The sequence below is a fragment of the Aliiroseovarius sp. B-4 genome (assembly GCF_056857795.1).
On the sequence record NZ_JBSXNV010000026.1, the window covers coordinates 115,343 to 157,883 of the forward strand.

General features: G+C 59.8%; 43 protein-coding genes (1 of these 43 only partly in view). 22 read left to right on the top strand and 21 right to left on the bottom strand.

What is annotated here, in order from left to right; translation table 11 throughout:
* Nucleotides 1-389 carry the beginning of an AAA family ATPase gene (locus tag AC13C8_RS02255; protein WP_482846287.1) on the bottom strand. The gene continues 916 nt to the left of window position 1, outside the view, so only the first 389 of its 1,305 coding nucleotides appear in the window; the start codon lies at nt 387-389; the stop codon falls past the left edge of the window.
* 483 nt (nt 390-872) lie between these two features.
* Between AC13C8_RS02255 and AC13C8_RS02260 the strand changes: the two genes are divergently transcribed.
* Complete coding sequence (locus AC13C8_RS02260) at nt 873-1,589, top strand: DnaA N-terminal domain-containing protein (RefSeq protein WP_482846288.1); 717 nt, start codon at nt 873-875, stop codon at nt 1,587-1,589.
* Between the two features lie 30 nt (nt 1,590-1,619).
* Here AC13C8_RS02260 and tmpB read toward each other — a convergent pair whose 3' ends face one another.
* On the bottom strand, nt 1,620-2,210 hold the full coding sequence (gene tmpB, locus AC13C8_RS02265; RefSeq protein WP_482846289.1) for a (R)-1-hydroxy-2-trimethylaminoethylphosphonate oxygenase: 591 nt from the start codon (nt 2,208-2,210) through the stop codon (nt 1,620-1,622).
* Nucleotides 2,207-3,352, bottom strand: coding sequence for a 2-trimethylaminoethylphosphonate dioxygenase (tmpA, locus tag AC13C8_RS02270; protein WP_482846290.1), 1,146 nt, complete (start codon nt 3,350-3,352; stop codon nt 2,207-2,209). The genes tmpB and tmpA overlap by 4 nt, the downstream gene beginning before the upstream one ends.
* 85 nt (nt 3,353-3,437) lie before the next feature.
* Between tmpA and AC13C8_RS02275 the strand changes: the two genes are divergently transcribed.
* From AC13C8_RS02275 to AC13C8_RS02290, 4 genes are all read left to right on the top strand, one after another.
* A complete protein-coding gene (locus tag AC13C8_RS02275) occupies nt 3,438-4,313 on the top strand; it encodes a LysR family transcriptional regulator (protein WP_245744805.1) in 876 nt (291 codons plus the stop codon).
* A 72-nt stretch (nt 4,314-4,385) separates the two neighbouring features.
* Nucleotides 4,386-5,141: an energy-coupling factor ABC transporter ATP-binding protein gene (locus AC13C8_RS02280; RefSeq protein WP_482846291.1), complete on the top strand. Its 756-nt coding sequence runs from the start codon at nt 4,386-4,388 to the stop codon at nt 5,139-5,141.
* Nucleotides 5,116-5,727: an energy-coupling factor transporter transmembrane component T family protein gene (locus AC13C8_RS02285; protein ID WP_482846292.1), complete on the top strand. Its 612-nt coding sequence runs from the start codon at nt 5,116-5,118 to the stop codon at nt 5,725-5,727. The genes AC13C8_RS02280 and AC13C8_RS02285 overlap by 26 nt, the downstream gene beginning before the upstream one ends.
* Nucleotides 5,728-5,730: 3 nt before the next feature.
* Nucleotides 5,731-6,276, top strand: coding sequence for a biotin transporter BioY (locus AC13C8_RS02290; protein ID WP_482846293.1), 546 nt, complete (start codon nt 5,731-5,733; stop codon nt 6,274-6,276).
* 9 nt (nt 6,277-6,285) lie between these two features.
* Here AC13C8_RS02290 and AC13C8_RS02295 read toward each other — a convergent pair whose 3' ends face one another.
* Both AC13C8_RS02295 and AC13C8_RS02300 read right to left on the bottom strand, forming a co-directional pair.
* Nucleotides 6,286-7,032, bottom strand: a complete 747-nt coding sequence (locus AC13C8_RS02295; protein ID WP_482846294.1) for a maleate cis-trans isomerase family protein — start codon at nt 7,030-7,032, stop codon at nt 6,286-6,288.
* The gene (locus tag AC13C8_RS02300) at nt 7,033-8,196 is read right to left on the bottom strand and encodes a M24 family metallopeptidase (protein ID WP_482846295.1); all 1,164 of its coding nucleotides are present in this window, start codon (nt 8,194-8,196) and stop codon (nt 7,033-7,035) included.
* Between the two features lie 238 nt (nt 8,197-8,434).
* Here AC13C8_RS02300 and AC13C8_RS02305 point away from each other — a divergent pair, with 238 nt between their 5' ends.
* Complete coding sequence (locus tag AC13C8_RS02305; RefSeq protein WP_482846296.1) at nt 8,435-10,216, top strand: bifunctional helix-turn-helix transcriptional regulator/alpha/beta hydrolase; 1,782 nt, start codon at nt 8,435-8,437, stop codon at nt 10,214-10,216.
* Between the two features lie 446 nt (nt 10,217-10,662).
* On the opposite strand, the gene AC13C8_RS02310 is transcribed toward AC13C8_RS02305, so the two are convergent.
* Nucleotides 10,663-10,995, bottom strand: coding sequence for a hypothetical protein (locus tag AC13C8_RS02310; protein WP_482846297.1), 333 nt, complete (start codon nt 10,993-10,995; stop codon nt 10,663-10,665).
* Nucleotides 10,996-11,215: 220 nt separating this feature from the next.
* Between AC13C8_RS02310 and AC13C8_RS02315 the strand changes: the two genes are divergently transcribed.
* From AC13C8_RS02315 to hemA, 10 genes are all read left to right on the top strand, one after another.
* Nucleotides 11,216-11,668: a c-type cytochrome gene (locus AC13C8_RS02315; protein ID WP_091433773.1), complete on the top strand. Its 453-nt coding sequence runs from the start codon at nt 11,216-11,218 to the stop codon at nt 11,666-11,668.
* 21 nt (nt 11,669-11,689) lie between these two features.
* The gene (locus tag AC13C8_RS02320; protein ID WP_482846298.1) at nt 11,690-13,060 is read left to right on the top strand and encodes a cbb3-type cytochrome c oxidase subunit I; all 1,371 of its coding nucleotides are present in this window, start codon (nt 11,690-11,692) and stop codon (nt 13,058-13,060) included.
* A gap of 1 nt (nt 13,061) precedes the next feature.
* A complete protein-coding gene (locus AC13C8_RS02325; protein ID WP_482846299.1) occupies nt 13,062-13,868 on the top strand; it encodes an AAA family ATPase in 807 nt (268 codons plus the stop codon).
* 78 nt (nt 13,869-13,946) lie between these two features.
* A complete protein-coding gene (locus AC13C8_RS02330; RefSeq protein ID WP_482846300.1) occupies nt 13,947-15,893 on the top strand; it encodes a nitric oxide reductase activation protein NorD in 1,947 nt (648 codons plus the stop codon).
* Nucleotides 15,890-16,435, top strand: coding sequence for a cytochrome c oxidase subunit 3 (locus tag AC13C8_RS02335; RefSeq protein ID WP_091433665.1), 546 nt, complete (start codon nt 15,890-15,892; stop codon nt 16,433-16,435). The genes AC13C8_RS02330 and AC13C8_RS02335 overlap by 4 nt, the downstream gene beginning before the upstream one ends.
* The gene (locus AC13C8_RS02340; RefSeq protein WP_091433667.1) at nt 16,435-16,698 is read left to right on the top strand and encodes a hypothetical protein; all 264 of its coding nucleotides are present in this window, start codon (nt 16,435-16,437) and stop codon (nt 16,696-16,698) included. The genes AC13C8_RS02335 and AC13C8_RS02340 overlap by 1 nt, the downstream gene beginning before the upstream one ends.
* Before the next feature lie 76 nt (nt 16,699-16,774).
* Nucleotides 16,775-16,978 carry a hypothetical protein gene (locus AC13C8_RS02345; RefSeq protein WP_091433669.1) on the top strand — a complete coding sequence of 68 codons (204 nt, stop codon included), beginning with the start codon at nt 16,775-16,777 and terminating at the stop codon, nt 16,976-16,978.
* On the top strand, nt 16,975-17,223 hold the full coding sequence (locus AC13C8_RS02350) for a hypothetical protein (RefSeq protein WP_091433673.1): 249 nt from the start codon (nt 16,975-16,977) through the stop codon (nt 17,221-17,223). Before AC13C8_RS02345 ends, AC13C8_RS02350 begins: the two co-directional genes overlap by 4 nt.
* A 103-nt stretch (nt 17,224-17,326) precedes the next feature.
* Nucleotides 17,327-18,547 carry an NnrS family protein gene (locus AC13C8_RS02355; protein ID WP_482846301.1) on the top strand — a complete coding sequence of 407 codons (1,221 nt, stop codon included), beginning with the start codon at nt 17,327-17,329 and terminating at the stop codon, nt 18,545-18,547.
* A gap of 363 nt (nt 18,548-18,910) precedes the next feature.
* Nucleotides 18,911-20,134, top strand: a complete 1,224-nt coding sequence (gene hemA, locus AC13C8_RS02360; protein WP_091433779.1) for a 5-aminolevulinate synthase — start codon at nt 18,911-18,913, stop codon at nt 20,132-20,134.
* Nucleotides 20,135-20,138: 4 nt separating this feature from the next.
* Here hemA and AC13C8_RS02365 read toward each other — a convergent pair whose 3' ends face one another.
* Complete coding sequence (locus AC13C8_RS02365; protein ID WP_482846302.1) at nt 20,139-20,699, bottom strand: UbiX family flavin prenyltransferase; 561 nt, start codon at nt 20,697-20,699, stop codon at nt 20,139-20,141.
* Nucleotides 20,696-22,198: a UbiD family decarboxylase gene (locus AC13C8_RS02370; protein ID WP_482846320.1), complete on the bottom strand. Its 1,503-nt coding sequence runs from the start codon at nt 22,196-22,198 to the stop codon at nt 20,696-20,698. Before AC13C8_RS02370 ends, AC13C8_RS02365 begins: the two co-directional genes overlap by 4 nt.
* Nucleotides 22,199-22,338: 140 nt before the next feature.
* Between AC13C8_RS02370 and ubiT the strand changes: the two genes are divergently transcribed.
* Genes ubiT through AC13C8_RS02390 form a run of 4 tightly spaced genes read left to right on the top strand, consistent with a single transcriptional unit; the run spans nt 22,339 to nt 25,272 of the window.
* Nucleotides 22,339-22,881, top strand: a complete 543-nt coding sequence (ubiT, locus tag AC13C8_RS02375) for a ubiquinone anaerobic biosynthesis accessory factor UbiT (protein ID WP_091433684.1) — start codon at nt 22,339-22,341, stop codon at nt 22,879-22,881.
* On the top strand, nt 22,881-23,858 hold the full coding sequence (gene ubiU, locus AC13C8_RS02380) for a ubiquinone anaerobic biosynthesis protein UbiU (protein WP_482846303.1): 978 nt from the start codon (nt 22,881-22,883) through the stop codon (nt 23,856-23,858). Before ubiT ends, ubiU begins: the two co-directional genes overlap by 1 nt.
* Nucleotides 23,859-23,860: 2 nt before the next feature.
* Complete coding sequence (gene ubiV, locus AC13C8_RS02385; RefSeq protein WP_482846304.1) at nt 23,861-24,772, top strand: ubiquinone anaerobic biosynthesis protein UbiV; 912 nt, start codon at nt 23,861-23,863, stop codon at nt 24,770-24,772.
* Entirely contained in the window at nt 24,769-25,272 is a 504-nt protein-coding gene (locus tag AC13C8_RS02390; protein ID WP_482846305.1) for a DUF2478 domain-containing protein, read from the top strand. The genes ubiV and AC13C8_RS02390 overlap by 4 nt, the downstream gene beginning before the upstream one ends.
* A 4-nt stretch (nt 25,273-25,276) precedes the next feature.
* Here AC13C8_RS02390 and AC13C8_RS02395 read toward each other — a convergent pair whose 3' ends face one another.
* From AC13C8_RS02395 to AC13C8_RS02455, 13 genes are all read right to left on the bottom strand, one after another.
* A complete protein-coding gene (locus AC13C8_RS02395; protein WP_482846306.1) occupies nt 25,277-25,987 on the bottom strand; it encodes a CbiX/SirB N-terminal domain-containing protein in 711 nt (236 codons plus the stop codon).
* A gap of 145 nt (nt 25,988-26,132) precedes the next feature.
* Nucleotides 26,133-27,695, bottom strand: a complete 1,563-nt coding sequence (locus AC13C8_RS02400) for a cytochrome D1 domain-containing protein (RefSeq protein WP_482846307.1) — start codon at nt 27,693-27,695, stop codon at nt 26,133-26,135.
* Nucleotides 27,670-28,884, bottom strand: a complete 1,215-nt coding sequence (nirJ, locus tag AC13C8_RS02405) for a heme d1 biosynthesis radical SAM protein NirJ (protein ID WP_482846308.1) — start codon at nt 28,882-28,884, stop codon at nt 27,670-27,672. Before nirJ ends, AC13C8_RS02400 begins: the two co-directional genes overlap by 26 nt.
* 1 nt (nt 28,885) lies before the next feature.
* Nucleotides 28,886-29,374, bottom strand: a complete 489-nt coding sequence (gene ahbB / locus AC13C8_RS02410) for a siroheme decarboxylase subunit beta (protein ID WP_482846309.1) — start codon at nt 29,372-29,374, stop codon at nt 28,886-28,888.
* Nucleotides 29,371-29,823, bottom strand: a complete 453-nt coding sequence (locus AC13C8_RS02415) for an Lrp/AsnC family transcriptional regulator (protein ID WP_091433709.1) — start codon at nt 29,821-29,823, stop codon at nt 29,371-29,373. The genes ahbB (AC13C8_RS02410) and AC13C8_RS02415 overlap by 4 nt, the downstream gene beginning before the upstream one ends.
* Nucleotides 29,820-30,818, bottom strand: coding sequence for a siroheme decarboxylase subunit beta (ahbB, locus tag AC13C8_RS02420; protein ID WP_482846310.1), 999 nt, complete (start codon nt 30,816-30,818; stop codon nt 29,820-29,822). The genes AC13C8_RS02415 and ahbB (AC13C8_RS02420) overlap by 4 nt, the downstream gene beginning before the upstream one ends.
* Before the next feature lie 3 nt (nt 30,819-30,821).
* A complete protein-coding gene (locus tag AC13C8_RS02425) occupies nt 30,822-31,973 on the bottom strand; it encodes a cytochrome D1 domain-containing protein (protein WP_482846311.1) in 1,152 nt (383 codons plus the stop codon).
* On the bottom strand, nt 31,970-32,275 hold the full coding sequence (locus AC13C8_RS02430) for a c-type cytochrome (RefSeq protein ID WP_482846312.1): 306 nt from the start codon (nt 32,273-32,275) through the stop codon (nt 31,970-31,972). The genes AC13C8_RS02425 and AC13C8_RS02430 overlap by 4 nt, the downstream gene beginning before the upstream one ends.
* Nucleotides 32,268-33,032, bottom strand: a complete 765-nt coding sequence (cobA, locus tag AC13C8_RS02435; RefSeq protein WP_482846313.1) for a uroporphyrinogen-III C-methyltransferase — start codon at nt 33,030-33,032, stop codon at nt 32,268-32,270. Before cobA ends, AC13C8_RS02430 begins: the two co-directional genes overlap by 8 nt.
* A 233-nt stretch (nt 33,033-33,265) precedes the next feature.
* A complete protein-coding gene (locus AC13C8_RS02440) occupies nt 33,266-33,682 on the bottom strand; it encodes a cupredoxin domain-containing protein (protein ID WP_482846314.1) in 417 nt (138 codons plus the stop codon).
* A 65-nt stretch (nt 33,683-33,747) separates the two neighbouring features.
* Nucleotides 33,748-35,577, bottom strand: coding sequence for a NapC/NirT family cytochrome c (locus AC13C8_RS02445; RefSeq protein WP_482846315.1), 1,830 nt, complete (start codon nt 35,575-35,577; stop codon nt 33,748-33,750).
* Nucleotides 35,578-35,681: 104 nt separating this feature from the next.
* Nucleotides 35,682-37,358: a cytochrome D1 domain-containing protein gene (locus AC13C8_RS02450; RefSeq protein ID WP_482846316.1), complete on the bottom strand. Its 1,677-nt coding sequence runs from the start codon at nt 37,356-37,358 to the stop codon at nt 35,682-35,684.
* Nucleotides 37,359-37,620: 262 nt separating this feature from the next.
* Complete coding sequence (locus tag AC13C8_RS02455) at nt 37,621-38,796, bottom strand: polysaccharide pyruvyl transferase family protein (protein ID WP_482846317.1); 1,176 nt, start codon at nt 38,794-38,796, stop codon at nt 37,621-37,623.
* Between the two features lie 597 nt (nt 38,797-39,393).
* Between AC13C8_RS02455 and AC13C8_RS02460 the strand changes: the two genes are divergently transcribed.
* On the top strand, nt 39,394-40,806 hold the full coding sequence (locus tag AC13C8_RS02460; protein WP_091433726.1) for an oligosaccharide flippase family protein: 1,413 nt from the start codon (nt 39,394-39,396) through the stop codon (nt 40,804-40,806).
* Nucleotides 40,807-41,228: 422 nt separating this feature from the next.
* The coding region (locus AC13C8_RS02465) for a right-handed parallel beta-helix repeat-containing protein (RefSeq protein WP_482846318.1) at nt 41,229-42,541 on the top strand (1,313 nt) is incomplete at its 3' end.

Sequence of the window (42,541 nt, forward strand, 5' to 3'; positions counted from 1 at the left end):
TGGGCAAAGTGCAGCGCGACAGTGGACTTGCCCGCGCCGCCCTTGAAGTTCGCGATGGCTGCCCGAATCGCGCGCTTGCCCGTCGGACGCACGGGCATCATGGATTTGCGGTTGATCCGAATACGGCGGCGCAACTCGTTGATCTCGTCCAACGTATACCAGCGCTGCCGCCCGTCACCTTCAACCAGGCCCTGGGGCAGGGAGGGGTCAGCCGCCAAACGCCCACGCAGGGTGGATTGGTTGACCTTGAAGATCAACTCCGCCACCTCCCAGGATGAAAAGCGGCGCAGCGTCTTCTCCATCTCGGGCGAATATGTCTGCTGCCTGATCCATCCCTGCATTTTCAGCGATTGCGCCTGTAGCTGCGCCAAATCTTCGTGGGTAAACATCCTGACTCCTGCTCTTATAGGACGTAAATTATCTGTGCTTTCTGATTTACGCGGAATTTGGGAAAAATGCAAAAGGGAAATCCAAATCAACGGTGAAAGCACCGCCCCAAGGGGACACCATTGTTTTCCAACGGTTTTCTTATTTTCTGCGCCATAGGCAGGCCAATAAAGGGACACAAGATGTTCGATTGGAATAGATTGGGGGACATATATCTCGTATTAAGGGACAGACAGCATGTCCCCCTATACCAATAAACCCTTTTTCTTTTTGATTTGAAAAGGTTTTGGGGCACATATCTGCAAGGGCTTGACAGAATCGCAGCCAAGGACGCTAATCAGAGCAGTGTTGGCAAAAGCGTTGAGTTCAGCGTAGACTGCCTTCAAATGACCGGGCGCCAGATTCGGTATTTGATAACACACCCCGGATATCACCGGGATCGAGGCAACCGCGAAAGCGGGCAGAACAGGCAAGCTGGGGGCAGTATGCAGCAGCTCAGGGCGACCGGTCGCAATGCGGCCGCGTTGAAATACGATCTTCTCACGGCCATGGGCGCCTATGCCCTGGCCGAAGGGAAAGGGCCGCAGCGGTTGGTGTTGCGACTGATGACCTTGGTCACGGCGCGCTACAACTGGGTGCGCAATGAACTGACCGTCGGCCAGCGCGAGATTGCGAGACTTTGGTCCGTTGATGAACGCACGGTGAAACGCGAGATGGCAAAGCTGCGCGCGATGGGCTGGCTGGTCGTCAAGCGACAGGGCGCGCGCGGACGCGTCACCCAATATCAGATGGATATCGAGAAGATCCTGCGGACCACTCAGGGCAGTTGGGCTGCAATAGGGCCTGATTACGAACAGCGCATGACCCGAGACGAGGTCAAGGACGACAATGTTGTGCCACTGCCGGTCGGATCATCGCGCGGTGGTGCGACCGGGGCAGGAGCGGGCGAAACCCCGCCGCCGGATATGACAGACGGAACCGAATGGACGATGGTCCAGACCTTGCTGCACGGCGAGGATCAGACCTTGTTCAACGCATGGTTCCGCGCCCTGTCCCGGCGGGGACGCGAAGGCAGCAAGCTGATCCTGCACGCACCCAGCCGGTTTCATGCCGATTATGTCGATACACATTTCCGCAATCGAATACTCTATGCCTGCCAATCCGTGGACAAATCCGTGGATGAGGTGGTGATCAGGCACTAATCCTGCACAAATGGTCAATCTTGACCGGGTCTAGTCGCCGGTTCTGCGACGATCGACCATGCGCTGCACCATCGGGGCGAAATGCCAGAAATCCGGCGTCTCCATATCATCGCGCTTGCCAGCATCGTCCAGATAACGCACCGCGATGATCTGCTTCAGGTTCGGGTTCTTTTCAAACGCGGCGATCTCTTCATCGCTCATCGGCCCACCTTGCAGCATCAGCGAATGCACCGAGGCTTCGCTGAGCCGGTCGAAATAGGCGGGCTTGGTGGCGCAGAGATAGCGTTTCGCGGCCACGTGATACCGCACGCAATCGGTGATGACGCTGGGAAAGAACCGCTCCAACACTTCGGCGCCGGCGTCTTCGTGGTGACGATCCTCGGTGTCGTCCATCGAGAACGTGCCGAATTCAGAGGTGAAATGGCCGATGTCGTGCAACAGGGCGCCGACGATGACTTCCTCGGGCTGGCCGCTTTGCTCGGCTATGGTCGCACCTTGCAGCATATGTTCGGCCATGGTGACAGGCTCGCCCAGATATTCCTCGCCGCCGCGCCGGTCGAAGATGCCGCCGATGAAATCGACGATATTGGCAGGCGAGAGCGTGTCGATATCGGGTTTCATTCTGCGGCTTCCTTCATGTCGGCGCGGCGCATCGCGGCGTAGGTTGACCGTAAACCGTCCTTGTCGGAATAACAGCCCTGAAGCCAGCGCGTCCCAGCGCCGGAATAGGCTTTGCGGGCGTGCAGAACGCGGGTGTTGTCGACGACGAAGGCTTCGCCGGGTTCCAGACGAAAGGTGACTTCCATGGCGGGATCGTCAATGATTTCGCCCAGGCGGCGATAGGCGGCGTAGTAGATCTGCATCTTGTCAAACGGCACGTCCGTCACCGCCGCCAGCGAGCGGTTGTTGAAGCGCACCGCGATCAGTTCGCCATCCGGGGCAAGCTCGATCATCGGACGTCGGGATTGCAAGCAAACGCCATCGTCCCCCGCATATTCAAACCGGGCGCAATAGGACGATAATGCGGTGAAATAGTCAGGGTATTCGTCGCGCAGACGTAAGGCAGCAGCAAATCCGTCCACCACCATGTTTTCCCCACCGGCCGCCGAGCTTTCCAGGCAATAGAGCACCTGAACCGACGGCACCGGGTCACGGTAAGGGTTGTCGGTATGCGCCTGAAGCCCAAGCCCGGTGAAGGCCAGGTTGGTCGGGTTCACCTCTGTGCGCACCTCGAACTTGCGGCCGTAATTCGTTTCGCGCACATAGCCAAACAGATCGACCACCTTGAACAGCGCGCCGTCCTCGATCGGGCCGTTTTCCAGCTTGCCGAAACCGTAGCGGTTGACCAGCGCGAGCCAGTCGCCCAGGGCCGCATCATCCTGCGTCATCCTGGCGAAGTCACCAACCGGAACGGACCCCATCAGGCGGGCGTCCCAAGGCTCTATTTCTGCGCTGGTCCAGCCTTTTTGCGCCGGGGCAGGGCGGTCATAGGCGTTGGCCGACAGCCAACCCGCCTCATAGGTAATCGTTTTACCTTCCGGGCTGAAACTCACGGTGATCCGGTCTTCGGACACGGCCACCTTTGTCATTTTCGTATCTGCCGGAATGTCGCGCAGGGCGACAAGCCGTTGGCCGTTGCCGGGCGCGCGGGTGTCTGCGTCCCACGCATTGTCGCGCAGCCACATGGCATGGAAGCGTTGGGGGCCGTCAGGGCCGGTGAGGGTCAGGATCTGTCCTGTCGGATCAAGCTGGGCATCAAACATCGCGCGTCTTTCCTTCGGGTGAATTTCAATGACAGTGTCGCGCGTTTGATAGATAAGCACAATTTAGACGAAACGTCCCTGAGGCATGGGTTGGCTTATGGTAAAAACACCGCTTTCAAATCTGCCCCTCGATTGGGTCCGCGCGTTCGAGGCCGCGGGACGCACCGGCAGTTTCACCGCCGCCGCAGCGGAAACGGGTCTGACGCAAGCCGCGATCAGCCAGCGGATCGGCAATCTTGAGACGCGTCTGGGTGCGACCCTGTTCATCCGCCAGCCGCGCGGCGTCATCCTGTCGGTCGAGGGCGAAGCCTGGTTGCCCTATGTCACCCATGCGTTGGGGACGCTGCGCCAAAGCTCGGAGGAGTTGTTCGGCATTCAACGGCGGCGGGTGACGGTTTGGGCCAGTGCGTCGGTCTTGCAATTGTGGATCGCGCCGCGCCTGTCCGGGCTGTCGCTTGGTGACGAGGTGGAGCTGAGCTTCAAGACGCTGGTTCTGGCGTCCGAGGATGGACCGGGCGCGTCGGGCGTGCGCATCCGATATGGCAACGGCGATTGGGACATCGCGCGGCGCGCGCGGCTGTATGACGAGGCGCTGACGCCGGTGGCCGCACCCGCACTGCTGACATCGGCAGGGCAGGGGGGGTGGCAGGGTTTGCCACGCCTTGGCCTGTCGGGGCCGCGCGGGGGTTGGCACGACTGGGCGCGCGCGACGGGGGATGCGCCGACGCCGGTGCCGTTGTTGCGGTTTGACACGTTCACCGCCGCACTGTCGGCGGCTGAGGCCGGGGCTGGTGTGCTTCTCGCCTCGTTGCCTTTGGTGCAGGGCGCGATCGAGGCAGGGCGGCTTGCGCGCCTGTCCGAGGCGGTGCTGCCATCGGAAAACTCCTATTGGATGGTGGCTGAAGATCGCGACGTGACCCGCCGCCAGTGGGAGGCGCTGACCCGTCAGTTCTGCGCTTGACCTTACGTAAGGTAAAAGCGCGAGAAACACATTTTCTTGCGGCATTCCGTTGCATCCCCCGTTAAAAGGCGCGTGATAGGTGACGAAAGGGACGGTGTTCGGGTGAAAGACACGGGCGTTACGACACAGATTCGCTTTGACGCTGTCGATCATGTGATCGACGGACGAACGATTCTGTCTGACGTCTCGGTCAATCTGAGCGCACGGCGGATCGGGGTGATCGGCCGCAACGGATCGGGCAAGACGACGTTCGCACGGATCCTGGCCGGCCTGATTGCGCCGAGCGCGGGCAAGGTGACAATCGACGGGATCGACCCGGCGAACGATCGGCGCGCGGCGCTGTCGCTGGTGGGCATCCTGTTTCAGAACCCCGATCACCAGATCATCTTTCCGACCGTGATCGAGGAGGTCGCCTTTGGCCTGCGCCAACAGGGCGTGGATGACCCTGATGCCCGCGCCGCGGCTGTCTTGACGCAATTCGGCAAGGCCCATTGGCGCGAGGCCCATGTGCACAGCCTGTCGCAGGGGCAAAAGCAGCTTGTCTGCCTGATGTCGATCCTTGCGATGACGCCACGCATCCTTATCCTGGACGAACCCTTCGCAGGGTTGGACATTCCGACCCGGATGCAGCTGGCCCGGTATCTGAACCATTACGACGGCACGCTGGTTCATGTCTCGCACGATCCGCGCGATCTGGCGGGGTATGACCATCTGCTCTGGTTGGAACGTGGCGCGCTGCAAGGGCAGGGGGGTGATGTGCTGGACGATTTCACCAAGGACATGACGCAGCAAGGAGAGAGCGATGATATCTCTGACCTCGCCCGTTAGAACCCGCGCCCATGGCTGGCCCGCCGGGGTTAAGCTGGCGGCGCTCTGTGTGGCGACGGTGCTGTTGTTCAAAGCGCAAAGCCTGTGGGTTCATGGCGCGGCCTTTGCCGGGATGCTGGTGCTTTATCGCCTGCCCGGCCGGGTGTTTTTCCGGGCGGGGCTGCGGGCGCTGCGCGTGCTGTGGCCTTTCGTTGTGATGCTGGTGATCTATCACCTTGTGACGCGCACGCCCTATACGGGTGCGGTGATTGTCTTGCGGATGGTCACGGCGGTCGGTTTGGCGACGCTGGTCACGATGACCACGCAATTGTCCGACCTGATTGCCGTGGTGCGCTGGCTGGTGACGCCGCTGCGCGCCATGGGGCTGAAAACCGCCTATTTAGAGACTGCTATTGCGCTGGTCATCCGCTTCACGCCCGTTCTGCTGACCAAGGGCACCAAGCTGATCGACGCGTGGCGCGCCCGATCGCCGCGCCGCCCCGGTTGGCGGATCATCTTGCCGTTTACGGTCCTTGCGTTGGATGACGCGGACCACATCGCCCAGGCGCTGCGCGCGCGTGGCGGATTTGATGCTATGGAGAAGTAACACATGGAAAAGAATGTCACCCTGATTGCCCTGTTTGCCGCCCTGATTGCGGCGCTGGGTCTGATCCCGCAAATCGCGCTGCCTTTCGGCGTGCCGATCACCGCCCAAAGCCTTGGCATCATGCTGTGCGGCACGGTGCTGGGCGCGAAACGCGGCGCGCTGGCGGTGCTTTTGTTCCTGCTTCTGGTGGCGCTGGGTTTGCCACTGTTGGCTGGTGGCCGTGGTGGTCTGGGTGTGTTCACCAGCCCAACGGCCGGGTTCCTTGTGGGCTTCCCGATTGCAGCTTTCGTCACCGGTCTGATCACCCAGACATGGCGCAAGGGGCCGCTGGCGGTCAGCGCGGGGGTCGCTTCGGTGATTGGCGGGATTGTGGTGCTCTACCTCTTCGGGATATCGGGCTTTGCGCTGGTCACGGGTAAAACCATGGGTGAAGCAACCGTGGTCATGGCGGCCTTCATCCCCGGCGACATCCTGAAAGCCGTAATTGCCGGGATGCTGACCGCAGCCCTGGCCAAGGCGCGCCCGGCCAGCGTCTTGTCGCGTGTCTGAACCGGGGGACTAGCCTTTATCAAACAGACGACCCAGCCCAGGGCGTGGGTCGTCGATCCCGGCCAGCCGGAGCATGTGCCACGCCAGCGCGGGATTGCTGGCGAGCACGGGTTTGCCGGTCACATCTTCGATCGTCGGGATCACGTCCAGACATCTGAGCGCCGTGCAGGACATCACGATCGCGTCGCAGGGCGCGGCGTCGGCCACTTGACGGGCCGCCGCGATGATGGATGCGGGCGCGATCCGCGACACGATCTGGTCATTGCTTTCCTCAAACGATCCGAAACTGGCGATCTGGAACCCGGCGTCGGTCAGCCGGTCACGCATGGTTTGGGAAACCTCGGCGATATAGGGCGACATAAATCCCAGCCGCGTGACACCCAGATGGCGGCCGCCTGCGATGATCGCGCTCAGCGGGTCGGTGACGGCAGCACCGGGGCAGACCGACCGGATCGCGGCGGCGACCTTGTCCGGTCCGATGACCGAGGTGGCCGAGGTGCAGGCATAGCCGATGGCGTCAAAGCTCAGCGCCGGGGGCAGAAGCCGCGCGGCGGCGGGAAGGTCCGCCAACATTTGCGGCAGAGTGTCGGGGCGAATTTCCGGGCCCATCGGGATGCGCGTGTGGTAAAGCGCGACGCTGGGCACATCCATGATCCGCCGAAACTCGTTTTCCAGCGTTTCGTCGTTTTCCAGCACGATCACGCCCAGATTGGCGCGGGTGCCGATGCCTTGATCCGTGTCGAAGGTGAGTTTCATCTAGATCACCTGAAGGTCATGCGGCGCGCGGGTGGTCAGAAGCTCAGCCCCTTCGGCCCGCACGACGATGTTTTCTTCATGCACCATGATCCGCCCGTCGCCATAGCCAAGTGACGGCTCGAGCGTCAGAACCATGTTTTCTTGCAGCACAGTTTCGTCAAACGCGGCGTGGGACGGCCATTCGGTCAGCTGCATCCCCAACCCGTGGCCCAATCGGCCCACATCGCCGCCCTGGTCGTCCATCTCGGCGATCACCGATTGCATCGCGTGGAACAGATCGCGGCAGGTGTTGCCGGGGCGAGCGGTGTCGATCCCGGCTTGGGTCGCGCGCCACAGCACGTCATAGGCGCGGCGGGAAGAGTCATCGGGCTGACCCACCGCCCAATTGCGGTCGAAATCGCAGAAATACCCGTCCCAGGTGGCACCGGTGTCCAGCATCACGATATCGCCATTCGCGAGCGGGCGCGAAGAGGGGGGTGAGATCACATCGTGATAGCCGCCCTGATCTGCGCCCCCGACCAGATAGGGCACATCGTCGGCCCCTTGCGCCAACGCCTCGCGTCGGAAGGCGCGAAACAGCGCGTCCAGCGGCAGACCTGCGTGCGCGATGTCCGGAACCTTGGCGAACGTGCGTGACCCGATGGCGCAGATATGGGCGATCTTTTCGATCTCGCGCCCGGATTTCACCATGCGCAGGCTGCGGATAATCCCGGTCGCGTCGTTGATGCGCAGTCCCGGCAGACCCGCCATCAGGCGTTCATAGTCACCAAGGGGCATGCGCAGCATCGTCTCGTGCCCCTTCAGCACACCGATTACCGCCCCTTCGCGGGCCATGGGGCTGAGCAGATCGGTCAACAGGCTGATCCCGTCATCCGCCGGGGCCGGAGCGGACCAAGTGCGGATGTCGTCAAGCCACGTTGTGCGCATCAGCGCCGCGCCGATTTCGGGGATGATCGCGATGGGCGTGCCGGTGGCGGGCACGAACAGGAACCACGGACGGGTGGGGCTTTGCCAGAACAGCGTGTGAAAGCCCGAGAAATATCGCACCTCTGGTTCCGTCATCAAAAGAAGCCCAGCCAAACCCGCGTCAGCCATCCGGGCCTGCGCGCGGGCGGTGCGGGCCGCAAATTCTTGCTTTGGAAACCCTCGGGCTGGGTCGGGCATATACGGTCCTTTCGGGCGCAAAAGAGTGCTCCGGCATAGACTAACCACAGATTTGCCCGTGGGAATAAATATTTCCACCCGCTCGGCAGACCGTGCATTCGCCAACCCGTTGGGTGGACCCGTTAATTTTGCATCAAATCGGCGAATCTGTCTGGCTTGGCCCTTGGCGCAAAAGCACATTCTGGCTAACGTAGGACGGTCGGTAAAACCGACAGAGGACATCACCGGGACAAACGCGATGGATCGGAAGAACACGTCCTCTCAGACACAGGAAGACAGTCTGACAGGAAGAACACGGGAAGAAGCGATCGAGCGGCTTTATGATGTGGCGCTTGATCCGACGCGGTATGAGACATTGCTGGATGTCTGGGAAACCGCCATCGCGCCCCTTAGGGAAGGCGCGGATTTCAGCGCGCCCCGCCTGTTGGACGATGCCACCATCTCAAGCCATTTTGAACGCGCGGGGGCCTTTCTGGATCGGCTGGATCAAAGCAGCACGCAGACCCAGTTAAGCGCGGTTCTGGCCCATTTCGACAAGGTGGCGGCCTTTCTGTTTGACGCAGATCACAAGGTGGCTGCGGTGAACCCGGCGGCGCGCGCGCTGTTGGGGCTTGAGGTCGGGGCCGAGCTTGGCTCGATGCTGGTCAACCCGGACGATATCGACAGCATCCTGACGACCTCGCACGCGTTGCTGAAAGGGCACGGGGAAAACGCGGCGGTGCTGCGGCTGAGGTCACGCGGCAAGGGGCATTTCATCGTGGTGCGCTTGCAGGTGCGGCAGGTGAGATCGGGCGAGCGTTATGTGCTGGCGGCCTCGTCCGAGGTCAGTTGCCCGGCGGGGTTTCCCGACATTCTGAAACGCGCCTTTGATCTGACCACCGCCGAGGCCGACGTGGTGCAAAGCCTTGTCGAATGTTGCTCGGTCAAGGATATCGCGGAACAGCGGGGGCGGTCGATCGACACGGTGCGGGCGCAGATCAGGTCGATCCTGTCCAAGACGGAAACGCGGTCGCAGGTCGAACTTGTGCGGCTGGCCTTGTCGCTGATGGACATGTCAAACCTGACGATCAAGGCGGACCCCGGTCCGCGGCTGTTGAGCCGCGGTTATGCCAGCCTGACGGAACGGCCCTTCAAGACGCTGGTCACGCCGGACGGACGGCGGTTGGATTACCTTGTGCTGGGCGCGGCCGACGGTGTGCCGCTGTTGTTTCTGCCGCTGGATTACGGGCTGGTGCGCTGGCCCGCCTCGGCCGAGGCGGAAGCGACCCGGCGCGGCATTCGCATCATCGTTCCGGTCCGCGCGGGCTATGGCATGTCGGACATGATCGCCAAGGCGCAGGATTACGATACGCTCGCCACGCAGGACACGTTGCAGATACTGGATGCCGAAGCGGTCACGCGTTGCCCTGTGATCAGCCTTGGATCGGACAGTTTCTATGCGATGAAACTGGCCACGCACGACCCGCACCGGATCAGCGCGATCATCGCCACGGCGGGCATTCTGCCGATGACCCGTCGCGAGCAATACGAGCGGATGGAAAAATGGCACCGGTTCATTCTGGCTGGTGCGAAATACACTCCGCATTTGCTTCCGTTCATGGTGAAGGCCGGGTTCTATCTGGCGCGCAAGATCGGCAAGCGGGGGTTCATCCATGCGGTCTATGGCAATTGTCCGGCGGATGTCGAAACCTTCGAAAATCCCGAAGTGTTCGAAGCCATGGTGACGGGGTCGGAAACCGCGTTGACCGAGGACTTTTCGGCCCACGAGGCGTTCTCGCGCATGGTGCTGGGCGAACAGAAAAGCGACTGGACCCCAATGGTCAACGCGTTGAGCGGCAGGTTGCCCGTGGTGTTTTTCAACGGCACCCACGATCCGCAGGTTCCGGTCGCGTCGCTGGACGAGTTTCGGCAGGACCACGACTGGATTGATTACCGTGTTTACGACGACAGCGGGCAGTTGATCTTTTTCCGGCATTGGCAAGACGTGCTCGACGAGGCGGAAAAACATCTGGTGCGTTAACTTTTACCCAATGTTGGGTATGACCTGTGCAGCCAATGCTTCTAACTTTTAATCTATTGAAACCAAGGATTTTAAGTTGCCAGACGTATTCTCAATTACAGGGATATTCCCGAACTGTTGCTGTGCAGGAGTTCATGGATCATTTGCCCATTTCGATGGGTTTCGCGTTGATCCGAGAAGGGGGTGGGCGTGTGGTGATGGCGCGGGGCTTTTGCTGTCGGGGATATCGACAGCAACCCCCGTGTTCTAGACCCATATTCATGCCACCGGACCGCGGACTTCCTGCCGTGGTTTGGTGGCATTTCTTTTTGGGTGATATTGGGGTGCTTTGCCGAGGGGTGGAGTGATACCAAAGGGCAACCCGCCGCTGGGCGCGTCAATTACTGGCTCGGTTTGGCAAGGCGGCGGGTTGCTTTTTACGAGCGCGCCCCAATGACCGGATGAGCCTAGCGCATCGGACCGCAGGCTTGTTCAACCGAACCGAAAACCGGTGCCACGGTGTCATAGAAATTCGCGATGGTCATATCCTCGGGCAGATTGGTGCGCAGGGTGGCGGGATCGAGTTGCCAATTGAGAGTTATGCCGAACATCTCGGGCGTCATCTGATCTTTCAATCCGGCAAATGAACACGGGCAGTTTGCAACCGCATCAGAATTATCCGACCAGTCATAGGCTTGAGCCATCTGCGTGCAGAAGGCTGCGGGATCGTCCAGGTCGATCATGTCCGCGCGGCCGACGGTCGCGGTGAGAATTGCAATCAGGATCGTTGAAAGCCGCATGATTTACACCTGAACAAAGAAATGAATGAAGACAGAATGCCTTAATCCGGCGCAACAATCAATTTTTGCTGATGAACGGAAAGCAGGCGCGGACTTTTTTGCAGACAGCCGATTTCCTGTCAAAAACAGTCGGGAAAGTTCGATTTTGTTGACATATGTCAAGCTGTTTTCATCACGAATCCGTTATCCAGAAGCTTGGATAACTGAACTGGAGGCCAATATGCGAGAAGTCATGACCAAGACCATGGCGCGTAACGTGTTCTATGGCGGCTCGTTGTTTTTCATTGTGGTCTTTTTGATCCTGTCGGCGCATTCGGTGCGGTACGTAGTTACCAAATCGACAGCAAATGCCGAACTGACAGACAGCGTGGCGCGCGGCAAACATGTGTGGGAAAGAAACGCCTGCATCAACTGCCATACTTTGATGGGCGAAGGCGCGTATTTCGCACCCGAGCTGCAAAACGTGATGTCCCGATGGGGTGTCGCCGACGATCCCGAGGCAGCGTTCGAGGTGCTGAAGGGTTGGATGGAAGCACAACCGAGCGGCATCGAGGGACGGCGTCAAATGCCGCAATTCAACCTGAGCGACGAACAGATTCGAGAACTTGCAGACTTCTTCCTGTGGGTGAACACCATCGACGCACAGGGCTGGCCCCCCAACGAGGCGGGCTAAGGCCGGAAGAGGAGACGTGAAATGAAATACCAAACACAAAAAATTGCCTATTGGTACTTCCTGGCAGCGATGGCGGTGTTCGCCGTTCAGGTGCTGGGGGGTCTGTGGGCCGGCTGGATTTATGTCAGCCCGAACTTCCTGTCCGAGCTCATGCCGTTCAACATCGTTCGCATGTTGCACACCAACGCGCTGATCGTCTGGCTGTTGCTGGGCTTTTTCGGGGCGGCCTATTTCCTGATACCGGAAGAAGCTGAACGCGAGATACATTCGCCGATGCTGGCCTATATCCAGCTGGGCATCATGCTTCTGGGCACGGCCGGTGCAGTCTTGACCTATGTGTTCGACCTGTTCCATGGCAACTGGCTTCTGGGCATGGAAGGGCGCGAGTTCATCGAACAACCCGTCTGGGTCAAGATCGGCATTGTCGTCGCCGCCTTGATCTTCCTGTTCAACGTGTCAATGACGGTTCTGAAGGGTCGCAAGACGGCCATATCGAACGTGCTGCTTCTGGGACTTTGGGGCCTGGCGCTGCTGTTCCTGTTTGCCTTCTATAACCCGGCCAACCTTTCGCTGGACAAAATGTTCTGGTGGTACATCGTTCACCTTTGGGTGGAGGGGACCTGGGAACTGGTCATGGCGTCGATCCTTGCCTTCCTGCTGTTGAAGCTGACCGGTGTTGACCGTGAGATCATTGAAAAGTGGCTCTATATCATCGTCGCGACCGCCTTGTTCTCGGGTATTCTGGGCACTGGGCACCACTACTACTGGATCGGTCTGCCCGGTTACTGGCAGTGGATTGGTTCGATCTTCTCATCGCTTGAGGTGATCCCCTTCTTCGCAATGATGAGCTTCAGCTTCATCATGGTGTGGAAAGGCAGACGCGACCACCCGAACAAGGCGGCCCTTCTGTGGGCGCTGGGGGCTGCAACTGTCGCCTTCTTCGGCGCTGGTGTCTGGGGTTTCCTGCATACGCTGCACGGTGTGAACTATTACACCCACGGCACACAGATCACCGCAGCCCACGGTCACTTGGCCTTCTATGGCGCCTATGTGTCGGTGAACCTGGCGATCATCACCTATGCCATGCCGATCCTGCGCGGACGTGATCCGTACAACCAGGTTTTGAACATGGTCAGCTTCTGGCTGATGACTGGCGGTATGTCTTTCATGACCTTTGTCCTGACCTTTGCAGGAATCATCCAAACGCATTTGCAACGTGTGCTGGGCGAGAACTACATGGATGTTCAGGATAGCGTGCAGCTCTTCTACATCATGCGGTGGGGCGCGGGCCTTACGGTTGTGATCGGTGCAATCCTGTTCATCTATTCGCAGCTAGTGCCGCGTCGTGAGATCATTGAACCGACCGATGAATATGAAAGCGAAGGTGCCTGATATGGCTGCCGTTGACAAGAAAACGGAGGGGGCTTCGGCCCCCTTCTACTCACCCGTTTCTGACGAATGCGATGTTTTCGAAGCCGCTGAACGCCATGGGCTGCCGCTGCTTCTGAAAGGTCCGACCGGTTGTGGCAAGACCCGCTTCGTCGCCCATATGGCCGCCCGTCTGGGTCGCCCACTTTATACCGTTGCCTGTCACGACGACCTGTCCGCGTCCGACCTTGTGGGGCGTTACCTGCTGAAAGGCGGGGAAACGGTCTGGGTCGATGGCCCGCTGACCCGCGCGGTGCGGGAAGGGGCGATCTGCTATCTTGACGAGGTGGTCGAGGCCCGCAAGGACGTTACCGTCGTTCTGCACCCGCTGACCGACGACCGCCGCATCCTGCCGCTGGACAAAACCGGCGAGGAAATCGAGGCCGCACCCGGCTTCATGCTCGTGGCAAGTTACAATCCGGGCTATCAGAACATCCTGAAAACCCTGAAACCTTCCACCCGCCAGCGCTTCCTTTCGATTGACTTCGATTTCCCCTCCCACGACCGGGAAGTTGATATTGTGACGCGTGAAAGTGGGCTGGATGCCAACCGGGCGACGTCCCTTGTCCGGTTGGCAAACAAATTGCGTGGCCTGAAAGGTCAGGATCTGGAAGAGGGCGTTTCGACCCGTCTGGTGATCTATTGCGCCACGCTGATCGAAGACGGCATGTCCGTCGAACGCGCCATTCGCGTGGCGATGATCGAACCTTTGTCCGATGACGAAGACGTCAAGCAAGGGCTGATGGATCTGGTCACGGCGATCTATGGCTAAGGCCACCCCCGCGACCGGCCAATAGGCCGGTTGCGGGTTCTTTTGCACAGGACGCAAACCTGACACCCGAGGTTCCCCATGTCCGAACGAATTTTCGACCCTTTCGAGCCGGAAGAAACCGTCGGCAAGCTCTGGCACAGATATGCCAGCCGACTGGACGCCCCCGGCATTCACGATGAAAACGCTGTCACCCTGACCGAAGTCGAGGGGCGACTGGGCGTCTTCTTCCGTGGGCTTGGCGGGTCACACGCGACCGAGATCAAGCAGGCCACCGTTGCGGCCTCGCATCACCGCCTGTCGTTCCGCCGGTCGCTTGGCACATGGCGCGAAACGCAGGCGCGCCCCAGCTTTGACGGCGAGGCATTGCGCCTGCCCGAAACCATCGCGGAATTTCCGGCCCGCGAAGCCAATGCGGCGCTGTATTTCTGGCTGGTCGCATCGGTCGCACACGCGCCTGATCCGGTAGGCGACGCCGATCCGCTGCGTGCCGATCTTCGGGCGCTGCGCGCATCAATCGCGATGACGCAGGCGACGTTGAAGGAATGTCCCGGCCTGCGTGGGTTTTATGAAACGCTTGTCGGCGCGTGTCGTGCCATGCGACCGGATGCAAAGCTCCCATCCGTCGAGGCCGCGATGGAAGCGGCGATTGATCATCTTCTGGGTGGGCCGGAACCAACCCGCAAGATGGCGATGGAATTTGTGGCACTGATCCGCACGCCCGATGCAGACCTGTCGCATTTGGTGGCGCCGCGCGGCTATCGTCCTTTCCGACCTGTGCCGATGTGGCCCGACCTGCGCCCAATGGCGGCGCGGATGCCAGCGGACCGGCTGGACGAAGGCGACGAAGAACAAGGCAGTGGCCCCGGCGACGAGGCCGAGGGCACCAAGGCTGCGCGCCGGTCAGAAAGCGATCTGGCCGAACGCCGTGACAGCCTGATCCTGCACAAGTTCGAAGCGATCTTTTCCTGGGTCGAAAGCCTGAACATGAACCGTCGCATCGAAGATGACGACGAAGACAACGCCCGCCGGGCCGCCGAAGATCAGGACGAGCTGGCGCTGGGGCAGGTGTCGAAAAAGACCGCCACGCGGCTGAAATTCCACCTTGATCTGTCGCCTGAAGATGCTGAACGCGAGCGTCTGTCGGGCAAGCACCTCTATCCTGAATGGGACCACCGCACATCGAGCTATATCCCCGATCACGCCCGCGTCCTGTCCAGCGTCGCGGACGAGGTTGAGGTGATCGAACATGACCCCGCCACCAACCGCCGCATCCGCGCCGTAAAACGCCAGTTCGAGGCGTTGCGCCCGAAACGGGTGATCCTGCCGCGTCAACTGGACGGCGACGAACTGGATCTGGAAGCCGCAATTGCCGCGCAGGTCGAGCTGCGCGCCACGGGCCGATCCAGCGACAGGGTCTATCGCGCCACGCGGGTGATGGAACGAGATCTGGCGATCTCGGTCCTGATGGATGTGTCGCGCTCGACCGAAAGCGCGATTGGCGACCGGCAGGTGATCGACGTGGAAAAAGAGGCCCTGACCGCGATGGCGTGGGGGCTTGAGGCATGTGGCGATGATTTCGCGATCCACACCTTTTCATCCCTGAAGCGGGGCCGTGTCTTCGTGCAGGAATGCAAGGGGTTCGACGAGCGTATGGGACCGGTGGTCGAAGCACGGATCGGAGGGCTGACACCTGCCTTTTATACACGGTTGGGCGCGGCGATCCGTCATGCGTCGGCCGGGTTGGACGAGCGCCCGAACACCCGCCGCCTGCTGTTGGTCATCACCGACGGCAAGCCCAACGATCTGGACCATTACGAAGGCCGCCACGGGATCGAGGACAGCCGCATGGCGGTGCGCGAGGCGCGGATGAAGGGTCATGCCGTGTATGGTGTGGTCGTCGACCAGAAAGGGCAGGGCTGGGTGAACCGCATCTTTGGTGCGGATGGGTTTTCCATCGTGCCAGACCCCACGCGACTGACCGCCGCATTGCCCGAGATCTATCGCCAGATTACCGGTGGCGCATGACGGATCAAACCTCGGTGCTGGATGAATTGCCCGGTGATCTGATGATCTGGGTTCTGATCGTATCGGAGCTTCTGGTCTTCGGCGCAGGGCTTTTGGCATTCCTTGGCATGCGGGCGATGGACCCTGTGGGGTTCGCAGCTGACCAAGCGGCGCTGAACCGCGTGGCGGGTGCGGCCAACACCATTGTGCTTGTCACCAGCGGCTATTGCGCGGCGCGCGCTGTGCATTCGGCGCATTCTGTGCGTCATATGCGCTTGTGGCTGGCGGCGGCGATGGCGTTTGGCGTCGTGTTTCTGATCGTCAAATGGTATGAATACGCCGAGAAGGCCCGCCACGGCATCGGTATCGAGACCAGCGATTTCTTCACCTTCTACTATCTTCTGACCGGGTTTCACGCGCTGCATGTGGTGGCCGGGTTGATCATCTTCGCGCTTCTGATGCGCTGGGGAAACCCCCGCAACCTGGAAGCCGGTGCCGCGTTCTGGCACATGGTCGATCTGGTCTGGGTGCTATTGTTTCCTATCATTTATCTGGTGCACTGATGTCGAACGCTGTCCTGACCCGCGCGCTTGTGTTGCTGATCGCCCTGAGCATGGCGACCACTGTGTTTGCCGGTGTCCTGCCTGATGCCGGACCGATCTTCGTGCTGACCGTGCTGATCCTGTCGGGTCTGAAATCCTTCGTGATCCTGTCGGATTATCTGGGCCTGCGTGCCGCCCCAACATTTCGTGGCGGGTTCACTGCGTTTCTGATCGGTTTTCTGGGTCTGGCCGCACTGCTTTACGCGCTGCCCTTCGCGATGTAGGGGCGATTGACCATGATCAAGTAAACCAACCGCGAAAAACGCTAAACTCATCCAAGAACATGACAGGAGTCCTGAAATGAAAACGCTCTATCTGGCCATACTGGCCGGCATCATGGCCTCACCCGCCTTTGCCAATCACGACCAAACATTGCTGCACGAGGCGGTGAATGATGGACATTCGCACGGTGTTGGTGTGGCTACGGCCTGGCTGGGCGGCACTGCGGTTGCCATGATCATTGCCCTGGTCGCCGTGCAAAAAGTGGTATACCGCAAGAGATGACGGAACATGACAAAAACTCTGGCCGCTGGCCCGTTTGGGCCGTGGCCGCTGTGCTGTATCCGCTGGCCATGGGGGCGGCGGCGGTTAACCTGTTTTTCCTGTTTCTGATGCTGCAAGCTGTCGGCTTGCGTTCATTGACCCCGATCGAGGCTATCGTTGGCGGCATCGTCCTTGGCGTTCCCTTCACCTGGATCACCGGCAAATGGATACATGGTCTGATTGTGCAGGCGGAAGACGACGCCTGATACCAGGTGTTTTTCTGCCGTCCCCGCCGGACTTGACTTTGGTCATTCGACCGAACCGATCAGCCCTTAACCTGCCGAACATATGCCACCAAAGGGGCTTCTCATGGCGAACCTGTTCAAACGAGTTTTCAGCGAAGGGTTTCGCGCCTTCTTTTTGGCGGCCGCGATCTGGGCGATCCTGTCTGGCGTGATGTGGGAGCTGTGGTTGGGCGCGCAAGCGTCAGGCGGCACGGCGGGCTTGTCGGATCTGTCGATGCCCCCCCATCTGTGGCACGCTCATGAAATGCTGTTCGGCTATGCAGGTGCCGCTGTCGCAGGGTTTTTCCTGACCGCTGTGGCCAGTGGGCGGGGCATGATCATCGGCGCGCTGGCTGCGTTGTGGCTGGCAGGGCGGGTGGTGCTCTGGTCCTCTGCCGCGCTGCCACCTGTGTTGGTCGCGGTGGTTGATTTGTCTTTTCTGGCGGCGCTGGTCGTGCGGATCGCAGGCCAGTTGCGCAAACGCCTGAACCCACAACACGCGATCTTTCTGGTCTTTCTTGTCACGCTGCTGGTCGCCAATCTTCTGGTGCATCTGGAGTGGGCGGGCGTCACGTTGGACACGGCCAGCGCGGGACTTCGCGTCGGGTTGTTGGCGCTGTGCGGGCTGATCGTGGTGCTGGGCGGGCGGGTTACGCCGGGCTTTATCCGCAATGCGATGAATCGCGCGGGAAAGCCGCCTGAAACCCTGCCGCCGCACACCCCGCGCCTTGATCGGCTGGCGGTGCTCACCGCGATCGCCCTGCCGTGGAGCGTGCTGATCCCGATGCTCGCACCCGTCGTGGCGCTGGCACTGGCTGTCATCCACGGGCTGAGACTCAGCCGGTGGCGCCCACATTGGGCGTTGCGCGACCCGCTTCTGTGGTCGCTGTTTGCCGCGCAATTCCTGATGGTGATCGGATTTGTTCTGTGGGCCTTCGCGGGTTGGGGCATCGGGGACGAAGTTGGCGCGTTGCACGTGTTGGGGCTTGGCGGCATCGGCGGCATGACGCTTGCGGTGATGAGCCGTGCGACGCTGGGCCATACGGGTCGCGCGCCCATTGTGCCGGGCATCGTCGCGGTGGGGTATGGGTTGATGATCCTGTCGGCCCTGACCCGATGGCTGGCCGCAGAGCTTTTGTATCGCTGGTATGACCCGCTGATCCTGTTGGCCGGGGCTGCGTGGATCGGGGCTTTTACACTGTTCCTGGTGGGTATGATACCGGCGCTGACCGGACCACGGGTGGCGCGCGCGGCCCCACCCCCGCCGCCACCAACGCCACCGCATATGAAATCTTCGGCGACTTGACGTTGGTTAAGTGTGGCGGGGCAAGCCTGTGCCACAAATCGACCATGGCCCACCCAACGAGGTTGTTCCCACATCCTCGTCCTGTTCTGCGAATACGGCCTCTGTGATCCTGTCGCCTCTGTTCTTGGGTGAGGCCGGCGGCGCAACCGATCACGTTCGGGTTTACGAACCCATGGACCAACCGCCCGGGCGCATCTGATGCGTTTCGAGGCCGGAGCCATCCGCAAGGGTGGCGGGCGGTTGGTCTATCTTACACCTTACCCGTCGATTCGCATTTCTGCCCGAGACTTGACAAACATCATGTCTGGCTGCGCCCCGGTGCGGTTCAATAACCAAACAGATAATCCACCCAAGGGGCACCCCATGAATTATCAGGACTATTTCAAAACCCGCCTTGATGCGCTGCGCGAGGACGGAAACTATCGGGTGTTTGCCGACCTGCAACGCAAACGCGGTGCCTTTCCCAAAGCCCACCATACGGGCAAGGATGGCGCGGGCGATGTGACGATCTGGTGTTCGAACGACTATCTTGGCATGGGGCAACACCCAGATGTTCTGGCCGCGATGCACAACGCGATTGATACGGTGGGCGCGGGGGCCGGGGGCACACGCAATATTTCCGGCACCACCCATGACCACGTGTTGTTGGAGGCCGAACTGGCCGATCTGCACGGCAAGCAAGCCGCGCTTCTGTTCACGTCAGGCTATGTCTCGAACTGGGCGGCGCTTGGCACGCTGGCGTCACAAATTCCCGGCTGCATCGTGTTTTCGGACGCGCTGAACCATGCCTCGATGATCGAAGGTATTCGCCATTCGAAAGCCGCGCGAGTGATCTGGAAACATAACGATCTGGATGATCTTGAGGCCAGGTTGGCCGCCGCCGACCCCGACGCGCCAAAACTGATCGCCTTTGAAAGCGTCTATTCGATGGATGGCGACATTGCCCCGATCAAAGAGATTTGCGACCTGGCAGAAAAATATGGCGCAATGACCTATCTGGACGAGGTGCATGCGGTTGGGCTTTATGGGCCACACGGGGCAGGGGTTGCCGAACGTGAAGGTCTGATGGATCGCCTGACGGTGATCGAAGGCACGTTGGGCAAAGCCTTTGGCGTGATGGGCGGCTATATCGCGGCCTCGGCCGAGCTGTGTGATTTCGTGCGCAGCTTTGCCAGCGGGTTCATCTTCACGACGGCGCTGCCGCCTGCCGTGGCCGCAGGCGCGCGCGCGTCGGTGCAGCATCTGAAACGCTCGAATGTCGAACGCGACCGCCAGAAGGAACGCGTCGCGAAGGTGCGCGAAGGGCTGGATGCGATGGGCATTCCGCATATCGACAACCCCTCTCACATCATCCCTGTGATGGTGGGCGATCCGGTGAAATGCAAGTTCATCTCGGACACGCTGATGCGCGATTATGGCGTTTACATCCAGCCGATCAATTATCCCACCGTGCCCAAAGGCACCGAACGTCTGCGCATCACCCCGTCGCCGGTGCATTCGGACGCGGATATCGCGCATTTGTTGGGAGCATTGGAAGAGCTGTGGCACCAGTGCGAGGTTGCGCGGGTTCCGATGGCGGCGCAGTAGGCGCCTAGCCCTTCCAGTCCAGCGCGATCGGCGGCGCGATGTGCAGAAGGTCCACCGCCCGCGCGGCGATTTGGTCGACCACCTGATCCACGCTTTTCGGCAGCATATAGAAGGCTGGCACCGGCGGCAGGATGATTGCTCCCATTTCCGTGGCTTGCGTCATGTTGCGCAGATGGGCAAGCGTCAGTGGCGCTTCGCGGGTCATCAGAACCAGCGGACGGCGTTCCTTGAGCTGCACACTGGCGGCGCGCGTCAGAAGGTTGTCGTCCAATCCGTTTGCGATGGCGGCCAGGCTGCGCATCGAGCAGGGCGCGACGATCATCCCCGCAACGGGGGCGGAGCCAGAGGCAATCGACGCGCCGATATTGCCACGTTCGTGGAACCGGGTCGCCATTGCGGTGATCTGGTCAAAGGCATCGGCGCCGCATTCTTCGGCCAAGGTGCGTTCGGCGGCGGCGCTGATCACAAGGTCGATCTCGGCCCCGATCGCCGCAAGGTGCCGCGCGGTGGCAAGGCCAAGCGCCGCCCCCGATGCGCCCGCGATGCCAAGGACGACGCGGGTCATTGGGACAGCTCCGGCAAATGTCGCGCCAGAATGTCGGCGGCAAAGGCCGCGTCTTGCGCGTTGGTGTGCATGACGTCGCCCCATTCGCGGCTGGTTTCTGCGCCGATCTTGTTGGTGGCGTCGATGCCGATCTTGCCGGCAAGCCCCGGCTCGGGCGACGCGAAATCAAGGTAATCCATCGGCGTCCTCTCCAATATCGTCACATCGCGCGACGGATCCATCCGCGTGGCGAGCGCCCATGCGATGTCATCCCAATTGCGCGGGTCGATGTCATCATCCACGACAATGATCATCTTGGTATAGCTGAATTGCGGCAACATCCCCCACAACGCCATCATCACGCGGCGCGCCTGCCCCGGATAGCGCTTGTCGATGGCAATCACCGCCATGCGATAGGACGCGGCGGCGGGGGGCAGCCACAGGTCGCGGATTTCAGGAATTTGCGCGCGGATCAGGGGCAGGGCGAGGCGGTTGAACACCTCGCCAATGATCGCTGGTTCGTCGGGCGGACGTCCGGTGTAGGTGGACAGGTAAATCGGGTCTTTGCGGTGGGTCAGCGCGCTGACCTGCATCACGGGGAAGGGGTCGACCTGGTTGTAATATCCGGTGTGATCGCCAAACGGGCCTTCGGGCGCGGTTTGGGTCGGGTTAACCCAGCCTTCGATCACCATCTCGGCATCCGCGGGCACCATCAGGGGGATGGTCTTGGCGGGCACAACGCGGGGCCGCGCGCCGGAAAACACGCCCGCGAAACCAAGTTCCGACACCGTTTCGGGCAGGGGAAGGGCGGCGGACAGAAGCGTGGCCGGGTCCGCGCCCAAGGCGATTGCCACGGGCATCGGTTCACCTTGCGCGGCCCAGCTTCGGTGATGCGCAGCGCCGCCCCGATGCGCCAGCCAGCGCATGATGATGCGGTCGCGGTCAATGACCTGCGCGCGGTAGACGCCCGCGTTGTAGCGGTTCACGTCGCCTGCATCGCCGCCAAACGGGCGGGTCAGAACAACGGGCCATGTGATCAGCGGCCCTGCGTCGCTGGGCCAATGGGTCTGGATCGGCAGGGCGGAGAGGTCCACGGCGGTGTGAACCTCGGCCTGCACCGGCGCGCGGCGCATGATCTTCGGTCGCGTGGCAAGCGCGGCTTTCAGCATCGGCCAGCGCGACAGCGCATCGCGCATCCCGTCGGGCGGCGTGGGTGCGCGTAAGGCGGCCAGAAACGCGCCAAGCTCATCCAGCTTGTCTTGTGTGATCCCCAGCCCTGCGGCGACGCGTTCGGGCGTGCCGAACAGGTTCACCACGACCGGAATGTCGGACACGCTGCCCCCTTCCAGCACGGGTTTGTCAAAGCGCAGAACCGGGCCGCCACGGTCCAACACCGCGCGGTGCACGGCGGTCATCTGGTGACGCACCGACACGGGGTCGGGCACGGCGGTCAGGTCGCCGCGCGCCGCCGCCCAATCGAGATAGGCGCGCAGGGTGGGGAAGGGGGGCAGGGTGCGGATGGTCGGCTCCTTCTTGCTGATCGTTTACCGCTATCACCCGGCTGTGATCGGGCAATTGACCTTGATCAAGTTGCTCCGCGCTGGGGCTGTTATCAAGGTCTGGCGGAAACACCCGTTTGCCCGTGTTCAAGAGGTGCGCCATGCAGGACCATGCCGTCCAACTGCCTGTTTTTCCACGCCTTCCGGCCTTCGCCCTGCGCGGGTTGCCATTGACACCTATCGCACTTGCGCTTGGCGCGTTTGCCCGCCGGATGGGCGCGCGGCACCCGTCGATGTTCAAGCGGCTGGGCGACTATGGCAATGCGCGTTTCGTGCTGGACCCGACCGACCTGCCGGTGACGCTTTTGCTGGAACCCCGCGCGGGCCATCCCCGCCTGCGCCTGTCGCGCAAACCGATTGAGGGCGACGCGCGGATCGCCGGGCCTCTGTCCGGGCTTCTGGGCATGGTGCACGGGGCCTATGATGGCGATGCGCTGTTTTTCTCGCGTGATCTGGTGATCGAAGGCGACACCGCCGCGGTTCTGGCCCTGCGCAACGCCATTGATGATGCCGAGCTTGATCTGGCCGCCGAAGCCGAGGCGATGTCCGGTCCGTTCGCGGCTCAGGTCAAGCGCCTGATTGGGCTTGCTGAAACCAAAACCGGCGTGGCCCTGTCGCGCCACGAGGAGGACCCCCTGTGGTAATGGAAATCGTTTGCCCCGCCGGCACGCCCGCATCCCTGCGCGCGGCTGTGAAAGCGGGGGCGCACACCGTCTATTGCGGGTTTGCCGATGAAACAAACGCGCGCAACTTTCCCGGCCTGAATTTCGACCGCGACGAAATGCGCGAGGGCGTGAAATTTGCCCATGACCACGGCGCGCAAGTGCTGGTGGCGATCAACACTTACCCCCGCGCGGGGGCCGAGGCGATCTGGCACCGCGCGGTGGCGGACGCGGAAAAATGCGGCGTCGATGCGGTGATTCTGGCCGATCTGGGCCTGCTGGCCTATGCCGCGAAACACCACCCCGGCTTGCGTCGGCACCTGTCGGTGCAAGCCGCCACTGCCAATGCCGATATGTTGAATTTCTATGCCAGCGAATTTGGCGTGAAGCGCGTCGTGCTGCCGCGCGTCTTGTCAGTGCCGGAAATCGCCGCGATCAACTCCGAAACCGAGGTCGAGACCGAGGTGTTCGTCTTTGGCGGCCTGTGCGTGATGGCGGAAGGGCGCTGTTCGCTCTCCTCTTACGCCACTGGGCTGTCGCCCAACATGAACGGCGTGTGTTCGCCCGCCAGCCATGTGGACTATCACGATGATCACGGCGCGCTGTCGGCCAAGCTGGGCGGGTTCACCATTCACAAGGTTGGCGCGGATGAACCCGCGCCTTACCCCACGCTGTGCAAGGGGTGTTTCAGCGCGGGTGACGCGACCGGGCATCTGTTCGAAGATCCGGTCAGTTTGAATGCCGAGAAGCTGATCCCTCAACTGGCGAAGGCCGGGGTGACGGCGTTGAAGATCGAGGGGCGGCAACGCTCGCGATCCTATGTCGCGCAGGTGGTGCGCAACTTCCGTGCCGCTGTCGAGGCGCAAGCCGCGGGCCGCCCCATGCCCGAGGGGATGTTGGCGCAACTGACCGAAGGGCAGGCCGCGACCGCGGGTGCCTATAAGAAAACCTGGAGGTAGCCATGCAGTTGACCGTCGGACCAAACCAGTTTTTCTGGAAAGCAGACGCGTGGAGCGCGTTTTACGACCAGATGGCCGCCGCCCCCGTGGACCGCGTTGTGCTGGGCGAGCTTGTGTGCTCGAAACGCTTGCCATTCTACCAGGACCGCATGCCGGGCGCGATTGAAACGCTGCTGGAGGCGGGGAAAGAGGTTGCCGTGACCTCGCTTGCCCTTGTGACGTTGAAACGCGAACGTAAACTGACCGCCGAACTTGTCGATGCAGGTGTCGAGGTCGAGGTGAACGACCTGACCACGCTGGCCTATCTGCCCAAGGACGTGCCGTTCTCGGTCGGGCCTTTGGTCAATGTCTATAACGAAGGCACGCTGGCATGGCTCGCCGATCGTGGGGCCACGCGCATTTGCCTGCCGCCGGAATTGCCGTTGGCATCTGTCACCGCGCTGGCGGCTGAGGGCGCGGCGCGCGGCCTGGCGATCGAAGTGTGGGGGCATGGCCGTTTGCCGCTGGCGATCTCGGGCCGTTGCTATCACGCCCGGCTGCACAAACGCACCAAGGACAATTGCCAGTTTGCCTGCGAGGATGACCCCGATGGGCTGTCGGCGCGCACCTTGGAAGACCAACCATTCCTGGCAATGAACGGCGTGCAAACCCTGTCGGACAGTTGCGCCAGTATGGCCAATCAGTTGGAGGTGTTGGACAAAGCCGGCGTGAATGCGCTGCGACTGTCACCGCAAACCGGTGATTTTCTGCGCGTCTGTCAGGCGTGGCGCGACCGGATTGACGGGACGCTGGACGCAGCCGCATTGTCTGAAAAACTGGAAACCCTGTCGGGCGGTATGCGTCTGTCGGATGGATTTTTGACCGGTGCACGCGGTGCCGATTGGTCGCGTGCCAAAGAAGGAGAACCCGCATGAGGATTGCGTGTATCACCGCAGACGGGCGGGGCGAAACCGACCGCCTGATCGCCGAGGCCGCCGCCACCCTGGAAGCCGAAGGCTTTGTGCTGAACGGAATCGTGAAAGTCTTGCAGGACCAGCCCGCAGGGTCGCATCATTGCGATATGGACGTGCGGGTGCTGGCGGACAATCGCACCATTCGCATCACGCAATCCTTGGGCGCTGGGTCCGAAGGATGCCGTCTGAACCCCGAGGCGATAGCCGAAGCCGTGGCCGCCGTCGATCAGGCCAGCGTCAATGAGGCCGACGCCTTCATCCTGAACAAGTTTGGCCCGGAAGAGGCCGAAGGGCGCGGGTTTCGCGCCGCCATCGCGGCCGCATTGGAGCAGGACATTCCGGTCTTGGTCGGGCTTGGCGGGGGGGAGGCCAGCCGCAAAGGCTTTGCCGAGTTTGTCGGCGATATGGCCGAAACCCTGCCCGCCGACCCCGATGCGATCCTGACGTGGGTGCGCGGCTGACCTGTCAGGCCGATGCCGCTTTGCGCGCGCCGGTCAATTCTGCGCTGATCGCAGCGGCAACCATCGCGTCCACGCCGGGCAATTGGCTGATCACCGGCAACAGGCGGCCTTTGAAGGCGCAAGCGCCCAGTTCCTCGTGCACGTCCTCGCGCACATGGTCGCCCTCCATCGCGAAGAAGGGCAGGCACAGGATGTTGTCTGGCAGGGCTTTCGCGACCTCGGGGATGGTCGGGGATTGTTCCAAAAAGCCCACCGAGATCGCGGCGTCGGATAAAGCCGCGGCCAGCAGGTCTGCAAAATCAAAGGTGGCGCGCGCGGGGGCGTGACGTCCGCTTCCCGACCCATGCGCGACCAGCAACAGCGGATCGCCATCGTTCCAGCCCTCGGCCCGCAGGCCAGCGGCGGCCAGACCGGGCAGGGCCGGGTCCATGCCAAATGGCGTCATCACAGCGTAAGGTGCGTCGCCAAGCCGTCCGGCCAGACAGGTGCGCACGAACCAGCCGTCGGACATGAACAGCGGATAGACCACCGCTTCGGGGGCCATCTTGCCAAGCTGCGCCTCAAGGCTGCCGGGCCTGGCCAGTGTGGCCGATCCCAGCCGCAGGTCGGGCATATGGGCTTGCACCTTTGTGACATAATCCGCCAACGCGGCTTCGGCCGGGTCGGGCAATGACGGTTGCCCGTGCGAGACGATCAGGGCGTCGATATGGTCCAATGGCTGGCTCCTTTTGAAAGCTGGCGCGCGGTTAAGGCGTTTCCACAACAACCTGGTTCATCTGCTTTTGTCAAAACGCCTGCGACAAACGAGTTGTGCGAGCGTTTCGAGGTATCTTCGTGTCTCAAGTATAACTCGAAACGCTTTAGTGGCTGGTGCCTTCTTCGAAGGTGATCTTGTTCCAGACGTTGTATTTGCCCGAAGGCTTGCGCATCGGCAAGCGTTTCACGATCTCAAGCGTTTTGGCGTCATAAACCAGAACTTCGCCATCGTCTTCCCAGACGGACACCAGTGCGCGGCTGCCATCCTTGGTAAACTCGACATGTGCGACCGTTGCGCCCGGCACGGGTTGCAGGGTGCGCACGATCTCAAGCGATTGTTTGTCGATGATATGAATCTTGTCCTTGTTGGGACCAAAGAACACATCGGCCCAGACGTAAGGCGAATTCTTGTGGCTGCGCATGAAGAAGCCCGGCCCTTCGGTGGTGATCCGCTTGACGGTTTTCCAGCTGTTCATGTCGATCACCGACACCACGCCTTCTTTCAGGTGCGGGGTCGCCATGACCTTGGTGTCATTCCAGTCCCATGTAATGCCGGATCCAAGGTGAGGCATCCCCGGCAAGTCCAGGTCGGCCACTTTCTGGCCAATCACAAGGTCGATAACCAACCCGTCTTCGCCTTTGCGGGAGGCGCCCATGATATGTTCGTATTTCTGATCGAAGAAGAAATCGTCCAGATAATCGGGCGTGGTGATCTTGCGGATCGGGAAGGGTGTGTCCTGCTTGGTCGGGCCTTCGATGCGCCAATCATGGGTGAAGCCCGCAGCAAACAATCCCATGTCGGGGTTGTCGCTATAGGACACTTCCCAGATTTCCGGCACGTCTTTCAGCGCCAGCACGAAACTTTCGCGCGGTGGGGCCTGATAGACGGCCGACACCCGGCTGGGCGTGCCGTCCTTGCCCACAACCTCGTGCACCTCGGCGACCGACAAATCATCGGTGGACAGGATGGTCAGCGTGTTGGGCAGGTAGTTCGCCACCGCCAGCCATTTCCCATCGCCTGACATGGCAATGTTTCGGCTGTTCAGACCGGCCCGCACGCGGCCCACCTGTTTCAGGGCGTAGATGTCGTATTTCTGCACCCAGCCATCGCGCGACATGATGAACACGAACTTGCCGTCGGGGGTGAACTTGGGTCCGCCATGCACGGCAAAGGGGGTTTCGAACCGGTCCAGAACCTCGAACGTGTCGCCATCCAGGACCGAGACGTGGTGATCGCCCGTTTCCACCACCAGCGTGATGTTCATCGGGTCCGACGGCCAGACCGGCGCACCCACCGGCGCGTAATCTTCATCCATCACGCGGCTGGCCATGATCTCGGGTTCAGTCCAAGGCGGAATGACATCCAGCGGCGTTTTCAGATAGGCGGCGAGTTCGGCAATTTGTTCACCCGACAGCTCTTCGCCATAGGCGGGCATCTGGGTGGTGACGCGGCCATCGCGGATTACCGCCTCGATCTTCGGGCCGCGCATTCGGGCCAGTGTTTCGGGAATCAAGGCCGGGCCTTGCGCACCCAGCCGGTTATCGGCGTGGCATTCGGCGCAATAGTCTTGATAATCCTGCGCCGGATCGGCGCTTGCCGCGAAAGGCAGGGCGGTCAGGGCTGCCGCCAGCGCAAGAGCTTTAGAAAAACTGGTGTTTCGGGTCATTGCTTTTGCCTCGGAAGGGGGTGACTTCAAGCCGGTCGGCATCGGTCACGCCGATTTCGTCATTCGTCAGATAGCAGGCCGGATCTTCGGCCCACGGATCGCCCGTCACCTGCAACGCGCGGATGCGGGTGTTGCCGCCGCAGACATCCTTGATCGCGCAGGCGCCACACCGACCTTTCAGCGGGCGGGGCCGGGTGCGCAGGGTGGCAAGCATCGGGTCATCGCCGGTCCACAGTTGGGAAAACGGCGTGTCCTTCACATTGCCGACGGTGTAGTCGGACCAATATGTGTCGGGGTGAACCTTGCCCAGAAAGTCGATATTGGCGACCCCCATGCCCGAGGAGTTGCCGCCCCAGGCCACAAGATGTTCGCGCAGCTGGGCGACTTTCTCGGCGTCAAAATTCTCGGCCGCCCATTGCAGGAAATAGCCGGCATCGGCATCATTGTTGCCGGTGACAATGTCCAACTGCCGCCCGCCCGACGCGCTTTCCCACGCGCGGTCGATCAGCATATCCATGCCCTTGCGGGTCATCAAATGGTGCGCATCTTCGCCCCGGTTCTTGTCGCCGCGACCGGCATAGACAAGGTGGGACAGGTAGAATTTATCAACCCCTTCGTCATCGCAGAGTTTCAGAAGATCGGGCAGATGGTGCTGCGTGCCTTCGGTCAGGCAAAAGCGCAGGCCAACGCGAACGTCACGCTTTTTCAGCTCGCGCACACCGCGCACGGCATCGTCAAAGGCACCATCCACGCCGCGGAACCAGTCGTTGGTTTCGCCAATCCCGTCGATCGAGATGCCGACATAGTTGAACCCGATCTCGGCCACCTGATCGGCGGTCTCGCCATGGATCTTGGTGCCGTTGGTGGACAGGGCCAGAACGCGTGTCAGCTTGCGGGCGCGCTTTGCCAGTGGGAACAGATAGGGGCTGTCCAGCGGCTCGCCGCCTGACAGGATGATCGCGGGAACCTTGAATTGGCCGAGGTCCTCCAACGTGTCCATCGCTTGCGCTTCAGACAGTTCGCCGGGGAAATTCACGTCTGCCGACACCGTGTAGCAGTGACGGCATTTCAGGTTGCAGCGGCGCGTCAGGTTCCAGATCACCACGGGTTTCAACATCCCGTCGCCCCGGCGCTGGCGCACGGGGGTGGGTTTGGCAAGTTGGTGCATGTATTCGGTCAGGCGGAACATATCAGTCCCCTTTCTTGCGAAGCCGAAGCCCCGTCTTTTTCAGAATGCGAGTGGAATAAAGCGTGTCCGAGCCGCGCAGCGCATCGCCCAGAAGCTCGACGATCTGCTGGCGCTTTTCCTCGACCTCGTCGCGCGATGATCCGTGGACCATGGCAAACAGGTTATAGGGCCAGTCGGGCAGCGCGCGCGGGCGTTCATAGCTGTGGGTGACGAAGGGCAGCGCGCCGATCTTGGGGCCGACTTCGGCCAGCACCGCGTCATCCACATCCCAAACGGTCATGCCATTGGCGGTCATGCCCAGTTTGTAATGGTTTGGCGCTGCGGCGATACGGCGGATGACGCCGCTTTCCTTCATCGCGGCAAGGCGGGCGGTCAGGTCGGACTCCGCCAGCCCCAGTTTCTTGGCCACTTCGGCGTAGGGGGCAGGGACCAGCGGCAGGCCGGATTGCAGCGCTTCGATGATCGCGCGGTCTGTTGCGTCAATGCTCATGCCGCCACCCTGAAGCCGATGAAGAATTCCTGAAGTTTCGGGAAGCGGAACACGGGCAGGCCGGTTTCATCCTCGATCTGGTCGGCGATGTCGGCGATGCCTTCGGGTGTTTCGCAAGCCAGCACGAACCACATGTTCAGCTTGTGGGTGCGTTCATAGTTGTGGGCCACTTCCGGGTGCGCGTTCACTTGGTCGCACACTGCGTCAAACCGGTCGGCGGGCACATTCATGGCGCACAGGCAGAACGCCCCGCCCATGGCGGCGGCGTCAAAGAACGGGCCGAAGCGGGTCAGGACGCCGGAGGTGCGCAGGGCGCAGACACGGTCCAGCAGAGCCTGTTCCGTCAACCCAAGTTTCTCGGCCAAGGGCGCGAAGGGGCGGTGATCCAACGGCAGGTCGTCTTGCAGGGCGTTGACCAGTGCGCGGTCGATATCGTCAAGGGCGGTCATTCGGCGGCCTCCTTTTCTTTCGCGATCATCGCGCCGGTTTGGCGGAAGCAGCGGGTGGAAAACAGGACCTTGTGCTTGATGTTTTCCAGTGCGGGCAGGGCGCGGGCTTTCTCCAGCACCGCTATTGCAGCCTCGCGCGATTGGGCGTGGATCATGCAATACAGGCGATAGGGCCAGACATCCGCGACCGGGCGGCGTTCATAGCACAGTGTGACACCGGGCAGGGCGGCCAGTTGGGTGCCTGCTTCAGGAATGTCGTCTTTGGCCACGTGCCAGACAACCATGGCGTTCGACGTCCAGCCCAGCTTTCGGTGGCGCACGATGACACCCAGACGCGACAACACGCCGGCCTCGGTCAAGGCAGTGACGCGCGACAGAACCTGAGCTTCGCTCTGGCCAAGTTGATCGGCAATCACGGCATAGGGGGCGGGAACCAGGGGCATACCTTTGGTCAGGATGTTCATCAGGGTCTTGTCGCCGTCGCGGATCGCGGACAGATCCAGCGCCCGTGGGGTGGCGTGCATGACCGGCGTGTCTTGTCCCGCCATCTTGAAGCCAAGGTCGATGTTGAAGGGTTGCACCAAGCGCAGGTCGATCACCCGCAGCCCGGTGCGTTGAGAAATACGATCAAGCGAGGCGTTCACCGCGTCCCGATCCGGCCCGGTGGCGACGAACCAGATGTTCCACTGGTCCTCACGCTCGTATGAATGGTTCACGCCGGGGTCTTCGTTGATGATCGCCGCGACCTCTTCTATGCGGGTTTCGGGCGCGGCGACGGCGGCGAGCGTGGAGGCAGACAGCGTGTTCGGCGCACAGGTCGCGCCAACCCGCGTGATGGTGCCGTTTTCCTGCATGTCCGCCAAGCGGTTCAGCACGTCAATTTCGCTGGTGCAAAGCGTGTTTGCCAAATGCGCAAATGGGCGCGGGATCACGGGGAAGTCGCGCTGCCAATCGTCCAGCAGGGCGCGGTCAATGGGATCGGCGACCTCTCTCATGACCTACAGTCCCGTCCGGTGCGCGCGCGCGGTGAAGAAAATACCCGAGGGGCTGTCAGCCTCAATCTCGCGCAGCAGCTCGAAGGTTTGCGTGTCGTAGACCTTGACCTTGTTTTCGTCGCGCACGCTGATCCAGATTTCGTGGCCGCGCGGTGTGAATTCCATATGCAGCACGGCAGGGCCGGGTTTGAATTGGTGGATCACCTCTTTCGTTACCGTGTCGATCACCTGAATGGTGTCGTTCATCGGGTGGGCGAAATTGACCCAGACCTGACGGCCATCGGGGCGCGCCATGGCGAAAACGGGTTGGGAATAGGTCTTGGTGCGGCCGGTTTCCTTTAGCGTCTGGGCGTCGATCCACAGAACCTCGTGGTGGCCCACGGCGGGCAGCACGAATTCGGACCCGGTCAGCGCCCAGCCTTCAAGGTGGGGCATTTTATAGACCGGCATATCCTCCTGTCCGCGACCATAGTTCGGCATGACGCGGATCGGTTCGGGATTATCCTCCCACAGGTCCAACGCGGTCAGACCATCTTCGCCAAACAGACCGGTGATGTAGGTGCGACCATTGCCTGTGACCAGCGCGTCATAGGGGTTTTTGCCCATGTCGGCGATCTTGGTGATCTCAGGCTCGTTGCCGTTTGACATATCGGCAATCCATGTTTCGCCCGTGTCCCACATGGTGAACACGAAGCGGCGGCCAGGGATGTCGACAAGCCCGATGGTTTTCGACCCCGTGGGAATGTCCGCGACCAGTTCCAGCGTATCGGCGTCAAAGACACGGACGCCGCCGGGTTCATAGTTTGACACGGCGACCAATTTGCCGTCGTCAGAAATTGCCCCGCCGATCGAGTTGCCGCCCTGCACCACGCGGTTGGCGATCTTGCGTTCGACGATATCGACCTTGGTCAGCCCGCCGTCACGGCCAAACACATAGGCGAACCGTTCATCGGGCGAATAGACCAGCGAGGCATGGGACAGATCGCCCAGGCCTTCGATGCGGGCCAGCGATGCGCGGTCGGATTGATCGACCAGCAGGACCGAACCTTTGGCCCGTTCGATCACCAGCCCCAGATCGCCCGTGGCAATGGTGTCGGAAAGCGCCGCAGTGCCAAGGGTGGTGGCCAGCGCAAGGGCGGAAATCAGCGTTTTCATTCGGTGTCGCCTTTCAGAAGATAGTCAGCGATCCATGCGGCCTCGGCCTCGGAAATCAGCGGGCGCCAAGGGGGCATGGCGGTGTCGGGGATGCCGTCGAGGATCACCGATTGCAGAACCTCCGGGTCATAATGCTCGATGGTCTCGGGGCGGATGTCCGGCCCCAACCCGCCTTTCAGGGTCAACCCATGACACGATCCGCAATCCTGTTGCACCAGACGCGTCAGGGCGACGGGGTCAATCGGCGCTTCGCCCGCATGGGCAACGCCTGACAGAAGAAGAAGGGCCAGAAGGCTACGCATGGGCGGCGAGCTCTTGCGCGGGATCGAACCGGGCAGCGTCATAAAGCGACACGACCTTGCCGATGATGAACAGTGTGGGGGGCTTCAGCCCGGCGCGCCGGGCATCCTGTGCCACGTGATCGAGGGTCGAGATCATGCGCGCCTCGTCAGGTGTTGACGCGCGCGAGATTGCCAGGACAGGCGTGTTGCCCGGCAGGCCTTCGGTCATCAGGCCCACGGCGATCTGGCCGATATTGGCCACGCCCATATATACGACAAGCGTCGTGTCGGGGTTCGCCAGACATTTCCAGTCAAGATCCAGCACGCCATCCGCCTGTCGGTGGCCGGTGACATATTGCACGCCGGTGGCCAGACCCCGATGGGTCAGCGGCACGCCGGTCACACTGGACGCACCCTGGGCTGCGGTGATGCCGGGGGCGTATTGGACTTCGACCCCTTGCGAGACGGCATAGCCCGCCTCTTCCGAGCCGCGCCCGAAGATCAGCGGGTCGCCCCCCTTCAGACGCGCCACGGTCAGGCCAGCGCGCGCCTTTTCGACCAGAATCTCGTTGATCCGGTTTTGCGGCACCGTATGACATTTCGAGGCTTTGCCGACGAAAATCATCTGTGCATCGGGCGGGGCCATCGCGACGATGTCATCGGACACCAGCCGGTCGTAAACCACCACGTCAGCCTCGTTCAGCATACGGATGGCTTTCATGGTCATCAGCTCGGGGTCTCCGGGTCCTGCGCCAATCAGATAGATTTTGCCGGTCATATCGTGTCTCGCTCGTCCTATGGATGGCTGGAAGCCAGATACCCGAGGAGCGTGACAGCATCGAACATGCGCCAGAAGACAGACATCGCCAGCGGGTGAGGCTTGGGCCGGTTTGTAAGGCTAAAATGGCCCGTCCGGCGATCTGCTTCCTTGATCTAAGTTAAGGCGCAGCCAATTAACCGCGCCCTTTTTCATGTCAAAAAAGGTATAAAACAATCAGTGGGTTGTGCCGACTACTCGTCGGTCACAGTGACCATACCGATCATTTTTTGCGTTTCCCAATGTGGACCACAAAGATATTGCTGATCGCCGGTGGTCAGAAAGGTGAATTCGACGGTTTCTTCGGGGAAGGCGCGGTCGCTTTCGGGTTGGTCAGGCAGAATCACACTGTGGCTGGTGCGCTTGTCGACATTGACCCAGCGCACGGTCGTGCCGACGGGCACGGACAGATCGCCGGGGCAGAAGTTATACTTGTACATCTTGACGATGGTCACGCCTTCGGCCTCGGAAGAAGGGGCGCCAAACAGTTCGACATATCGGTCTTCGGCTTCGGCACAAAGCTCGGTTTTGTCTTCATCTGCGAAAACGGGAAACGCCGTGGAAAGCACGGCGGCAGAGGACAGGGCAAGTGCATGAACAGAGCGTTTCATAAGCGTTCCTTTCTGAACCTCGGGGAAAGACGCTGCGGCTGGTTGAGGCAGCCGCAGCGCAGTTCTTATTGTTTGACCACGTTAATCGTGGCTTCTGGATTGTCCAGTGCAAGGCTGGTGTCCAGCGTCACATGGTGGAAACGTGCCGCCGCATAGTCGTCATGGATCGCAAAGCCGACCGTGTAGGTCTTGCCAGCTTCCAGAGCGACATCGCCTTCGCCACCCATCAAGGGCCGCGAGAACGTGACGGTCCACATGCCATCGGCACCCAGGTTGGCTTCGGCGGCCATATCGCCGTCGTTCACCACGCGGCGTTCCAGCAGATAGCCGTTTTCAGAGGAACCATCCGCATAGACGCGCATCAGGTCCAGGAAAGTGCCATCGGCCAAGAGCTGATCGATCTCGGCGGGATCTTTCACCTTGTCCCATCCACCCAACGGTTTGTCGCCGCGGCCTTTCAGCTCGATCTCTGTGCGGCTTTCAGCCAGATACTTGGTGATGGTTTGTTCGGCCTGAAGCTGCGTGGCGATGTCGCCGCTGGCGGCTATCGCGTCCGCACCCGGATCGAAGGGCATATAGGTGTTGTCAGCGTGACAGCTTGCCCAGCAGCCCACTTGCTCACCCATCTCGATCCCTGTTCCGGTGATCATCATACCAACCTTGATCTGGTTGTCCGGGTCCATCTTGCCACCGTCCACAAACGGAACGGGGTTGTGTTCGGCATTCATCCATTGCAGGCGGAAATAGACGTTCTCGTCGTCATATGCGGCCTTCAAGGTGGCGGCGATCGTGCCGCGTTTGCCGGGGATGGGGGTCGGCTCAAGCCCGCCTTCATCCGAACCGGTGACAATCTTGTTGCCGATGGTTTCCAGTTCCTTCGCGTGACAGGTGGAACACTGGTCGCCGCCTTTGGTCAGCGGACGTGCGCCGCCGTGATTGCGACCGTTTTGCACCCATTCGAACGAGGCCTGGCCCGGATAGAACAGCGTCAGGTCAGACGATGCGACAGCGTCCCAATCGACATTCGCCCCAACCGTGCCACCAGCACTTGCACCGTCGGATGCACCCGCGTCACCGCCTGCCGATCCGTCCGTGGCAGAGCCTGACATTTCGGCTTCAACCTTGGCGCGTTCATCTGCACGAGCGGCTTCGACGGCGGCTGTTACACGGGCGCGGGCGGCTTCGGCCTCGGCCTTGCGGGCGGTTTCTTCCTCGGCTTCCGTCGCTTCTATTCGGGCAAGGCTGTCCAGATAGGCCTGCGGCACTTCACGTATGAATTTCGGGTTCGGCGCTTCCAGCGCTTCCAGATACCCCTCTTCGGCGCGGTCGCGTAGATCCGAGTGGGCGATGCCTTTGTGGCAGTCGATACAGGTCTGCCCGGTTTCCATCGCGTTCAGGTGTTGCTGACGGGCGCGCGGGGCCTGGAATTCCGGCATCATCGACTGGAAGTCGTGACAGTTTCGGCATTCCCGGCTATCGGAGTTTTTCATCCTTTCCCATTCGTTCATTGCCAGTTTGAGTCGTTTGGCTTCGAACTTCTCTTCGGTGTTGATGGTCCCGATCATCTTGCCCCAAAGCTCTTTCGAAGCTTTGATCTTGCGGATCATCTTGTGGGTCCAGTCCTTCGGCACGTGACAGTCGGAACACACCGCGCCCACGCCCGAGCGGTTCACGTCGTGAATCGTGCCCTGGTATTCCTGATAGACGAAATCTTCCATTTCGTGGCAGGAAATACAGAATTCCTTGGTGTTTGTGGCTTCCATGGCGGTATTGAAACCACCCCAGAAGATGATACCGGCGACAAAGACGCCTAGAATCCCGGCAAGCGGCATTCCCCACAGGAAATACCGCCGCCAGATTGGCTTTTTCGGGTCGCTACCGTTGGTCTGGGGCATGTCCAGGCTCCGTTCTGGCTTCGTGTATGGTCCGTGTTCAGACCTGCTTATCAGAAAAGGGGCGGGCGCTGTGCCCGCCCCCCTGGGTTCGTTTCAACTCACCGTCAGGTGACGTGGTTCGACCGGTTATAGACGTTGAATTTGCCGGTCGGGGCATAGAGACCTTTCACGCGGGCTTTTTCTTCCAGCGTTTCGGCGTCGTAGATCACGATCTCGCCATTTGGCTCAAGCGAATCTGCGAGGTTCCAGTTCGAGACCCAGACTTCGGTGCCGTCTGCGTTGAACTCGAAGTGCACAGCGGCGTTGCCCTCCGTATCTGTCACCTGAATCGTTTTCACGATTTCGCCGGTCTCTTTCGAGATGACCTGAACAGATTGCTGAACTTCAGGATCGGGGTGTTTGGTCTGGTCCGCCCATACATACTTGGAGTTCGGGTGGGTCCGGACAAACAGGCCAGGGCCGTCGGTTTCAACTTCGTAACAGGTTTTCCAGGCGTCATCCGGGCGACCTTCGGGGTCGTTGCCCCAAACCGTCACGGTGCCGACACCCAAGTGGGTGGTGCCTGCAACCGGGCCACAGTTCGGATCTTCCCAGTTGGCGCCGGGGCCGGGGTGCGGCAGGGCGGCAACGTCGATCATGGCTTCCAGCTTGCGTTCCTTGGTGTCTACGACAACCATTTTGTTCGAGGCGTTCGCCGCGATCTGGAAGTAGCGACCTGTCGGGTCAAAGAACCCGTCGTGCAGGAACTTGGCGCTGTCGATCTTGTCGATGCGAAGATTGTCGAGGTCGGAGTAATCGACCTGCCACATCTGTCCCAACTCCTTCACGGCAACCAGCCATGTCGGTTCATTGGGTGTGTTATAGATCGCGGCCACACGGGCCTCTTCAACATAATCACCATCGATGTTCACGCCGCGTGTCGAAACGACCTTCAGCGGTTCCAGCGTTTTCGCATCCGCAATCACGAAGTGCGGGGGCCAGTAACCACCACCGATCACGTATTTGCCGTCACCGGATACCGCCACGTCGCGGGCGTCGTAGGCGATCTTGACTTCGGAAACCAGCATCTTGTCCGGTGTTTGCCACAGGTCGATCTTGGTCATCTTGCCGTCACGGCCCATAGTGTACCAGAACCGGCCAGGGTTTTCCGGTTCAGAGATTTCGCTTTTCTCTGATGCTTTGATCACGTGCACGGCATAGCCGGTCGGGATGTGGGTCAGAACTTCTTTGGTGTCGCCGTCGATGACAGCCACTTTACCGGCATCACGTTCGATGACGACGAAGAAGTTTTCCCAGTTGCGCCCGTGCAGCGGCTCGGTCGGATAGTCGGCTTCTTCGACATAGACCTTGCGGGTCTCTTTCATCTGCGCCAGCGACATTTCCGGCGGCTTGGGCGGATCCATCTGGATATAGGTCGCCATGTCTTTGATCTGTTCCTCGGTCATGATGTCCGAGAAGTTGTTCATACCGCCTTCGGTGCCCCACTGAATGATTTTCTCAAGACGTTCTTGTCCGAGTTTCAGCGTGCCGCCTTCGGTCACTGTGCCGTCAGCAGCTGTATTCTTCCATTGGGGTTCCAGGTTCTTCCCTGTCGCACCTTTGCGAAGCACGCCATGACAGCCGGCACATTGTTCAAAATATAGTTGCTTGGAAGCTTCGAATGCTTCATCGCTCAACGTCGGCTCTTGGGCAAAAGCCGGCATTGCAACGCTGCTGAGCATCATGGCAAAGCCGATCCCTAGCGAACTGCGGATTTTCTTTTGGGTGGTTCCAAGTGACATGATCACTCTCCGTTTGCTTGGTGAGGCAAGAAGAAGATGACGGTTCTGGACAAAACGCGTCTTGATATATGTCAACGAAGTTCACGAAAACGAGAGCAGCTTTGTTAAGTGTCTGGGAAGTCAGCTCTTTATGTTTTGGTCACGGTTCAAGTTTGTCGAACAAGACCGGTTTGCTGCGTGTCAGTTAGCAAATGAATTTGTTACCGAGCCGACAGATTTGGCAATCAAACTGATTGGGTGCCCCTGAATTCTTTGGATCAGGCTATCGAAGTTCTTGTCGAGCAGAGAGTGTGCAAATCAGATCTTCAAGTGCTTTTTCATAGGCCAGAAGCTTTTGTTGCCCCAACTCGAACGCCTGTGCCATTTCATTTGCAACCAGTGACCTGTTCTCAAACGCACTGAATATATCTTCGATGATGGTTTCACTGGCGTCCGAGGTGCAGTCGACTGTGTAATGGTACCCCAAGCTGTCAAACAATCCTGCAAATTTTCGGCTGTATGCCATTGGCACAACGGGCACACCGGACGAAAACGCAGCGATGCAACTGTGCATTCGGGCGCCCATGAAAAAATCCAAACCCGAAATATAAGATTTTGCTTCACTTGGAGACCGGAATTCGGGCGCTACCTTCGCTGACGGGTATGTCTTTGCAAGTTCATTGCAGGCATGAAGGTCGTCTTCCACACTTCCTTTTACTGCGGAAATAACGTGTGGAACCAAATGCAGTTCGCAGTCAATTTTGTGATTGATAAATCGTTCGATAATATCTGTGATGAGCTTTCGGTAATCGATATGCAGACCAAACATGTTCTTGCCTGTGTAGCCGCCGCTCATCAGCAGGCCCGATACGTTAATTCCCACTTTGACCGGGCCGCCCTCGGCCTTGGATGTTTCGGTGTAGGGCAAGCGCAGAGCAACATCCGATGCCTCGATGATCGAGCCATTTATCCCCAGTTCACGCGCGCATTGAGTGGAAAGCCTGTCGCGTGTCGCAACAATGGCGGATCTACGTAACGAGCCTTTTGCAAGAAACCTTGAAACGGGTTTGGTGAATGGACCAATTGTTTGCGGCGCGGTCACCAAAGGACACCGTGTGATATGAGCAATATATTTTAGTATGAAAAGGACATTAAGCCGCCTGCGCCCATAAATATCGGTAAAGCTGTCGCCTGCACCGATATCGATCACCAAATCTGCCTGACGCATCAAACGCAGAACCTTGTGAGGTTGGCGCAGCACACGAACATTCTCGACCGTGATGTCCGGGCCGGTTATATAGGCTTCTCGCGTTCCTAAAGCATCGATGACTGTTATTTGCACATCGATGCCGGTTCGTTTGGCAATTCCCCGAAGAATCTCTACTTCCGACGCAGTAAGAGCGCCGACACCAAGGTTGTCATTGCGTGCTCCGTGGAACGTGAGGACAACATTAATCATCAAAAAACCTGCCTGAAATTACCTGCTCGCGCCTTCCACGACGCTATTTATCTTGGCGCCTGTTGGGTCTATAGCACGGTTTTCCCGCTCCGCGATATCCCGAAAATTCACCGCTGCATACTGTGCCAAAACTGCAAAGAACGAGATCTTCTGGAAGGGCGCCATGGGAAACAGTCACTCTTCCCGTGGGCTCGCAAGTCTGGCACCAAACACGCAGTTCCGGGGGCAGATTTTGGAATAGATGCAGTCCGGACGCAGAGTAGGGAAGGCGCTTCATGAACGCCGGGGCGGTCCGGATACAACCCGCACCTTCACCCATAGGATCGCCGGCCGGTAAAAATGGTTCGATCATTACTCAATAGACTTGCATCTGAAAGCGTGCGCCCATTCTTCTGTTTGTGCGTAACACTGTTGACCATGCTCTCACTTTCTACCGCAAGTTTGAATGTTACGAAAGCATGGAGCCTGGCCCAGAAGTGTCGCCATGCGGCTTTCTTGTCAGAGCTTGACTGCCCAGCAAGATGATTGAACAAAGGCTTTGGGCGGGATGCAGATTGTGCCGGTTCGACTCCAATTTGAGCGCTAGGATATTGTCATATGTTTAGGTCTGCCCTTCTTATTTTGTCTGGCAATGCTTCCACATCAATTTTATTGTTTGCACGAAACTTACTTGTGGCGCGGTTGGTCAGCGTTGAAGACTATGGGATTGCAGCTACATTTGCCATCAGCATGGCCATCGTTGAGATGATGTCGACGTTGGGCTTGCAGTCGTTGATTGTGCAAGACCGTGAAGGAGATGACCCCGCTCTTCAGGCCGGACTTCAAGGGTTTCACCTTCTGCGAAGCGTCATATCAGGCGCGGTGCTTTTTTTCATTTCTCACCCGATTGCAAATCTTCTGGGTATCCCAGAGGTCGCCTGGGCATACCAAGTTTTGGCTGTGGTGCCAGTTCTGCGTGGTTTCATCCACTTTGACATCTACAGAATGCACCGCAGTATGGTTTTCCTGCCCTCTGTGATCAGCACGTCTGGACCCGCGCTTCTTGCGGTTCTGATAATCTGGCCGCTGTATCAGGTTCTTGGCGACTACCGGGTAATGCTGTATTCTGTGGTGGTTCAGGGTTTTGCCCTGATGATTGTTTCTCACCTGACGGCAACCCGGACATATAGACTGGCTTTGGATGGCACCATCGTTCGGCGCGCGTTGTTGTTCGGATGGCCGCTGTTGATAAACAACATTCTGTTGCTGGCTATTTTTCAGGGCGAGAAATTGATCGTTGGCAGCGAACTCGGGTTAGAGTCGCTGGCGATCTTTGCGATGGGTATGACGCTGACATTGACCCCCACGTTGCTGTTCTCGAAGAGCTTGCAGTCCTTTATGCTTCCACAACTCTCTGCCGTGAAGGAATCTCCGAAAGAATTTCGCCACCTCGCCAGAGTGTCGCTGGAGGCGAGTTTGTGCTTTAGCCTTGTCCTGGTGTTGGGGTTTGTCCTTCTTGGGGCACCAGTCGTGAATATCCTGCTGGGCGACAAGTACAGTAACCTCATCCCGTTTCTGACATGGTTGGCTATATTGCAGGCCTTGCGCGGTTTTAAGACAGGCGCGTCTGTCGTGGCGGTTTCACAAGCCAAGACGGAAAACGCGATGATATCGAATGCCATTCGGGCGGCACTGCTGATCCCCGCGTGGTACCTGGCAACACGTGGTTACAGTCTTGAGGTCATCGTATGGCTTGCGATTGTTGGCGAGTTTCTGGGTTATCTCGCGTCCATGGTCTTGCTGCGATATCGAATAGGATTGCCCTTGCGCAAATCCATTGTGTCGGCGATGTGCGCGATTGCGGTTCTGTTTGTTGTCGCCGTTTTTTCGTGGCAGCCGTTCGGTGATGGGCAATCTTCTTCAGTTATTTCCGCGATTGCATTGCTTCTATTCTCGACCGCTTCTTTCATGACAATGCGTGATCTTCACCGATATGTCCGGGAGCACTTTCTGAAAAAGGTCTTAGGGTAGTCTGGCAGACGCCGTATCGACAAAAACTTTCTACCTATGTCGCGCATTGTCAGCCAAGGGCCATTCAGATCATTGCGTGCATATCGTCGCGAGGAGCTAAGCGCTCTTGGCGCAGAGCAGCGTTGACAGCGCGGCTGAACCGTTGGCTGCTCGATCCTGACCATAGGATGCCAGGGCCAGATTCGGAATCCGGTCCGCGCAATATGTCTTGTGGTTTTTGGACGGTGTTGGATGTCCGCAGGGTCGCAGGATACGGCCCCAATTCTACGGATTTCATCTTCGGGCTGAGCGAAAAACCACTTACCTGCCACAATCTCGGCGCTAATCTGCCGCATAGCGAAGGAATGTTCACCTTCGGGGTGCTTTTATCAATTCGCCTGCGTAGTGACACGCGGGAAACCGAGATTTGCAGGAGAAAATGAATGGCAGTCTTCAATGTTAGCAATGCAGCCGAACTAAAAGACGCGCTTAGCAAAGCGAATGGTGGCGATGAGATCGTATTGGCTTCCGGTGACTACGGTCACTTGGGATTGGACTCCAAGACCGATTTCAACGTGAAATACTCTTCGGAGATCGTGATCAGATCAGGGAACTCCAATGATCCTGCGGTCTTCTCATCGATGAAGCTGGGCCAAGTCGAAAACATCACATTTGACGGAATCCTGTTCGACTATGAGTATAGTTCGGGCGACACCAAATATACGAAACCGTTCCTGGTAACGAAAAGTGAAAACGTCACAATCAAGAACTCTGAGTTCCGTGGTGATGTTGCAGGAAGCGAAAATCTTGGAACGGCACAAGGCCTGAACGTCAAGGAAAGTACCGGTGTAACCGTTGAAAGCACAGAGTTTTCTCTGTGGCACCGCGGGCTTATCGTCACTGATAGTTCGGACATCAAGGTCCTGAACAACAACGTGCATTCCATGCGATCCGACGGTTTGGACTTCGCAGCGGTCCAAAACGTTCTGATCGAAGGCAACTACATCCACGATTTCACCGGCTCATCGGATCCGGGCGATCACCGCGACTTCATTCAGTTCTGGACCAACGGAACAGACGTCCCCAGCACCAATGTGACCATTCGGGACAACATTTTGGATATCGGCGAAGGAAGCTGGGCCCAGTCGATCTTCATTCGCAATGAAGAAGTCGACAACGGCCGCGCTGGCGAAGAAATGTTCTATCAGGACTTCGTGATCGAAGGAAACTATATCAGGAACTCTCACCTGCACGGAATCACCACCGGTGAATCCAATGGTCTGACCATCAAGGACAACGTGCTGATCTCTGCCGAGCCCAATCTGGACGATTCCGCAAACGCATATCATTTCGATACATATGGTGATCGCTCACTGATGCGGGTTCCAACGATCCGCGTGAATCCAGAAAGCGACGACGTTTCGATAAAGGGCAACCAGTTCTTCGGTTCTGAAGGCTATGCCGAACGCAGCGACGATCGCATTTTCGATACCCAGACGGACAAAGGTATTGATGATGTTCCTAACGGTTGGGAAATCAGCAACAACTCGATAGATGCGAGCTCGCAGGGACCTGCCGTACCTGATTACGCGTCGAGTTCTTCGTCAAACAATAACTCAGATGCCGCAGATGATGCAGCGGCTCAGGCAGCAGCAGAAGCGGCCGCTCAGGCAGCAGCAGAAGCAGCGGCTCAGGCAGCAGCAGAAGCGGCGGCTCAGGCAGAAGAAGAAGCGGCGGCTCAGGCAGCAGGAGAAGC

Excerpts from the sequence above, each read along its gene's own strand:
- AC13C8_RS02260 (WP_482846288.1), top strand. The coding sequence starts at position 873 with ATGCAGCAGCTCAGGGCGACCGGTCGCAATGCGGCCGCGTTGAAATAC.
- tmpB (WP_482846289.1), bottom strand. The coding sequence starts at position 2,210 with ATGAAACCCGATATCGACACGCTCTCGCCTGCCAATATCGTCGATTTC.
- tmpA (WP_482846290.1), bottom strand. The coding sequence starts at position 3,352 with ATGTTTGATGCCCAGCTTGATCCGACAGGACAGATCCTGACCCTCACC.
- AC13C8_RS02275 (WP_245744805.1), top strand. The coding sequence starts at position 3,438 with ATGGGTTGGCTTATGGTAAAAACACCGCTTTCAAATCTGCCCCTCGAT.
- AC13C8_RS02285 (WP_482846292.1), top strand. The coding sequence starts at position 5,116 with ATGATATCTCTGACCTCGCCCGTTAGAACCCGCGCCCATGGCTGGCCC.
- AC13C8_RS02290 (WP_482846293.1), top strand. The coding sequence starts at position 5,731 with ATGGAAAAGAATGTCACCCTGATTGCCCTGTTTGCCGCCCTGATTGCG.
- AC13C8_RS02295 (WP_482846294.1), bottom strand. The coding sequence starts at position 7,032 with ATGAAACTCACCTTCGACACGGATCAAGGCATCGGCACCCGCGCCAAT.
- AC13C8_RS02300 (WP_482846295.1), bottom strand. The coding sequence starts at position 8,196 with ATGCCCGACCCAGCCCGAGGGTTTCCAAAGCAAGAATTTGCGGCCCGC.
- AC13C8_RS02305 (WP_482846296.1), top strand. The coding sequence starts at position 8,435 with ATGGATCGGAAGAACACGTCCTCTCAGACACAGGAAGACAGTCTGACA.
- AC13C8_RS02310 (WP_482846297.1), bottom strand. The coding sequence starts at position 10,995 with ATGCGGCTTTCAACGATCCTGATTGCAATTCTCACCGCGACCGTCGGC.
- AC13C8_RS02315 (WP_091433773.1), top strand. The coding sequence starts at position 11,216 with ATGCGAGAAGTCATGACCAAGACCATGGCGCGTAACGTGTTCTATGGC.
- AC13C8_RS02320 (WP_482846298.1), top strand. The coding sequence starts at position 11,690 with ATGAAATACCAAACACAAAAAATTGCCTATTGGTACTTCCTGGCAGCG.
- AC13C8_RS02325 (WP_482846299.1), top strand. The coding sequence starts at position 13,062 with ATGGCTGCCGTTGACAAGAAAACGGAGGGGGCTTCGGCCCCCTTCTAC.
- AC13C8_RS02330 (WP_482846300.1), top strand. The coding sequence starts at position 13,947 with ATGTCCGAACGAATTTTCGACCCTTTCGAGCCGGAAGAAACCGTCGGC.
- AC13C8_RS02335 (WP_091433665.1), top strand. The coding sequence starts at position 15,890 with ATGACGGATCAAACCTCGGTGCTGGATGAATTGCCCGGTGATCTGATG.
- AC13C8_RS02340 (WP_091433667.1), top strand. The coding sequence starts at position 16,435 with ATGTCGAACGCTGTCCTGACCCGCGCGCTTGTGTTGCTGATCGCCCTG.
- AC13C8_RS02345 (WP_091433669.1), top strand. The coding sequence starts at position 16,775 with ATGAAAACGCTCTATCTGGCCATACTGGCCGGCATCATGGCCTCACCC.
- AC13C8_RS02350 (WP_091433673.1), top strand. The coding sequence starts at position 16,975 with ATGACGGAACATGACAAAAACTCTGGCCGCTGGCCCGTTTGGGCCGTG.
- AC13C8_RS02355 (WP_482846301.1), top strand. The coding sequence starts at position 17,327 with ATGGCGAACCTGTTCAAACGAGTTTTCAGCGAAGGGTTTCGCGCCTTC.
- hemA (WP_091433779.1), top strand. The coding sequence starts at position 18,911 with ATGAATTATCAGGACTATTTCAAAACCCGCCTTGATGCGCTGCGCGAG.
- AC13C8_RS02365 (WP_482846302.1), bottom strand. The coding sequence starts at position 20,699 with ATGACCCGCGTCGTCCTTGGCATCGCGGGCGCATCGGGGGCGGCGCTT.
- ubiT (WP_091433684.1), top strand. The coding sequence starts at position 22,339 with ATGCAGGACCATGCCGTCCAACTGCCTGTTTTTCCACGCCTTCCGGCC.
- ubiU (WP_482846303.1), top strand. The coding sequence starts at position 22,881 with ATGGAAATCGTTTGCCCCGCCGGCACGCCCGCATCCCTGCGCGCGGCT.
- ubiV (WP_482846304.1), top strand. The coding sequence starts at position 23,861 with ATGCAGTTGACCGTCGGACCAAACCAGTTTTTCTGGAAAGCAGACGCG.
- AC13C8_RS02390 (WP_482846305.1), top strand. The coding sequence starts at position 24,769 with ATGAGGATTGCGTGTATCACCGCAGACGGGCGGGGCGAAACCGACCGC.
- AC13C8_RS02400 (WP_482846307.1), bottom strand. The coding sequence starts at position 27,695 with ATGACCCGAAACACCAGTTTTTCTAAAGCTCTTGCGCTGGCGGCAGCC.
- nirJ (WP_482846308.1), bottom strand. The coding sequence starts at position 28,884 with ATGTTCCGCCTGACCGAATACATGCACCAACTTGCCAAACCCACCCCC.
- ahbB (WP_482846309.1), bottom strand. The coding sequence starts at position 29,374 with ATGAGCATTGACGCAACAGACCGCGCGATCATCGAAGCGCTGCAATCC.
- AC13C8_RS02415 (WP_091433709.1), bottom strand. The coding sequence starts at position 29,823 with ATGACCGCCCTTGACGATATCGACCGCGCACTGGTCAACGCCCTGCAA.
- ahbB (WP_482846310.1), bottom strand. The coding sequence starts at position 30,818 with ATGAGAGAGGTCGCCGATCCCATTGACCGCGCCCTGCTGGACGATTGG.
- AC13C8_RS02425 (WP_482846311.1), bottom strand. The coding sequence starts at position 31,973 with ATGAAAACGCTGATTTCCGCCCTTGCGCTGGCCACCACCCTTGGCACT.
- AC13C8_RS02430 (WP_482846312.1), bottom strand. The coding sequence starts at position 32,275 with ATGCGTAGCCTTCTGGCCCTTCTTCTTCTGTCAGGCGTTGCCCATGCG.
- cobA (WP_482846313.1), bottom strand. The coding sequence starts at position 33,032 with ATGACCGGCAAAATCTATCTGATTGGCGCAGGACCCGGAGACCCCGAG.
- AC13C8_RS02440 (WP_482846314.1), bottom strand. The coding sequence starts at position 33,682 with ATGAAACGCTCTGTTCATGCACTTGCCCTGTCCTCTGCCGCCGTGCTT.
- AC13C8_RS02445 (WP_482846315.1), bottom strand. The coding sequence starts at position 35,577 with ATGCCCCAGACCAACGGTAGCGACCCGAAAAAGCCAATCTGGCGGCGG.
- AC13C8_RS02450 (WP_482846316.1), bottom strand. The coding sequence starts at position 37,358 with ATGTCACTTGGAACCACCCAAAAGAAAATCCGCAGTTCGCTAGGGATC.
- AC13C8_RS02455 (WP_482846317.1), bottom strand. The coding sequence starts at position 38,796 with ATGATTAATGTTGTCCTCACGTTCCACGGAGCACGCAATGACAACCTT.
- AC13C8_RS02460 (WP_091433726.1), top strand. The coding sequence starts at position 39,394 with ATGTTTAGGTCTGCCCTTCTTATTTTGTCTGGCAATGCTTCCACATCA.